The organism is Anaeromassilibacillus sp. D41t1_190614_C2 (assembly GCF_015558525.1).
Lineage (GTDB): Bacteria > Bacillota > Clostridia > Oscillospirales > Acutalibacteraceae > Anaeromassilibacillus > Anaeromassilibacillus stercoravium.
Window position 1 is genome coordinate 57,429 of record NZ_JADMOD010000010.1, and the last position, 57,472, is coordinate 114,900.

Genomic DNA, 57,472 nt, shown 5'->3' on the forward strand with positions numbered 1-57,472 from the left:
TTATGCTTCATCATGGCTGTTCACTCTTTCTCCATCAGCCGCTTGCTGATAATGGCGGCCTGGTTGAACACGCACACCTGCGTCTCCACATAGGAGAGCTGCAATTGGTCGAAATCCGGTGTGCGTGGGAAGTCCAAATAGGGCTGCTCCGGCAAATGGAACGTCCCCACAATCAAATCAAACCGGTATTGCTTATAAAGATAATCGCAAAACGAACAGCGCAGTTTTTTGAAGCTGCTCCGCTCCACATGCGTTTTCTCTATCAAATAGTCGATCACCTGCGCATATTCCTCCACGAACCACCGGTAGTCGTCCAGCTTGCGCAGGTCTAAAACTGGGCCAGTGGGTTCAAGGACGCACTCCAAAACAGCGCGGTTGTGTACATCCTCCCCGAATTTCCGGGTCGGCCTTGTCGTCCACCAGCGCGCCAAAGAGACATCCAGATAAAAGTATACCCCATTCCCCAGCCAATGCTCATCGTTTGCCTTAACCCGGAACGCGCCTGCCAAAATTTTCTCCGCCCGTTCCCGGTCGGTACCATGGTATGCTAAAAACCGCATATGTTTCACATCCCCACGTTTCTCCTTTTTTATTATACCATCTTTTTTCCACATTGCCAATGCTCCAATCCCGCCGGGTTCCCCCTCCGTTCCTCTCGCCGGGCAGCCGTTTTTATGGTTTTGTCGTCTTTGTTATAGTATATGGCGCTTTATGAAAAGAAGCGGCGGCACATTTGCGCTATAATACCAATAAAGGCGGGCGTTAGCCCATGCAGGAACCGCGCGGAGCCTCCTACGCCGCCGGGGATATGGAATCACGCGCCCTGCCTTCCACGCGCCTTTTTACCGTCCTGTAAATGCGTTTGGTTTTCAAAGCCGCCATACATTTCTGATGTGTACAAACAAGCCCCAGCCGCTTTGCTGGGCAACCATAGGCGCTACAATGGGCACTGTGTGTTTTTCGCGGGCACACAGTGCCCACATTCCGGCCTTAAATGCATAGGATGGGCAGCGGAGAAGGAAGGGACGTTCGGATTTTTATCCAAAAACTTGCTTGCAAGTTCGGCAAAACATCCCCTTGACTTCCATTATCCCCGTATATAAAATGAGCACGAATATTTTCTTACGAAACCATATTTGCTTTTTATGAAAGGAAATGAGGATTATGGAGAAATACAGGCATCAATTGGGACGGCGGGCGACGATGATGGTCGCTGGCATTTTATTGATCGGCATCAGCGTGGGATTGCTCCGCTTGGCTGCATTCGGGGTTGACCCGTTTTCCTGCATGAATATGGGCATCAGCGGTTTCCTGGGCATGAGCTTTGGAAACTGGCAGTTGATCGCCAATATCCTGTTGCTGATCGTGGTGTTTTTTACAGCCCGTTCATTTATTGGGTTGGGGACCGTCGTCAATATGGTATTTGTGGGGTATATTGCAGACTTTGTGTGTTGGCTGGCCCAAGACGCGGGGATGGAATCCCCCCTTGCCCTGCGCATTGCCCTATTGCTGGTTGGCATCGTCATGACCTGTGCGGGGGCGGGGATTTATATGGCTGCGGATTTGGGCATCGCCCCCTATGACGCAGCAGCCTATGTCCTTTTGAAGGCAATCAAAAACCGCATCGCCTTCCGTTGGGCGCGCATCATCACAGACTTTGTCTGCGTGGGCATCGGCACCCTCTTCTGCCTATTGGCAAACAACGAGCTCTCCGCTATTGTTGGCGTCGGCACCATCATCACCGCCTTTTTGACAGGCCCGCTGATCCAGTTCTTCCGCGTCCACGTTGCAGAGCCCTTACTTGGGCAAGAGCGGAAAGGCGTCGATTGCCCGGCTGCGATTGAAGAAAATGCATAATCATTCATTTTAAATACCAATTTTTATATATTTGCCTTCTAAATTATGGTATAATAACGGAAAAGAGCTTTGAGTCTGGAAAAGATACGGCCGCTTGAGGGCCATCCGCGCAATCCACTGCACCATTGGGGCACAGTGTATCCCGTTACATAGCCCCGTGTGCCATTTGAATCGGTCCACTTTGTGCCGCGCACTCTGGTTTTGTATGGGCGCCGTCCTGTACAGGGCTGTTTTCCGGCGTAAAACGCAGGCGGACGCCAGAATCTTTTCGCACTGGCAGAGCAACCGTCTGTGACCACCGAAAAAGGAGGCAGAATCGTGAAAAAGCAGAGCAAAGGCAAAAAGCGGATCGTCCTGTCCGGTGTTGCCGTGCTGACAACGCTGGCCCTGTTGGCGGGCGGCACCATGGCATGGTTTACGGACACAGAGCGCATCGGCGCGGACTTCCAAGCAGGCGTCCTGGACATCGAGGTGAGCACCTCCACCGACGGCCCTATTACCCAGGACATGACCTTCACCAACCTGCGCCCCATGGAGTTGGAATCCTTTGAAGCGGAACTCAATGGGACGGACTTTGAGGGTAAGGCGGCGGATGAGATTGTCAACCCCAATACGGATGGCTTTGATCCTCTCCCGGTGTATTTCCACCCGGTCACGGTGACAAACGTGGGGTCGCTGCCCGCACAGGTGCGCTTTACGATGGAGGACGCGGGCCCCTGCAACGGAACCATCGCCAATCTGGTGGACAACGGCTTTGGCGGCGTGAAACCGGGCGACCCGGCCCAGGTCGATTGCGAGGACAAGTACAACCTCAAGGACGTGCTGAAGGTCTATGTCTACGAAAATGTGGACGGCGCCTGGCAGCGCGTACCGGACGTAAACCTGAACGCCGAGAGCTGCGAAGGCTCTGAAAAATCGTATTACTTACCGTTTGATTCCACCGATCCTCTGGGCGCGGGCGCAGACACCGTGACCTATGTCATCGCGGGCTATCTGCCCGGGGCGACCACCGGAAACGCTTACCAGGCGGCGCATTACCACGGCGCATTGCAGGTAGAGGCACTCCAGGTAGATGCGCTCCAGGAGGACCAGCCGCCGGTAGATCTGCCGGAGGACGCCGTCCTGTGGGAAGGCAACGGCCACTATTACAAGGTCTTTTCCGGCCCAAATTCGGAATACCCGCAGTTGACATGGGAAGAAGCCAAGCTTGCCTGTGAGCAGCTCGGCGGACATCTGGTAACCATTACCTCCTCAGAGGAACAGGACTTTATCGAATCCCTGGACAGTACCACCTGCATCGGGGAATGGAGCGTCTGGATTGGGCTGAGCAGACCGGAAGGAACCGGCCCATGGACATGGATAACGGGCGAGCCATATGAATATACGCATTGGGCCAACACTGAACCGAGCGGTGATGGATCTTGCGTAGCTATGCGGACGAAAAACTATGGTTATGGTTGGAACGATGCCGACGCTAATACTCCATTTGCTTATGTTTGCGAGTGGGATGTTTAAGGATTTCCGTTTCGTATCTTTGTAAAAGGCAACAGAATCGAATCATTTCAACAAAGCGCCCCCGCAGGCTTTGGCCTGCGGGGGCGCTTTATTTTTACATAGAATTTCCCTGCTTCTTAGAATGGCCCCGGAAAGGATCGGGACATTCTCCCCATTTTCCAATCCATTCCCTCCCTGTTTGTTTCATGCGGCTTTCTTCCCCATCTGCGCTCTTTTTGCAAACATGTGAACTTTTCAGGAAGACCCTTTCATCCGCATAGGACACCCCTCCCCAAAAGCAAAGCGCCAGCTGGTTCCACACTCTGCATGGAACCAGCTGGCGCTTTCTTATATGGATACAAACAACGATCGTCCTATACAATAGCGGACAGCAGACCCACCCTCGCTTCAAGCCGCAAGCGCGGCGGAAACCGGGAGCCGGTCCTTTCTGTCCGGCCAACGCCCCGCCTGTTTTCCGCAGAAAACTTGGGGCCGGCCGCTATTATTAGTCGGCGTACTTGTTCTCGTTGTTCCAGGAGTACATCTTGCGGAGCTCCTTGCCGACCTCTTCGAGCTGATGGGAAGCCTCTATGCGGCGGCATGCATTGAAGTGCGCACGGCCGTTCTTGTTCTCGGCGATCCAACGGCTTGCGAAGGTGCCGTCCTGAATCTCGGAGAGGACCTTCTTCATCTCTTTCTTGGTGTCCTCGGTGATGATGCGCTTGCCAATCTCGTAGTCGCCATACTCAGCGGTGTCGGAGATGGAATAACGCATCATGGAGAAACCGCCGCTGTAGATCAGATCGACGATCAGCTTCATCTCATGGATGCACTCGAAGTATGCGTTCTCCGGCGCATAGCCCGCCTCGACCAGCGTCTCGAAGCCAGCCTTCATCAGGGCGGTCACGCCGCCGCAGAGCACGCACTGCTCGCCGAACAGGTCGGTCTCGGTCTCAATCTTGAAGGTGGTCTCCATGATGGCCGCACGCGCGCCGCCCAGGCCTGCGCCGTATGCCAGCGCGATGTCGAGGCAGTGGCCGGAAGCATCCTGATACACCGCCACGAGGCACGGCGTGCCCTTGCCCTCCTGGAACTCGCTGCGGACCGTGTGGCCCGGCGCCTTCGGAGCGATCATGAACACATCGACATCCTTCGGCGGCACGATCTGGCCGAAATGGATGTTGAAACCGTGTGCAAATGCAATGGCCTTGCCCTCGGTCAGGTACGGCTCGATGTCCTTTTTATACATATCCGCCTGGCGCTCATCCGGGATCAGGATCATGATGACGTCGGACGCCTTGGTCGCCTCCGGAACAGTCATAACGGTCAAGCCAGCCTTTTCCGCTCTCGCGCGGCTCTTGCTGCCCTCATACAGGCCAACGACGACGTCGACGCCGCTGTCCTTCAGGTTCAGCGCATGTGCATGGCCCTGGCTGCCATAACCGATAATCGCAACTTTTTTGCCCTTCAGAACGTTGATGTCGCAATCGGCTTCGTAATAGATCTTTGGCATAATACATTTCCTCCTTGCCGTTCGCCGGCAATAAATTTATTTGGCTGCCAGGGGATGGTTTCCCGGCAGAAGTTTGGAACAGGCCGGATTCGGCCTGGCAGACTATCAAACGATTAATTCCCTTTGCGGCGGGCCACGGCGGACCCCTTCTCGATTGCGAGCGCGCCCGCGCGCACAATCTCCTTGATGCCGTAGGGCTTGAGCAGGCTGATCAGCGTTTCCGTGCGCTCCACGCTGTCCGTGAATTGCAGGGTCAGGCAGTCCGTGGCAACGTCCACGATCTGCGCGTTCATGAGCTCCGCGATCTTCATAATGTCCGCGCGCTGCTGCGCGTTGCTGCTCACCTTGATGAGCGAGAGATAACAGCTATAGAACGAACCCGGCTGGAGCACGCGCACCTTGATGACCTGGATCACCTTGTTCAGCTGCTTTTCCACCTGCTCCACAATGTGCTCGTCGCCGTTGACGACGATGGTGATGCGGGAGATGGTATGGTCCTCCGTCTCGCCGACGGCGAGGCTGTCTATGTTGAATCCGCGGCGTGCAAACAGGCCGGAAACCTTATATAGCACGCCGGGCTGGTTCTCTACCAGAATCGAAATGGTATATTGCATGGCGCTCCCTCCCTATATGGACGGTATTTCCGGATCGACGCTGCACACCAGGATAAACGCCTTGTTGCTCTGCAACATATGCTGCGCCAACTCCTTGGCCTGTGCGTTGTTCTCCGCACGGGCCGCCTCGATGCCGTAGGACTCCGCAAGCTTGACGAAGTCCGGGTTGCCGTGTTCCAAGACGGTCCCAATATGGCGGCAGCCGTAGAGCCGGTCCTGGAACTCTCGCACCATGCCGAGGCGCTGGTTTTCCATAATAATAATCTTAATGTCCACGCCGTTTTGGATCAGGGTACCCAGCTCACACATGCACATCTGGAACGACCCGTCGCCGCAGACCGCCACAACCTGGCGGTGGGGCTTGGCAATCTTCGCGCCGATGGCCGCGGGCACTGAATAACCCATGGTGCCAAGGCCGCCGGAGGTCAGGAACCGCCCTTCCTTCACGTTGAAATTGCGCGCCGCCCAGATCTGGTTCTGGCCGACGTCCGCAGCTAGGATGGCGTCTTCCTTCATCATGGCGGACAGGTCGCGGATAAACACGCGCGGTTCCACGCAGTCCTCGCGCGCCTCGCCGCGCGGCGGGTACTTCGCCTTTAGGCCGAACACCCGGTCAATCCAGTCCTGCGACACGTTGTTTTCCACTTTGGCCGCCAATTCGGAGAGCACCAAACGGATATCGCCCACAATCGGGATATGGGCGGTCATATTTTTGCCGATCTCCGCCGGGTCGATGTCGATATGGATGATCTTTGCCTTCTCCGCCAGGCTCTCCGGCGCAGCGACCGCGCGGTCGCCCACCCGCGCGCCGCACAGGATGACGAGGTCCGCCTCGCTCATGGCCTTGTTGGCACTGGTGCGCCCATGGGACCCGATCATCCCCAGATAATAGGGGCTATCCATCGGCATAACGCCGATACCCATCATCGTGGCGGCCACAGGGATGCCGCTGTTGCGGGCAAACGCGATCATCTCTTCGCGCGCGCCGGCCAAGACCACGCCGCCGCCGCAGCAGATGATCGGGCGCTCCGCCTCTTTGATGGCCTGCAACGCCTTCTTGATCTGCATGGGATGCCCCTGCGTGCGGGGCTTATAGCCGATGATGTCCGCCTTGGCGGGATAGTGGAACGACTCCACCTCCTGCAATTGGATGTCCGTGGGGACGTCGATCAGCACCGGACCCGGGCGGCCCGTGGTTGCGATGTGGAACGCCTCCTTAAAGATGCGGGGCAGGTTCGCCGCATCCTTGACCAGATACGAATGCTTCGTAAAGGGCTGGCACGCGCCGGTGATGTCCGCCTCCTGGAACACATCGCGGCCCAGCAGCCAGGAGTTCACCTGGCCGGTGATCGCGATCAGGGGGATGGAATCCATATATGCCGTCGCAATGCCGGTGATCAGGTTGGTTGCGCCGGGGCCGGAGGTCGCGACGCAGACGCCGGGCTTGCCGCTCGCGCGGGCATAGCCGCTGGCCATATGCGCGGCATTCTGTTCCTGCCGCACCAAGATATGTTTGATGTCCGTTTTTGTAATATAATCATAAAATGGGCAGATCGCTGCGCCCGGATAACCGAACAAATGGGAAACGCCTTCGTTTTGCAGGCATTTCACCATGATTTCCGCTCCGCTAATCATAGGGCCACTCCTTCTCCATTAAACCGCATCCAACGCCGGTCGGTTTCCGGCGGCGGAGACCGCGTTTCTTGTCGCTTTTATTATTTAACTTATTATAGTATCGTTCCGTTTTTCCGTCAAGAGAAAGGGCGAAGGATTCTTGCTGGGAAATGCAGCGGAGAATGGAAGATGTTTCAAAAATGGAACGGTTGCAAAAGAAAAACGCAGGAGCCATCCGCGCAAAAATCCGGCCATAACAAGAAGAAGCGGCCCTCAAAGGAAGCCGCTTTGGCTTCGTTTGGGGCCGATTTTTATGCGTTATTGGAAGGAAGGCTCTTTTGCCACATCCCGTTACCCGTTCATATAGTTCTCCATCACGTCTTTGTAAAACTGCCGGTAGAGGGACGAATCCCCTGTATCGAGGTTCAGTCCTTCGTTGGTCATATTGTCCACGCCGGCCACCGACCGCGTTTTGGCGTTTATCACTGGATACCGCCCCCGATCCAGGCACAGCGGTGTGTACGTATCTTTCCACCGCTCGCTGTTTTCCGGAGGATTGTCAAAGAACATCAGGTATTCGCGCCCTACATCCGACGGCATATAGTTTCCATAATGGACCAACGTCTGTTGACCATCCTGCTCTTCCACATAATACTGCTCGGCAATCTTGATGACGTCGCCCACTTCGAAATCGCCCTTATACACTTTGGTAATTTCAAACGAGGAAACCGTTGCGCCGTAGAGAACAATCCCGGCTTCGCTTTGCAAATCTTCAGTTGCATCATCTTGAAATTTACCCTGCACGATGTACTTGGCATGGTCTTCCAGCTCTTCCAGGGAACCCGCATCGAAGAGTGTGTCTGCATAGATACTCCTCGTTTGCATTTTTTGGCTGCATGCGGAAAAAATGACCGCTGCCAAAACAAACATTGCCAAGGATGAAAGCCATGCGCGCCTGCTCACAGGAATTCCCCCTTTTCCCTTTTATCTATAATAACGATGGCTTTTTGTTTTAGGGACAATGTTAAGGAAACAAATTTAGATCGTGATGATTTTTCACGCACAATTGCAGAAGCGGCCAGAAAACATTTTACATAATCCCAAGGACGCTCCACATATAATCACGGGATTACGCAAACAAATTCATGCATACAAAACGAACCGCTGCGGAACCCTCTTCCGCAGCGGTTTGTTTTTCCTTCCGCAGGGCTTCCTGCGGAAAACATATACTCTTGTAAGTGATTGCTTCCTCTGGCGAACCCTAACCAGAGATTCACAAAAACACACGGCGTGCCTGCAAATTTTCCCACGCCTGCAAGGAAACCCCTTCCTTCGTGGTATTATAAGTGAGAGGGGTGAAGGACGTGCGCACAAACGCAGAAATTGAGCGCGTGGTGAACGAATACGCCACCATGCTGCTGCGCGTAGCATATTCCCAACTGAACAACCGGGCGGAAGCCGAGGACACCGTACAGGAGGTCCTCTTAAAATATATGGAAAAAGCACCGATCTTTCAAAGCGAGGAGCACGAAAAGGCCTGGCTGCTCCGCGTGACGGTCAACCACTGTAAAAACCACCTGGCTTCCGCATGGTTTCGAAAACGGGCGGATTTGGACGAGGGCATTCCAGCGCTGGACAACGCGGAACTTGAAGTGGTCTCCGCGGTTGCCGCCCTGCCTGCCAAATACCGCGCGGTGGTCCACTTATACTATTTCGAGGGTTATTCCACCAAAGAGATTGCAGAGATCCTGCACAGCCGGCCGAATACGGTTTCGTCCCGTCTCAGCCGTGCGCGTGCGCTGCTGGCAAAAGCCTTGAAGGAGGAAATCGTATGAAACAGGAATACCAATCCGCCTATCGTAAGTTAAACGCGGATCCAGCATTCCGCGACCGCCTGGTCCGCACCCTAGAAGAACAGCAGGAACCCCGGCGCACACGGCCGCGCTGGATGGTCCCCGTGGCATTGGCCGCCTGCCTGATTCTCCTCTTTGGCCTGGGCGTGCCCACCATAAAGCGCGTTTTACAGCCCATTGAGACGGTTTCCAGCGCGCCCACTGCCAACGAAGGGGTAATCTTAGGCAGTGACGGCCTCTACCGCGACAGTGAAATCACCAACATCCTATGCCTTTGTACGGACGACGGCGGAGATGGCAACGCCCTGATGCTCGTCTCCGTGGACCAGCGGGGCGGCGGCTTCAAGCTCAGCAGCTTCCTTCCCAGCTTGCGGGTCAAAACCTCGGATGACCGGGAACAAGCGCTTTCCGCCCTCTTCCAAACCGAAAAAAACGGGGACGAGGCGGTCTCGTTGATCCAGCAGAATTTCGGCCTAGCCGTGGATGGCTATCTCTGGATCGATGCCAGCGACATGGAAGCGGCCATCAACGCCATTGGCGGGCTGACCATGGAACTCTCCGAAGAGGAAGCCGCCTATTTTGCACTGAGCAGCTCGCAGGACAGCTTCCTAGAGGGCGGTTTTACCGCTGGGGAACACACACTGACCGGCTCGCAGGCGCTCTTTTTTACGCGGGTGCGCATGGGCACGGACTACGACCGCATGATCCGGCAGCAGAAACTGGCGGAATCCCTGCTCCGGCAGATTTGGAACGATCCCTCCAGCGCCTCTGAGTTCTTGGGGGCACTCCTGCCCAAAGTGCGGACCAACCTGAGCTTGCCGACCGCAATGGAATTTGCCTCCGAACTGGAATCTTTCCCGGGAAATTTCCTCTCCACCCACACGGTCCCCGCCGACGACCCAGACGCCGGTGGCGGCGCCACAGACGATCTCAGCGCAATGGCCCAGGAATTGATCGCCTTTGTCTATGGCAGCAATGTACAGCAGACAGGTGTGATCCGCGGTGAAGACGGCCTATACCGCGACGCCCAGATCGTCAACATCCTGCTTTGGGTCGGGGCGGAGGATTCCTCCGCGAGCAGCGTGATGCTCCTTTCATTTGATAATACCGGCCAGGCCCTCCGCCTGGTCGATTTTGCCCCGGGGCTGGCCATCCAGGTGCCGGTCTCCGGGGAACAGCCCATTGGGGAGGTCGGCGCGGAACCCGGGAGCGGCGCCCTGCTGTGTACCGCTGTGGAAGAGACGTTCGGCGTGGCAATCGACGGCTATGTGCGCGCCGGTTATCCCCAGGCGGTGGAGGCCATCGACCGGATCGGCGGGGTTCCGATGTCGGCCGCCGTGGAAATCAGCGCCGCTCTCTCCGAAACGTCCGGCGTCGATGGGGAAGTTGCCGCCGGCCCCACTGTTCTAAGCGGGGAAGAAATCTTCGCCGCCTTACAGCTTTGGGAGGGGTCCGATAGCAATATGGGCAATCACGAAGTCGTCCTGCTGACGCTGATGCAGCAAACACAGGAGTCCGAACCGGACGCACTCGCGGCGGATCTCGCGCCGCTGCTTGAGACCGACATCTCTGAAACCGACCTCTCCAGCATACTAAAGGACCTTCCGGACGCCCTTGCCACCGTGCCTGAAATCTGCCAAGTCCCCATGGATTTCACGGGACAGGCTGTGGACGGCGGCATCCTGTATGCCGACCTCCCCACATGCGCCCAGGGACTCGCCCAATTCCTCTATGACATCCAGCCGGAGGAAAAAAACAGCGCGGACGTCATTCCGGAGGAGGCCTCCTCTGTTGGGAATACCAATAGCAACCTTGCAAACGGCGGCATTGCGGTGGACGGCGGCGACGGGAGCGTCTACTACATCAACGCTGTGGACAACAACCGCATTTACCGTTGGGATTCGGTACACAATACGCAGACCGCGCTGACCGACGGCCCGTGCCTTTCCCTGAACATCCTGAACGGGGACCTGTATTTCATCAACCAGCTGGACGGCGGGATCTACTGCCTCCCGGCCAAATGGAACCTGACCATCCCCATCTCCGTTGAGAAGCAGCCCCACAGCGACTTAATCGTCACGGACGAATTCCTCTACTATATCCGCGGCGGGGAGATCTACCAGCGTGAAACGCGCCCCGTAACGGACGGTTCCAATGTTAGCGAGGAAACGTTGCTTCCACGTGTAGGCGGCAACCTGCTGGACATCCAGTGGGACGGCGGCAAGTTGTACTATTTTGTACAGGCGGACGAGAGTTCCCCGGATGGGAGCCCCAAAATCGCCATGTACCACGACGGCGGCGAGCCGGATTTCCTCTTTTCCAACGATTCGGACGCCAGCCAGCCCTATATATTGGACGGTTCCGCGCTCTACTACGCGGAAAACGGAAATATCCACCGTGCCACGCCGGACGGGGCCAACGCCGTCCTGTTCACCGTCTCCGACCTGGTGCTGTCCCAGTACCGTACACAGCCCGACGGCTCCATCATCAACGCCCCGGCCATTTTCCCCGATGTGGAATCGTTTGCTGTAGCGGACGGCACTATGTACCTCTCTACCAACCGCCGGCTCTACTGTGTAAACTTGCGGGCGCTGGAGGAAGACGCCGTTCAAGAATCGATCACCCAGGTCCTGCCCGCGACGGGCACCTTCGAGAACCTTTGCCTGACCGAAGAATCCCTTTATTTTATGAGCGATGGAGAAACCGGCGGCGTCTATTGGCAGACCTTCCGCATGCCGCTGAGCGGCGAATACGCAGAGGGGTTATAAACCCTCTGCCGCTTGGGACGCCATATAGAAACCCGCATCTTTTTTACGGCAATCGCCACATGCCGGAAGAGGTTCCCCACACCGGTGCGGCGCCACAATCGGATAGGGCCAGCATACACAAAGGCGGCATCCAAACGAGGCTCTTCCTTTGTATGCAACCGGAGCCTCTAAACCGCTGTGCAATAGGTGCCCATTCCCTTTAAAACACAGGCCACCTGGACAGCGTTGCTTTAAAAAGGGCCGCGTCCTATCAAAAAATGCTATAATGAAAGCCGCCGGGATAATCCCAGCGGCTTTTTCGATCAAAGGAGGTTTCCCATATGAAACGGACACACAAAGAAAAAATCACCAGCGTCCTCGCCCTCTGTGCCGGGGCAGGATTGTTCATATGGTTTTGCATCCCGCTTTTTTGGGGCGTATTCCATGTGGGGAACGGCGGGGGAATCCTGTTCAGCCTCTTCCTGATAGCCGGAGGCATTTGGTATGTCCCCTTGCGCAGCCGTATGGAGCAGGCAAAACATGCAAAACTCCTGCGCGTCCTGCGGCGGTCCTGCTGGGGCATCTTAGCGGTGTGCTTCGCTTGGGCAGCTTTTTTGACCGGCTGCATGCTGTGGCCCACGCCTTCGCCCTCCGGCAGCGGGACGGTTGTTATTTTAGGCTGCAAGGTGGGCAGCGCGGCGTTGCAGGCGCGCATTGACGCCGCAGCGGAATACCTGCATTCCCACCCGGATGCCGTGGCGATCGCCAGCGGGGGGCAGGGCGACGGGGAATGGATATCCGAAGCCGAGGCCATCCGCAGCGGCCTGGAACAGCATGGCATTTCTTCCGGCCGCATCTATTTGGAAGACCAGAGTACCAACACAAACGAAAACCTTGCCAATTCCCGCAGGGTCATCGAGGCGGAGGGCCTTGACCCAACCTGTATCCTGGTGACAGAACGGTACCACATGTTCCGTGCGCTGCAACTTGCACAGCAGCAGGGGATCACCGCATATGCCTTCCCTGCAAAAACGCCGTGGTATCTACTTTCCGCCAGCTATGGCAGGGAGCTTCTTGCCCTGACCAAATTCTTCCTATTCCCTTGGATGGAATAATGCGGCAGGGCCTCCCTGGCGCCTTTTCCTTGTATTTTTATGAACAATTTTATGTATAAGCGTGCGGAAATTAGGTGAAAATAATTCACCTATTGTTTCTTAAAAAAAGGACTACAATCCGCCGCATATCAATTATATATACAGTTTCTTCCCAATTTTCTGCCGCAAATTTTGCCGCATCTTGCGTCAAAACATCGACGGCGATAAACTAAATTGTGCTTTTATCCGTAGACGCTGAAAGCCTTGGAATGAACCCAGGGGATAAGCGCCCGCCCGAGGCCCTTCCGCGCGGGGCTTTCTCGCCGGTAAAAGCATAGGAATGAATCCGACTGGTGAGGAAAACATTTGGTGCCTACCTGTCTTACGGGATGTGCCTCCAAATGTTCCAGTCGGATTCTGTGTTTTATTCAATGGATCTGTGGTCCGCGTGGTTGCGATGGGCTCGTAGGGATATCGATCTACGTTTGTCTTTTAATCGATCGTTCCCGATTGGAGAGTTTGAATTCTGTGACAAGCGTATCCATCACTTCTTGTATCACAGCGCTTTGGCGCGGCGTAAGATCCTCTAAAACGATAGCCGTACGGTTGTCCAACCCAAGCAGGTAGTCGGTAGAGACCCGGTACAGCAAGGCCAGCTCTGCGAGCACATTGACAGAAGGGAGAGAAATGTTGTTTTCGTAACTGGAAATTGCAGCTCTGGTGATTCCCAGCCTTTTGGCCACCTGCGATTGCGACAAATTGTGCTTTTCCCGTAGCTGTTTCAGCCTTAGGCCAAAATCATACACTACACATCACACCCTCGATGTAATTGTAGTATATCTATGTCAATTATAATTTGCAAAATACGCAAAGAGCCGCTGCTATAAATTGACACTCATGCCAATTGATACCTTTTTAATGATGATAGAGGGAAATGGCGGTTCATGGCCGTCTGGACCGCGTCCAAGAGGCGCTGGCCCTGTCCCATGGGGGAAGCCCCCGCGCGCCTTCTGGATTTCTCCCTACCATTGCGCTCCACGGCGTTTCCTCCGCAGGTTATCCCCTCATGCGTCTGGCGCCATACGAAACACGATTTTTCCGATTACAAAAGCCGCCCCATGCGATGAACATGGGGCGGCTTCCTTCTTTATTCAATCCATCAATAGTTGACCGCGCGGCGCTCGAAATAGGCCTGCGGATGTTTACAAGCCGGGCATACCGCCGGGGCGGACTTGCCAATGTGGATATAGCCACAATTGCGGCAGACCCATATGGTCTCCTCGCCGGCCTTAAAGACAATATCCTCTTTGATGTTCTGTGCCAGCTTGCGGTAGCGCTCCTCGTGGGCCTTCTCGATGCCCGCAACCAAACGCATCTGTGCAGCCAGGGCGGTGAAGCCCTCTTCCTCCGCAATGTCCGCGAAATTCTTATACATCTCGGTCCATTCGTAGTTCTCGCCGGCCGCGGCGTCTTCCAGGTTCTCCAGGGTTGTGCCGATCCCGCCGTCGTGCAGGGCTTTGAACCACAATTCCGCGTGCTCCTTCTCGTTGCGCGCCGTCTCCTCAAAAATAGCTGCGATCTGCTCGTAGCCCTCTTTCCTGGCCTTGGACGCATAGAAGGTGTACTTATTGCGGGCCTGGGATTCCCCCGCAAATGCCGCCATCAAATTTGCTTCGGTTCTGCTTCCTTTTAATTCCATTGCTTTTTCCTCCTGTCTAAGTACCCAATATATTTCAGCCCCGTCTCGCGCGCGGGCCTGATTGCAACTGCCTTCGGGACATAGATAGTTTGCCATCTCTTACCAACTATTATACATGGATATTCCGATGGAATCAATGAAGAAATCAGTTATTTTCTGTAAAATTATCCAATTTTTTTAAGCAACGCCTGTCAATATGACAAAAATCGATTATAAAGGGAAAAACGAAGCACCTCTTTACCCCCGCTACAAATGCACGGCATCCTTCATCCCCAAAGCAATCCCCCTGCAATATACGGCCCTTGTTCCTCCGTTATTCCATAGGGAAAGCGCCCATTGAAGCTGGTAAATAGCTCCCATAGGAAGGGGTCTGCGGCCGCGCATTTCAAACGGACCATTGACCTTCTGTGCCCTTCCCTTAGAGCCTCCGCTTTAAATACTCCATATCCACACATTGCACGCCGTTCTCGAAGATCGGTTCCGGATAAAAATCCACGAAGAAGTTCTCCACCCGGTGCGAAGGGACAAACCCGAACCGCTCATAAAAGGGGAGCATTTGCACCGAAGTGCCGACATACATCGCTTCATAGCGGTCTGCGCAGACGGCAAACAGATACCGCAACATTTGCCCCGCATAGCCGCGGTTTTGCAGCGCTTCATCCGTCGCCAAATTTTTCAGCTCGCACGTGCCGGGGCCGTAGTCCGTCACTACGGCAACACAGGCAGGGGCGCCGTCCGCAAAGAGCACATACACGTCGCCGCGACCGAGATACTTGGCCACCATCTCCTCGCTGGGGTCGGCCAGCAGGAACAGCGCCATATAGTCCGCCTTATGGGACTCCTCCACTTTGACAATCTCAGTCATCCGCGCCGCCTCCGTCGTGCAAAATGGCGCGGTAAATGTCGCGCTTGGCCAGGCCGCTCTCCGCCGCGGCCTGCTTTGCCGCCTCGGACGGCGCCAGGCCCTGCTCCAGCTTTTCCTTTGCAAGGGCGACCGCCTCCTCCAAGGTATAGGCTTCGGCTGCCGGTGCGGTTGCCCCCTCGATCACCAGCACAATCTCCCCTTTAAACGGGTCGTCCTTGCTGCGCTGCACCGCCTCGGACAGGGTCGTTCGGATAACCTCCTCGTGAATCTTCGTCAACTCCCGCACGATTGCGATGCGGCGGTCTCCCCAGGCGTCCAACATGTCGCGCAGGGTGGCGTAGAGCTTGTGCGGCGCCTCGTAAAAGATCATGGTGCGGCGCTCGTCCTTGACTTCGTCCAGATGGTCCCGGCGGCTCTTTTTATTGACGCTCAAAAAGCCCTCAAAGGTAAAGCGCCCGGTCGGAAGGCCGGAGATTGCCAGCGCGGAAACCACCGCGCTGGGCCCGGGCACCACCAGCACCGGGATCCCGCGCTCCGCACACTGCGCCACCAGCAGTTCTCCGGGGTCGGAGATGGCGGGCATCCCTGCGTCCGACACCAGCGCGCAGTTTTCCCCCGCCTCCAGGCGCGCCAAAATCTTCTCTCCGTGGTCGCGCTTGTTGTGCTCAAAATAGCTGACCAACGGCTTTTTGACGCCAAAGTGGTTCAGCAGCTTCAAGGTGACGCGCGTGTCCTCTGCCGCAATGAAGTCTACGGCCTCCAGCGTCTCCACCGCGCGGGGGGAAAAATCCGAAAGGTTGCCGATCGGCGTGCCGACCACATAGAGTGTTCCCGTCATACATGCCCCTCCTTATACGAACCATAAATCTGCAACATCTCCTGGGAAAAGTGGCCTTTCCCATCCTCCACAAAGAGGACCGGCTCCACACGCAGCCCGGGGTTCCCCCCGCGCGCCGCCTGCAAAAGGAACAAAAAGGGGGCCTTGTCCGGCCGCTGCTGGACAAAGCGCAACCGTTTCGGCTCCAAACCGGCGCGCCGGAGCGCCTCCATTGCGCCGGCAAGCCGCTCCGGGCGCAGGCAGCAGCAGAACCGCCCGCCCCAGCGGAGCTGACGCGCCGCGGCCGCCGCGATCTCTGCAAAGGTGCAGGCCCCCTCATGCCGCGCAATGGAAAGGCCCTCCTGCGGATTTTTGATGCCCGTCCCCTCCGGCTTATAGGGAGGGTTGCAGGCCACCAGGTCGAGCCCGCGCGGGGGATGTAAATATTGCAAATTGTTTATATCGTTATTTATAATACAAATTGTATTTTCTAGTTGGTTTCTCTCCACAGAGCGCAGCGCCAAGGCACAGGCGTCGGCCTGTAGCTCCACCGCGTAGACCTTTCCCGGCATCGCGCCCTCGCCGGCCTGGGCTTTTGCGCACCAGAGCAGGGGGATCGTTCCACAGCCGGTGCCAAAGTCCGCACAGATCTCCCCTTTCCGCGGCGCGGAAAACCATGCGAGCAGGACCGTATCGGTGTTAAAGCGGTGCGTCGAGGAGACCAATACAGAGACCTGCGGGGAGAGGGGTTCCCAACGGGGATATGTGGTGGCCAAGGGAAGGCCCTCCTTTCCAAATACGGCGATTTCCGAGGATGTGTTCCCGCTGCGCGCCTCTTTACACAGCAGCAGGCCCCCCTTCTGGACAGACGCAAAAAAGGCGAAGCGCACAGACGCTTCGCCTTTCAGCTTTCCGACGAATGAATTATGCCTGAGCAGGAGCGCCAACCGGGCAAACTTCTGCACATGCGCCGCACTCGGTGCAGGTGTCGGGATCGATCACGAACTTGCCGTCTCCCTCGGAGATTGCGTTAACAGGGCAGCCTGCTGCACATGCGCCGCAGGAAATGCATTCATCACTAATTGCGTATGCCAAAGGTAACACCTCCATTAAGTTTTACAAGCTTATTTTATCACAGAATACCAAAAAAGCAACAGTTTCTTGGATGTCTGGGAAAATTTTCATTGGATCAGCAGAGGGGTGCTGCTATTTTCCGGCGAATCCCGTCCCGGAAGCACCGGGCCTTGGGAAAAACGGCGGATTGCGTTTCCGCCCCGTCCGGCGGGCACGTTTTGCGCCTGAAACGCCACAAAATAGACGTTCCCCATCCGCTCCAAACCTATAAAAATCAGGACGGCTTTGCAAATGCATACAGCAAAGCCGCCCATCGTTTTATTCGGATGTTTCCGCCGGTTGCACCGCACCGGCCTGCGCACTTGGAGCATGCTCCGCTGCTGGGGCCTTCGGGCTCTCGGCCGCCCGGTGTTCCCGCTGCTGGTTGTTGCGGGGGGCGCGTTCCGCCCGGCCTGCGCCTCTGGGCGCCCCGCCGGGCCGTTCATTCCCGCTGCGCTCCTGGCGCGGGGGCCGTCCCTCCCCGGCCTGCTTTGCGTGTTCGCCTTGGCCGCGCGGCGGGCGTCCTTCCCGCTTCGGGGGACGCTCCCGGCGTTCCGACCCCTTGCCGCCCTGCTGCGGCGGGCGCTTCTCGCGGTCCTTCGGCGGCTGTTCGCGGCGCTCGCCCGAATTTGCCTCCCGCTGGGGCCTCTTCTCCACCGGACGCTCCTTGCGCTCCGGCTTCTCCGGCTTTTCTTCCACCGGGTCGAGCACCGCTTCCAGCACAACGACCTCCTCGGTAACCTCCAGCTCCGCTTCCACTTCTTTCTTTTCCGCAGCGCCCTTCCCGCGCAGCAGCTTCACCTGCTTCACATGGAAAGTCTGCGGCGCGGCCTCCGGCGCAGAATCCAAGCGCACCTGCAAATTTCCGGTGATGATGTTCTGGTCCACCACCACGCCCTTGCCCGCCGGGGTCATCACAATGGAATTGACCGCCGGGGTGCGGCGCAGCAGGTCGGCATACGCCTCCTGCTCATACTTCAGGCAGCACATCAGCCGCCCGCAGGTGCCGGAGATCTTGACGGGGTTCAGGGATAGCCCCTGTTCCTTTGCCATCTTGATGGAGACCGGCTGGAACCCGCTCAGGAACGACGAGCAGCAGAACGGCCTGCCGCAGATGCCCAGGCCGCCCAGCATCTTTGCCTCGTCACGCACGCCGATCTGCCGCAGCTCAATGCGCGTGCGGAACACGGACGCCAGGTCCTTGACCAACTCGCGGAAGTCCACACGGCCGTCCGCTGTGAAGTAAAACAAGATCTTGCTGTTGTCAAACGTGTATTCCACGTTCACCAGCTTCATTTCCAATTTATGCGCCGCGATCTTTTTCACGCAGATATCGAACGCGGTCTTCTCTTTGATCGCATTTTCCGCGACCTTTTTCAAGTCGTCCGGGGTTGCGATACGGATGAGCTTTTTCAGCGGCTGGACGATGTCCTCCTCCGCGATTTCCTTGCGCTCCATGGCAACCTCGCCGCATTCCACGCCGCGCGCGGTTTCCACAATCACGTTGTCCCCGATTTTCAGCTCATATTCTTCCGGGTCAAAGTAATACACCTTGCCCATATTTTTAAATCGAACGCCAATTACCTCGGCCATAGATTACCTCCCAACCACCGCAAAACCGATGGCTTTCTTTTCCGAATTCGATCGTGCAACTTTTATGCATGCCGCCCGTGGGACGCGGCCCGCATCCGGGCGCAAAAGGTCGTTACCAACAACGCAGCGTTGGCATTTTGGTCCTGTGCTTTCTGCGCGCTTTGCGCGTATTCCAAAAGGCGCATCAATTGATCCCGCGTCAAGGTGTGCGCCAGTTCCCCGGCCGCCTCCGGCTGGTGCGACAGGCAGGACGCCCCGCCCGCCCGCAGGACGCATGCATCCCGGAACAGCAGGACCAGCTGCTTTAAGATCCGGCGGAACCGCTCCTTGTCCTTGATAAGTGGTGCGGTCAGCTCCAAAAGCTTGGCTTCCCCCGGGGCTGGAATTGCCTGGCAGATGGCCGCAGCAAGCTCCAGATCGGCGGGGTCCGCCTGCTCCTCCCCTTCCAGGGTGAAGAGCTGCGCCCGCGAGCGGACCGTCGGAAGCAGTTTCACCGCCGAAGTCACGGTCAGGAGAAACAGCACCCGGTCCGGCGGCTCTTCAAACACCTTCAAAAGCGCATTCTGCGCCTGTTCGGACATCGTCTCCGCGCCCTCCAATAAAAAGACGCGCAGCGGCGCTTCATTCGGCTTGATGTAGGCATCCGCCCGGATCTGCCGGATGGTATCCACATGGAAGGAGCGCGCCGCCGTGCCGCCGCCCACGATGGTGATGTCCGGGTGCGCGCCTGCCGCCGCCTTGATACAGCCCGGGCAACGGCCGCAGGGCCGCTCCCCCTCGCCCGTGCAGACCGCCGCCTTTGCAATCCACCGCGCCAGTTCGGATTTCCCTGAACCTGCCGGGCCTTCTAAGAGGATCGCATGCGGCAGGCGGGCTTCTTGAAACGCGAGGGAAAGGCTCTGCTTGACCGCCTCGCTACAGCGAATCCCTTCGAAATTCATACTTTTTCAAAACGGTCCACATCCAGCACAAAGATCGTCGCACCGCCCACGGTGACCTCGATCGGCACGGATGTATACATACCTCCGTCCATGGTGGATGCGCTGGGGACAATCTGGGTGCGGCGGCTGCTCTGTTTGCGGATGATGTCGATGACCTGATCGACCTGGCCGTCCTCCACGCCGGAGATAAACGTCGTATTGCCGGCCATCAGGAAACCGCCCGTGGTCGCCAATTTGGTGACGGGGAATCCCTCCTGCGTCAGCGCAGAAGAAACCATGCTGCTATCATCTTTGCTCACGATTGCAAGTACCAGCTTCATCGAAACTCCCTCCGTTCGGTCGGCCGCAAAAGGCGGCCATTTATGTATGACAATGTTTGCACCATATTCACTTGGTTCGATACACGGGCGCGCCAGCCGCATCCATTTGCCAAACAGCGCGGCATTCGCCCCTGCGGAACCCACAGGACCGTCTCTTCCCCGTCTCCGCGAAAGGCCCCTTCCCCCTGCGGGCATCTGCCCGGGAGCAGCGCCAGCAAAGCGGCTAGGAATGGATTCCCTTTCAGAACCTGTGGAAGAAACATTATTTGTATTTTAACACTTTTAGCGAGGAAAAGCCATAGGCGCGCAAAAAGTCCACGGCGTCTTTTGTAATTTCCTCCCCCGGCATCACAACCGGTACGCCGGGAGGACAGGGGCACGCGGGGTCCGCCGCGATCCGCCCAACGCATTTTTCCAACGGGACCGCCTCAGAGGGGGCGAGCACGGCGTCCCGCAGCGGGACCCGTGCGGGCGGCAAGGGGGGCATGCCATCCGTATGGGGCGTGTGGCGGTTTCCAAGGCTCCGGGGCAGCGGGACCGCCGCGCGCGCTTCGCGGTCCGCCAACAGGCGAATGCCCTTTTCCAAGCGCTCAAAGTCGCGCTCCGTGTTAAACGGCGTCGCAATCAGCACGACAAATTGGCTGTCCGCATATTCCGGTTCACACCCGGCGTACCGCAGCAGCTCCGCCGCCGCCTGCCCGGTCAGCTCCGCCGGGGTGACGTCCAAGGTGATGCGCGTCGGGTCCCACCGGCGCGGGTCCTCCCACCAGCCCATGCCGGGGACGTGCAGCCCCACGCGCTCCGCCAGTTTCTTCAGCTCGCGCACACGCGCCTGTAGGCGGGAAAATTCCAGCCGCCCGTTGTCCTCCAGCCAAGCCCGGCACCAATCTAGCGAGGCCATGACCGGGTAGGACGGGCTCGTGGAACCAAACAGCGCCATCGCGCCCTTGGCGTCCCGGACAAACCGCTCGTCCGCGATGTTCAACCATGCGCCGCCGGTCATGACATTGAGCGTCTTGTGCGCAGAACAGGCGGTCATGGAGGCCCCCAGCGCAATCGGATGCAGGATGGGCTCCGTGAAGAAGAGGTGCGCGCCGTGGGCATTGTCCACGAGCAAGGGGATTCCCTGCTCCCGGCACGCTGCGGCAAGCGCGGGGATGTCCGCCAACTCCCCGTAATAATTCGGGCTGGTCACATAGACCGCCCGCACATCGGGGTGCAGGGCCACCGCGTCCACGAGGTCCTCCGGAAGCGCCCAGACGGGTTCCAGGCCCAACAGCGCCATGGCATTCACCGCGGAGCGGTGCACCACGCGGCCGCACAGGATCTTTCCCCCGTTCGGCGCGGCCAGGCGCAGCATCGCCTGGATGCACAACGAGCACCCGCCCGCGGAGAACAACGTCCGCTTTGTGCCAAAAAGCCGCGCGGCGGCCTGCTCCGCGCGCAGGATGGGGCCTTCGGCTTCAAAGAGGCTGTCGGTGTCCGGCAGCTCGGTAAAATCGAGGGATAAGAGGTCGTCCGGAAGGGCTGCGGGGTTGTTTTTGTGGCCGGGCGTATGGAAGGCCGCGCGGTGCAGGGCGCAGTGTTCCATTAGGGCCGTGTAAAGAGGTGTTTCAGACATGGGATGGGTCCTTTCTCATAGATTGTAACATCTTATATTTGTTATAAATAATTACATTTTCGTAATATAAAAAATTTTTGTCCTCATTTTGTTTTCTTGATCGTTGTTAATATATAGAAAAAAATGAACCTGAAAGGAGGGTGGCCGCCTTGAAAAAGTTTTGTGTTTTCTTACTATCGCTATCCTTTTTCATCTTCTTAGCCTCCTGTAACTCCAATGGGCCAAGCAATGAAAGGACGTCAGACGTGGCAGAGTTTGACCCTCTCCTCTTCCTGAACCATTTAGAACAGGCTCCCGCCGCCAATGACAATGAAACAGCATCTGTAACGATCGATGGGATCACCTATCAAATGGTTGCCGAACTGCTCCCTATGAAGGGAACCCTCCATAAAGCTCCTGTGATGCAGGATGACGCTTATTATTTTATGTGGAACGGCCAAATTTTAGATGCAGACCAATACTACAGCTTAACGGCCACCATCACCATTCAAAATTCCACCGAGCAACCTTTTGGTTACAGCTTTGCTTTCTCAAACGCTCAACTGCAAACCGGAACCGGGCTAACGCAAAAAAGCAATCCTCCGGATCTATCCTTAAACGTGGTCCCGCCACATTACTGCGCAGACGTAATTCTGGAATATCCGGTTGCAAAAGGGCCGGGACTGGAAGAAATCACGATAACCTTCCCACATATGGATTATAACCAAATATTCTGGGAGGACTACCGAAATCTGGAGCAAGCGCAACTCTCGCCCGAAGAACTGGCGAACAAATACCAAGATCATATGACACCCATTGCCTTGACCGCAGCAATTGCTGGATAAACGCATCCCGCTTTCTACGCTTTTACGCTTTTGATCGAAAAGCTCGGCGATCTACACATAAAGGATTTGGACGGAAAAGCGCGGTCCCTTTGTGGGGTGCAAGTTTCGCCTCGTCAAAATTTTACTGGGATGGATTTGCCTATGAAGCTCAACAAAACCGGATACTTTTCGCATCCTAAAATTCTTTTGGGGTTTATTCTGTTGATCGTTGCGGCAACAGCCATCTTCCTAACAACCCGGCCGGAAGAGACCCCCTACTCCTTCTTCTCGGAAAGCAACGGCAGTGGACAAACCGACGGCTATATCGGGGACTGGGGCGACGAAATCGCCAGCGCAAAAGTCACCTTAAATTCTGTGGGCCTTTTGGACTTCAGCTCCGCCGTCCAAGCACAGACGGTCATCCACGAATTCGGCCATGCGTTGGGTTTAAAGCATCCGTCCTGTTCGGAGCCCGCTGTTATGCAGGATAACACAAATCTAGCCGCCTACGTTATCCTCGACCACGACGTCGAGTCTCTTCAGGCGATCTATGAATAGGAGGGGAATCAACATGATGAAAAAGTTCTTTACCACTTTGTGTATGGCCATCCTGTTAGCGGCAATGGTTGTAATTCCCAGCGTACATGCTGAAGAAAGGCCCCTCGAAGATTTGCCTATTTGTAAAATTGATGGGTTTATGGTCGCAATGCCAGAAACATTAGAGGGATTGGAAGACGGAAGTTCCTGTATTGTGAAGGCAATCCGCTCCGAGGATTCGGAAAACTTCCCGCCAAGTGATGAAGCCAATGGATTTACCCGTTCCACGCTCACGATTACCAAATCCTTTAAAGGCGACTTAAAAGAGGGAGACACGATCCCGTTTGCAGAATGCTATTGTATTCGGAAAAACAAAATGGGAGAGCCACAGCTGGTATGCTATTTTGGACACGCCCCTCTCCTTCCGGGACGGGAATACATTCTCTTCATTGGACTCCCAGAGGTTTCCTTAATGGAAAATAAGCCTTGGACTGGAACATATTGCACCGCATTCCCTGGCATTTCACATTATATAATCCCTTCAGACGATGAAATCGATGACCTCTTCATCCCTGATAATGAAATCTACAGAAAACTTTATCCGGCAGTGTTGAAGAAGTATAACACATAAGAAGCTTTCTTTTCAGGGAGGCCACGACGTCGAGTCTCTTCAGGCGATCTATGAATAGGAGGGGAATCAACATGATGAAAAAGCTCTTTATCTCCCTGTGTCTGGCCATCCTACTGACGGCAACGATTGTGCTTCCAAGCGTACATGCTGAGGAAAGGAATTTGGAGAATCTTCCTATTTGCACAATTGATGGGTTTATGACCCCAGGACCAGAGACCTTTAAAGAATTGGAAGACGGAAGCTCCTGTATTGTGAAGGCGGTCCGCTCCGAGGATTCGGAAAACTATCTTCCGACGGACGACACCACCGGCTTTACCTTATCCACCCTCACGATTACAGATTCCTTTAAAGGAGACTTAAAGGCCGGGGACACGGTACCATTTATAGAAACGTATTATATTGATACACCTTCTAGCGGAGAACGCCGGTTACACTGTTATTTTGGCCACCGGCCGATTCTGCCGGGGCACGAATATATTCTCTTCATCGGTCCGTCAAACGTCTTCTATGACGAAAACAAACCTTGGAGTGGGACATATTCCACCTCCTACTTCGGCCTTTCCCAATATGCCGTCCCTTCCGGAGAAGAGGGTTCCGCAGACGCGTCCATCCCCAGCCGCTTCGTCCCTAACAGCGAACTTTACAGGGAATTTTATCCAGCAGTGTTGAAGAAATATAACACATAAGAAGCTTTCTTTTCAGGGAGGCCAAAGCGGGCCGTCATGCAGCTAACTACAGCTACGGCCCGCTTACGTCATTCTGGACCACGATGTTGAGTCGTTGCAGGCGATCTATGAATAGGAGGGGTATCAACATGATGAAAAAGCTTTTTATCTCCCTGTGTATGGCCGTCCTGTTGACGGCAATGGTCATGATTCCCAGCGTACATGCTGAGGAAATGGATATCCAAAGCTTGCCGTTTCATTCGATCGAAGGTTTTATCGTAAACGAACCAGAAACCTTTGCGAGCCTTGTAGAGCGGTCTCCCTATATTGTAAAAGGCGTTCTATCGGATGCGAAAAATTACCTGCCCATTGAGGATGATCCGGAGTACATATCGACAACGGGATTTACGCACTCCACCCTCACCATCACGGAGTCCTTCAAAGGGGACTTAAAAGCTGGGGACACCATCCCCTTTATAGAAGGCTACTTTATCCAAGAGGATCTTCATGGAAACCCGTCCGTTGTCTCCTATTTTGGACACCAGCCCATTATACAAGGGCGGGAATACATTCTTTTCATTTGTCCAGGAAATCACGCAGCGGACGTTGGCCGGCCATGGAGCGGGGCATTTTCTGAAACGCATCCCTGGTGCGCCAGCTTTGCTGTCCCTGAAGACGGCGAACTCGTCCTCCCTGAACATCTGAGTGCCCAGGGTGAAGAGCAGTATGCCGCATGGTATCAGTCCGCACTGGAGCGTTATGATGCTTAAAGGAAAAGTCATTCTTTCGAATAACTGGGAAAGGAACTCATAAGAAGCTTTCTTTTTTTAGGGGCGCTATGATTCGATCTGCAAAGGCAAAAATCATGATGGAGTTACACCTATGGAGCCCAACAAAACCGGATGCTTTTCGCATCCTAAAATTCTTTTGGGGTTCGTTCTGTTGATCGTTGCAGCAACAGCCATCTTCCTAACAACCCGGCCGGAAGAGAACCCCTACTCCTTCTTCTCGGACAGCTTTGGCCTGGCCTTGCCGGAGCACACGGAGGTCCTGTTCGAAGAAGATACCTATGGCGCTATGGGCGACGGATACCGGCTTTATGCTTTTTCGCTCCCGCCCAGCGAACGGGACGCATTCCTCTCCCAGGGCGCTATGGCGCGCTGGTCGCCCCTCCCGCTGCCAGAGGACGTTGCGCACTCCTTGCGGCAACGAGTGCAGGCCATTGGTTCGCTCCCCGGCAAAGAACTGGCGAGGGACCTCTTCCGTGAGAGTGGGAACCGGCAGGGATTCTACTGCATTCTTTCCTCGTGGCATAAACAGCCTGGAGCCGGCTGAACCATGCGCATTTTGACCAAGATATCCCCTTGTTTCAAAACATCGTCGTGGGCATGGTCGATTTGCAGGACAATGCCATCTATTATTATTCCTGGAATCAGTAAAAATAGGCCATCCCCATTTTAAATGATTCATGAGGAAAAGCTGCGGCTTTCTCGCAAAGGCCGTCCGCCTTTCCGACGGCCCTTTGAAACTCCCGCCCCGCAATCCAAACGCAGGCTACAAGAATTGTAGCACACATAAGCACATCTGGACAGCGCTCCCGGGCGGAAAGACCGTCCGGGAGCGCTGTTCCTTTCGAACCATTGCCCGGCCTAACAGAGAAAGGCTACTAGCATTTCTATGCAATCGCATTCCTGCCAACTGAAAAGCGGCCTATCCGCCCATATGACGGACAGCTCCTTCCTTTCAAAATTGCCCGCTTGCCCATGTAGTCCCCGCCGTAGGCGCGAAAGACACTGCGTGTCCGGGCAAGAAAGCAAAATTCCCAGCCGCCTGCCCGCGTAGTCCTCGCCGTAGGCGCGAAAGACACTGCGTGTCCGGGCAAGAAAGCAAAATTTCCAGCCGCCTGCCCGCGTAGCCCTCGCCGTAGGCGCGAAAGACACTGTGTGTCTGCGAAAGGCACTGTGTGCCTAGACATGGAGCGGCCCTTTTTTCAATATAAATGGAAATAGGAGGCGATGGACATTTCGGCGTGAGAATTTATCACATGTGTCCCTTTTTGTCAAAATTCTTCGTTGTTAATGAGCAAAAGAAAATTTTGGGCAAAAAACAGCGATGCCTATTTTCGTTTCGTACAACCGTCGGCCGGCAGGGATTGTCCCTCTGCCGTTCCGCTGCGGAATCTGTCCCGCCTTTTCCTACAAACTCCATCGCTATCAGACGGCCGCCACGTGCGGCAAAAACGCCAGACGTCCTCGGGAGGGGGAGCCATGAATCCATTCGGAATCTTTGTTTGCATTTTATGGGGAACCGTCGCCCTTTTCAGCGTCCTCTCGTTTGTGACGGTTGTACATAACAACCGCCGGAACCTCAAACGCGCACAGGCCGTGGTGATCGGAAAGAACGTTTCCCCCTCCGGCCGCACCAGCACAGCGCGCGCCTCGGATGCGAAAACGGACTATATCATCCTGTTTTCCATCGGCGGGGTGACCCGTTCCCTGTTTGCCGGGCAGGCGCTCTATACGGATTTACAGGTGGGCGACCACGGCACCCTCTCCTACCGGGACGGCCGGGTGGTCGGATTCACGCGCGCGGCATAGCGGCGGCCCTCTTGACCCGCCGTGGGATACCTCCCGGGATTCCATCTGCCGGAGCGGGCCCTGCGGGAAACGGTTTTCTTCTTTTTTGCTCTAAAACACTCTTCCGGCTCCGCCGCCGGGGATAGGCGTTACCGGTTGATGGAGCGCGCCATGCGGCGGTAGGTGTGGCGGATGCCCTTGATCGCGGCCGAATAAGCCATAATGTTCTCCGGCAGCGCCATGCCGATATAGCCCGCGTCGCCCAGATGGTGCATATCGGTGCCGGTCATCTTACACATGAGGGCGATCTGCCGGATGGTCTGCTGGTCCGCGCCCTCCTGGGACGTCCCCACCGCGGTGAGGGTCAACAGGCCCAGGGAATGCGCATAGCTGACCAGCTCGCGGATATACTCCATCGTCACGCCCGGCACCGTCCCCGGCGCGGGCAGGAGGATCACATCTGCGCCCGCATCGGCAAATTCGGAAATGTCCTCGCGGGTAATGATTCCGCGCCCCGCCTCGGAGAGGATGCCTGATGCGTGCATCTTGCCAGCCACCAGGATCACCTTGTCGCCCAGCTCCGGCGCAATCGCCTTGAGCGAAGCCGTGATCGCTTTGTTCTGGACGCCGATGCCCGGGTTGCCCGTCAAGACAATCATGTCCGCGCCCATGGAGACGGCGGTCTTGGCGTTTTGCAGGCTCGCCCTGCGGCCGTTCGTCAGGCTCCAGATGTCCTCATCCGAACCCGCGGAGAAGGATTGCTCGGCGGGCTCGAGGTTCACCGCAATCAGGCGCCCGGTCAGGCGCTTGATCTCCCGGATGGTGTCCTTCGGCTCCACCTTCGGCAGGCCCCAAATTTGGGGCTCGATCACATCGAACATGTTCAGGATGACCACGTCCGCGCCCATGGCGCAGACGAACTCCGCGTTTGTGATGTTGCCCAGCATGGGCTGCACCGCGCCGATCGTCTCACATGCCAATATGCGTCCCTCGCTCATGGCGATGGATTTCAGGATTTGGTCTTTGTTCATGGATTCCAGATCCGTGGTATTGCAGTCCAACAGTCGTTTTAACATGGCATATTCCTCCTTGAAAACAGGAAGGGCGGATGGTTCCCATCCGCCCCCATTTTTGTCTATCGCTCTTTTCAGCATTCCCCAAAGGGGCCGCTGTTAACCGGCTATTTGCATCAGATGCCGAGCAACGGCTTGATCGCCGCTTCCAGCTTCCCAACGATCTCCTCCGAGGCCGCCTGGCCGTCACCCTTGGCGGAGAGGTAAATCTTGATCTTCGGCTCCGTGCCGGACGGACGGACAATCACCTTGCTGCCGTTCTCCAGCCGGTATTCCAGCACATTGGACTTCGGCAGGGAGATTTCGCTTTCCGCGCCGCCGTCATAGCGCTTGCTCGCCTCGTAATCGGACCAGCCGGAGACCTGATAGCCCGCGATTTCCGCCGGCGCATTGGCGCGCAGGGTGTCCATGATGCGGTTCATGGTCTTCATGCCGTCCTCGCCCTCAAAGGCAAAGTTCAACAGGCCGTTCTTGTAATAGCCATGCTTTGCATAGAGTTCGTTCATCGCGTCGACCAGGGTCTTGCCCTGCTGCTTGTAGTAGTACGCCATCTGGCAAATCAGCATGCTCGCGTCCACCGCGTCCTTGTCGCGCACATAGCCGCCGGAGAGGTAGCCATAGCTCTCCTCAAAGCCAAAGATGTAGCGCTCCGGGTGGCCGGCCGCTTCCAGGGAAGCGATCTGGTCGCCGATGTATTTAAAGCCCGTCAGCACGCGGCGCATCTCGATGCCGTATTCCTTGGCCACGGCGTCCGCCATGTCGGTGCTGACGATGGTGGTGACCGCCACCGGGTCCTTGGGCATCTTGCCGTTTTTGATGCGCGCCTGTGCGATGAAGTCGAGCAGCAGAACGCCGACTTCATTGCCGCTCATCAATACATATTCGCCGTTCTGGTTGACGGCGATGCCGCAGCGGTCGCAGTCCGGGTCGGTCGCGACCAGCAGGTCGGCCTGCACCTTCTGGGAGAGCTCCAAGCCCTTCTGCAACGCCTCTTTGACCTCCGGGTTCGGGAACGGGCAGGTTGTGAAGTGGCCGTCCGGCATCTCCTGCTCCGGGACGACGGTCACATCGTCCACGCCGATCATGTCGAGGATGCGCGTCACACAGACGCGGCCGGAACCGTTCAGCGGCGTATAGACCACCTTCAGGCCCTTGCAGGGCTCCGGGATCACGCTCTGGTTCAGCACCTCCTGCAAGAAGGCGTTGATCACTTCATCCTTAATATAGCTGATGCGGCCTTCCTTTACGCCGTCTTCAAAGCTCATGCGCTTCACGCCTTCGAAGACGTCCGTCCTGGCGATTGCGTCGGAGACCTCCTTCGCCATCTCGCTGGTGATCTGGCAGCCGTCGCTGCCGTAGACCTTATAGCCGTTGTATTTCGCGGGGTTGTGGCTCGCCGTCACGCAGACGCCCGCATCGCACTTCAGATAGCGCGTTGCAAAGGAGAGGGTCGGCACCGGGGAAAGCCACGGATAGATGTGCGCGTGGATGCCGTTTGCCGCCAAAACTGCCGCAGTCTCTTTCGCAAATACATCGGACTTGATGCGGCTGTCGTAGGCAATCGCCACATTCGCGTTGCGCACATGGGCGTTCAAATAATCCGCAAGGCCCTGGGTGGCCTTGCGCACAATATAGACGTTCATGCGGTTGGTGCCCGCGCCGATCACACCGCGCAGGCCCGCTGTACCGAAATCCAGGTTGCAATAGAACCGGTCGTTGATCTCTTCCGGCTGGTCGCGGATTGCCTCAAGCTCCGCCGTCAAATCGGGGTCATCCAACTTCTGGGCCAGCCATCTCTCGTATTCACTCATCATTTAATCCCCTTTCAATTTGTAAAGCTCTATCTAGGATTCCCGCTCCAGCGGGAATTTATTGGTATCCATGTATAGAGTACCATGTGTTTTTCCCGCTGTCAACCGGCTTGCACCGCGGAACCCTCTCTGCGCGGGCGGCCTCCAAAACCGCGCCCCGCCCGTGCCTGCAAGCATGGGGAAGCATCTTCCGGCGGCCTCTTTTTTCAAGCATCGCGCCGCTCAAAGGCGGACGATATTCGTCACAATCCCCGCCTTGGTGATGTCGATGATCCCATACGTCCCCATGCTGCCGTGTAAGCTCCCCGGATTCAGGATGTACAATCCATCGTCGTATTCCGCCAGCGCCTGGTGCGTATGGCCAAACAGCACAATGTCGGCCTTTTTCTCCCTGGCCGCACAGCACACATTATACAATCCGTATTTTACATTATGTGTATATCCGTGTGTATAAAAAATTTTCTTCCCTTCCAGGGTGATCTCCGCATCGACCGGCAGGTCGCACCCCCAATCGCAGTTGCCCCGCACCTGCAAAAAGGTTTTCTCGGGAAATTTTGCTTTGACCATTTCTGCTTCATCCGCGCCGTCGCCCAGATGAATGACCACCTCGGCCTTCGGCTGGCGGAGCACCGCTTGTTCCAGTGCATACTGGTCCCTGTGGGTGTCCGATACTACTAAAATTCGCATGTAAATTCTTTCCCTTCCCTTATGGCGGGCCCGGACAGGCCGAACCGCATTCCGATTTGTATCATATACTATCTTATACCGACATATATTATTGATGACCCATCAAGCAATATCCGCTTGTCATCAAAAAAGGAGTGGTCGAACGATGGCAGTCAATCCGCCGAATGCAGAGCAGGCAAAGATGCTCAACAACCTATTGAAAAGCCTCAGCCCTGCTGACACAGCAAAGCTGAACCAGATCCTAAACGATCAGGAAGCCACCAGCCGCGTGCTGAGCACGCCGCAGGCACAGGAGCTTTTGAAAAAACTGACCGGCAAGGGTTGAACCCCCGGTCCCCGCGCAAGCCGCACGGCACACCCAGAAAGGAGGGAACGCGATGGACGACTTAACCGGAAAAATCAGCGAACTGCTGCAAAATCCAGCCATAGCGAGCCTTCTCAGCCAGTTCGGTGCGCCGCAGGGAGAGACGCCGGAAGCGCAGCCAGAAAGCGCTCCGCCTGCCCCGCCGCCCAGCGTCCCACAGGCATCCGCACAGGGGATCCCCCTCTCCGGCCTGGGGCTGGACGGCGATATGCTCCAAACCGTCATGAAACTCGCCCCGCTGCTCTCCAGCCTAAACCAGGAGGACGACAGCACCCGCTTCCTGCATGCGCTGCGGCCCATGCTCAGCAACGAGCGCCAGACCAAGCTGGACCAGGCGTCAAAAATCTTGCAGCTCATGCGGATGCTCCCTCTCCTGCGCAGCCAAGGCATCCTTTAGCCCCGGCGGGCCCCCGCCTTCCCCGGCCGCTTAGCCGCCGGACGGAAATGGGACGCCCCACGCGGCGCCCGTTTCCCGTCGGTCTGTCCAGCGTTTGCCAAGCGTGCATCCCGAAGGGGCAACCGGTGAGGGAGCCATCGGGCGGCCAATCCCCTTTTTATGCGCTCGATTCTTGCGGGCCGTCCCCACAGGGCGCTTCTTGCGCTGCCTGTGAAACGGCGCCGCGTCCATTGGAGGTGGTGAGATGGCGGTCAGCGACAGCGAAATGAACCGGATGCAGCAGGATGCCATCCGCCGCGTTCGCGAGATGCAGGCGCGCGCCATGCAATACCAGTCCGGCGGGCAGCCGGAATCCCGCCGCAGCGATACACACGCGCAGCAGCGGCAAACTGCCCCATCCGCGCGCAATGCCCCCGCCGAACGGCGGGAAACGCCCGGCGCACAAGGACAGCATGCGCCGCAAAACACAGCCGCGCACGCGGACCGTTCCCAGCACCCGCAGCAGTCCGCACATGCTTCCCCGGGGGCATCGTCCTCCGGCCGGGAAGCCGCGGCCTCCAACCAGCGGCAGGCGCAGCCGCCCAAGGCACAGCCGGCGGTTTCCGCCCCGCCAGCAGCCGTGCGGCCCGCCAATCCCGTGACGGACATCTTCCAGATGCTCTTCCGGGACAGCGACCGGACATTGCTCCTCGCGCTGATCCTGATCCTCAGCGAGGAAAAGTCCGATCCCGGCCTGCTGTTCGCCCTGCTGTATATCGCGCTGTAACATGTATCGCGAAAACCATCAAGAACCACGGGTAATGGTTGCCCGTGGTTCTTTTCTTATTGCTCTTCCTCCAAAGACCGGATGGCAGAAATATAGTACTCCTGGGTGGATGGGTCCTGCGTCAGCTCATACTCCATGTATTTGGTCGGCGTGGGCCCTTCCAGCGTGCTGCTGGTCTGGTTGCGCCATTCGTCGCTCGGGGACACGTACCCCACGCGCAGGTACACCTTGCCGCCGCTCCTCCGCTCGCTCTCCGTATAGGGGGTATAGCTGCTGTCCGAGCTGTACAGCGCCACATGGAATTCATTCTGCACGGAGTCGTATTCAAAGAACGTCTCCTCCGCCGGGGTCTTGGGCTGCAATTGGCAGTCCGGCCCAAAGAGCGCGCGGCAGGCGTCCACCACGTCTCCCAGGGGCACCAATGCACGCCCGGCCTCGTCGTATTCCGTGTAGTTTGTCCCGTTGTTGGCCGTGATCGTCTTCCAAAGGGAAGCGTTCAGGATAAAGTCCTCGTTTGCCTCTTCGATGGATTCAAATGGGGCCGGGTCCTGCATGACCACCGGCGTGAGGAAGGTATCGTACGCGCGCAGCTGGGAATCGTCCGTCACCGTGGTGTAGATCCGGTTGCCGATGGTGCCGGCGATAAACACGACGCCCACCAGCGCCAGCAGGAGCACCAGGGAGCCCACCACCACGCCATAGCGCCTGCGTCCCTTTTTGCGGGCAGGGCGCTCCGGCAGGGAGGGGATCTCCGCCTCTTCTTCCTCCAGCGCCCACTTGGTCAACAGCGCGTCGTCCTCGTCTGCATCCGGATAAAAATCGTCGATCTCCGTCGCATCGTCCTCGGTCGAGGAAACGGTCGGCCGCTCGGCAAACGCATCGCGGTAGTCCGCGGTAAAGTCCGCGATCTTCTCCTTGCGCCGCTTTCCCGCGGCGGGCGCTTTTTCCTGCTCCGTGTTCTTCTCCTGGGCAGTTTCCGCCTTTGGGTGCTTGCGCGCCCGGTTCTTTCGATTTTCGAGTTGGTTATTCATGTATCCTCTCCGTATGATTATCTATATTATATACTTATCGGATTTGCCCGTCCCCCATGATGATGAACTTCGTGGAGGTCAGCTCGCGCACGCCCATGGGCCCGCGGGCGTGCAGCTTCTGGGTGGAGATGCCGATCTCCGCGCCGCAGCCGAATTCGCCGCCGTCGGTAAAGCGCGTGGAGGCGTTGACATAGACCGCCGCTGCATCCACCCGCTCCGTAAACGCGCGCGCATTCGCATAGTCGTTCGTGATGATGGCCTCGCTGTGCCCGGACGAATACGCCGCAATGTGCGCGAGGGCGTCCTCAAAGGAATCCACCACTTTGACCGCCAGGATGTAGTCGAGGTATTCGCGGCCCCAGTCCTCTTCTTCGGCTGGCACCACGCAGTCCCCCAGGATCGCGCGCGTCCGTTCACAGCCGCGCAGCTCCACCTGCTTCTCGTCCAGGCGCGCTTTGATCGCCGGCAGCGCCTGCTCCGCAATGTCCTGATGGACCAGAAGCGTCTCCATCGCATTGCAGACCGACGGGCGGGAGGTCTTGGCGTTAAAGACGATGTTGGCCGCCATATCGATGTCCGCGGAGGCGTCCACATAGACGTGGCAATTCCCCACGCCGGTCTGGATCACGGGGACATGGGAATTCTCCACCACGGAGCGGATCAGCCCTGCGCCGCCGCGCGGGATGAGCACGTCCAGGTAATCGGTCAGGCCCATCATCTCGATGGAGGATGCGCGCGTGGTGTCCTGCACCAGCTGGATGCAGTCCGCGGGCAGCCCGGCTTCTTCCACCGCCTGGCGCATCGCCTCAGCCACTGCCGTGTTCGAATGGATGGCCTCCTTCCCGCCGCGCAAAATGACGGCGTTGCCCGCCTTCAAGCAGAGCGCTGCCGCGTCCGCCGTCACGTTGGGGCGCGCCTCGTAGATGATGCCGATCACGCCGAGCGGCACGCGCACGCGCTGGATCTGCAGGCCGTTGGGACGGACAAACCCGCTCACCACCTGCCCGATCGGGTCCTCCTGCGCCGCCACCTCGCGCACTCCCTGCGCCATCCCGGCAATGCGGGCAGAGGTCAGCGCCAACCGGTCCAACATGCTTTTGCGCATCCCGCTCTCCCGCGCCGCTTGCAGGTCCTTTTCGTTTGCGGCCAAAATCTCCGCCTCGTGCGCTTCAATGGCGTCCGCCATCTTCAGAAGGGCCGCGTCCTTTTTGGCCCCGGCCACCGCCAGCGCACGCGCCGCCTCCTTTGCCTTCTGTCCCATTTGCTCTAAAATCGTCATGAAATCCACCTCTTTATTCCCGGGACGGTGCCCGATTTTATTTTACTGCTTTCCAGTGCCGAAAACTGTCCCAATCTGCTCGCCATCGAAAAGATGGTACAGGTTTTTGGGATTCGCACCGCTCATCACGCAGCAGCAGATGCCCGCTTCGTTGGCAATCGCCGCCGCGCTGACCTTGGTCCGCATGCCGCCCGTGCCGCGGTTGGAGCCGGTGCCGCCCGCCAGCGCGATGACCTCCGGCGTGACCTCGCGCACAAACGGGATGCGCTTTGCATTGGAATCCGCGCGGGGGTTGGCATCGTACAGGCCGTCGATGTCGGTCAGGATGACCAGCAGGTCCGCGTCGGTCAATTTGGCCACAATCGCGGAGAGCGTATCGTTGTCGCCGATCTGCATCCCGACCAGCTCGTCCACGGCGACGGTATCGTTCTCATTGACCACCGGGATGATGTTCATCGCGATCAGCTCCTGGAACGTGTTGATGACGTTCTGTTTACTGTGCGGGCTGGACACAACATCCCCGGTCAACAACACCTGCGCCACCGTGCAATTGTACTCGCCAAAGAATTTGTCGTACATGAACATCAGCTCACACTGCCCAACGGCTGCAAGCGCCTGCTTTTTCTCCGTCTCCTGCGGCCGTTCTGTCAGCCCTAATTTGCCCACGCCCACGCCGATCGCGCCGGAGGTCACCAGAATGATCTCCCGGCCGGAATTTTGCAGATCGCTGAGCACCTTGCACAGGGACTCCATCCGCCGCAAATTGATCTTGCCGTTTTCATAGGTCAGGGTGGAGGTACCCACCTTGACCACAACCCGCTTTGCCTGTGTGATTGCCGACATATTGTATATCCTCTTTTCCCTCAAGTTTTCCATGTTCTTGGATGGCATACGCCCGCCGCGCATAGCTCCAGCTGCCAGGGGGATGGCTCCGCCCTTTGTAGGGAACCTGCGCTGCCAGCGAAAGCCATTTACATCTATTATAGCATGTCTGGCGCACAGAATAAAGCCGGATTTCGACACGGAATGCATTCGCGATGGATTCCTTTTGCAGGGCAGCCCTATCTTATGGCCATACCGCCCACCGGTGCAGATTTTTATAAAACGGGCCGGCTGCGACAACAACAGCCGGCCCGCTTCCCATGCGGTTTCTTCTTTTGCGCGTGCGAAACCCCAAAAGGCAATCCCCTGTTTTGCCGCGCCCTGCCAAACGCCTTACGGCTTTTCCACATCCAGCAACTGCGACGTGCAATGCGGGCAGCGGGTCGCGTCGATTGCAATTTCCGTCCTGCAATACGGGCACTTCTTCGTCGTTGCCGCGGCGGGCGCCTCCTCTTTTTTATGGGCCAAGGAGGCCAACTTGTTCATCCCCTTGAGCAGGCAGAACAGCACGAACGCCATAACCAGGAAATTCACCACAGCGGTGAGGAAGCTGGACGCGAAGCTTGCAACGTCCTGCAAGGTGTATGTCGCGCCGCCCGTGACCAGGTTCAAAATCGGGTTGATAAAATTATCCGTCAGGGAGGTGACGATCCCGGAAAACGCACTGCCGATGATTACGCCGACCGCCATGTCCATCACGTTTCCGCGAAGCGCAAAGGTCTTAAACTCCTGCATAAATTTTTTCATAGCTCCTGATTCCCTTCTTTTGGATTTCCTCCACTATAACACAGGAAGGCTGTCTGGGAAAGGGGATCGCGCGGATTTTGTCGAAAGGTAGCAAGATTGTAACCGGTTGCAGGCCGCCCGGCGAAAAAAAGAAGGGCCTTCCCACGCCGTGTGGCCTGCTCGTGGCAGCCAAGGGCCTTCCTTTAAAATACCTTTAAGAAACATAAAAAATCAGGGGCAGACTGTAAATCTGCCCCTGATTTTGCTTGCTTCATGGACTCACGGGAACAACGCCCGGAAAAGTCATTCAAACGAAATGGAAGATTCTGTTCCATTCACACGGCCGGAACCGGTGGAATGAACCGGCCAGCCTACAGAGCCAACTTTCCCACCAACAAGCAGACGCTTTGCATATGCATCCGGATCATCCTCAATTTCTGCTTCTGTGACAAATACGGTTACATCAAGATCGGTAACAGTGCAATTCGTGATGGGTTCGCTTCCTGAACCTTCATAGCCAACAATGCCGCCCACTTGCTGTGAAGGAATCCCTTCTTTACCACCTTTGACAGAACCGCCTATAACATGACAATTATCAATCGTCGCACTTCCAGTGGTAATATAGCCAGCAATCACTCACACTCTTGCAAGCGTAGAGTTTGTTGATCCATTCATACGGCCCCACACGTCGGGTTCCTCAACCTTCAGATTGCGAATGACACCGGCATCCTCATGACCGGTCTGCCCCTTGACCCAGCCGAACAATCCGGTCTGCACATTCGTGGGATTATGAATCGTCAATCCGGTAATGGTATAGCCCTGTCCGTCCAGGTTACCCCAGAATTCGTCGCAATTTGTGTTGCTATCCGGCGTCCAACCGATCGGCATCCAGCCCCGGTCTTCGGTCCAACCCTGTTCTGCCCAAGTTTCGCCGTAGTAGCCCGTCAGGTCGATATTGCGGCCGATCTCAAAGTAATAGAAATCGCCCCTTGTCGACGAGCCCATATACTTGCGCACATTGTCCAGCTGGCGGGCGTTCATAATCAAAAACGGATTTTCTTTCGTGCCGTCGCCGCTGTCAAAGTCCTTGCTGGTATCGTCCACATATGCGTCCTCCTCCACTGTGAAGGCCGCCGCCGTGTCCTCGCCCTGATACGTGACGGTCCCGTCCTCTGCCAGGGTGATGGTATATGTCTCGTCCATATTTGCCGGGCGGTATCCGGTGCCTTCCAGCTCGCTGGCGGCCGGCTTCAGGTCAACTGAACCCGGCGCGGCTTCGATCGCGCGGTCGACTTCTTTTACCAAGGTGCGCGTACCGTCCACCGTTTCATAATAGACCTTAACGGTAGCCTGGACCTGCGTTTCGCCGCCCTCTTCTCCGCCTTCTCCTTCAGAGGGAGAATCGCTCCAGCCGGGCAGCGGTGCCTGGCTTGCACCCTCGTCCACCTGGCCGGCATTGACATACAGGGCTGCATGGAAATGCTGCCCCTGGCTCTCGTTGCCAACCGTTTCCGGCAACCATGCCGCCACAATGTAAGAATCCTTTTCCCCTGCTTTGAGGATTTCCGGCACGGCATAGTCCGAAGGCTTGCCGTCCTTCCACAGGGTCACGGTACCGTCGATGTCCCCGTCCCCTGCGCCGTTGTCAATCGGCTGAAGCGCGTAGCCGTCCGCCGTCTCTGCCACCCGGTACAGCTGGATATGCAGCACCCCGCGCAGATCGTTTTGGCAGGCAATCTCCGGCTCGTCCTCATCCACCTGGACGCCGCCCGTGCCGTTTTCCACAATATTGGGGATCGTATGTCCATATGGGAGGTCCGGATCGCTGCCCTTTGCCTGCTCCCGGATCGCCAAATTGACGCGTGCAGGAAGCGTCCCCTTGTTTTCCACATTCACCTGATAGAAATACAGCGGGACACCTTCAAAGCCTTCCTGGTTTTTATTGGTGATGACCCCGTCTTCATCCATTTGGAACGCATCGCGCAGCTGATCAATGGTCAGCGGGCGAAGGTTGGTGAAATTCAAGGGCACAACCTCTTCAGTGTTGCCCTCTGTCAAATCGACATCCAACACGCCGGCTTGAAAATTCGAACCGACCCGTTCGGCATCCATATACCAAGCAAAGGTGGTCCCTCCCAACAGCGTCAACACAAGCAAAAACGAGACAATCGATAAAACGAGATGCCTTTTTGTCTTGTCCATCCTCTCACGCTCCTTCTGCAACTGCCGCCCTCAACCTAAACGGAGGACGGTATAACTCATGTTTATTATACGCCATTTCCCCCATCTGTTACAAGTATTTATCCGAAGAAAAAGCAAAGGATTTCCAAAAATTTTGTACGGCTTGGCTATCTTTTGGTAAAACATCGATATCCAGGGCCATCAACCGCCGTCCCGATTGGGGAACGGGCCTTGCATACAACCGCCCTTTGCCCGGGAAAGAATCCCCAAAGGGTGCAAAAAGGCCGCCCCGGGAAGCTCCCAGGGCAGCCAGTTCCTGCCTTCTTATTTATTGGGCTTCTTATTGGTATTGGCGATAAACCCGTTGCTGGCGCGCGGGCGGTCGTCTCTGCGGCGGAAATGCCCTCCGTCGCGGCGCTCCGGGCGGCGCGGGGAATCCGAGATCGTGTTCTCCGGCACCAGGCCCTCCACCTCGATCAGCGCATCGCGTCGGGAGAGGTTCAAACGGCCCTTGTCGTCGATCTCCAGCACCTTGACCATGACCTCGTCGCCCACGTTGACGACGTCCGTCACCTTCTCGGTGCGCTTCACATCCAGGCGGGAGATATGCACCAGGCCCTCCTTGCCGGGGGCGATCTCTACAAATGCGCCGAAGTCCATAATGCGCGTGACCTTGCCATTGTAGATGGCGCCCGGCTCCGGATCGTTGACAATGGTGTCCACAATCGTCAGTGCGCGCTGGCAATTGTCCTTATCGAGGCCGGAAATAAACACATGGCCGTCCTCTTCCACATCCATCTTGACGTCGCACTCGGCGCAGATCTTCTGGATGACCTTGCCGCCGGAACCGATGACCTCGCGGATCTTGTCCACCGGGATCACAGTGCTCATCATCTTCGGCGCATACTTGGAGAGCTCCTTGCGCGGCTCCGGAATGCACTTGAGGATGATCTCGTCGATGATATAGTTGCGGGCCTTGTGGGTCTTTTCCAGCGCTTCCTTGACCATCTCCGGGGTCAGGCCGCTGATCTTGAGGTCCATCTGGATGGCGGTGATGCCCTCCTTGGTGCCCGCGACCTTGAAGTCCATGTCGCCGAAGAAGTCCTCCACGCCCTGGATGTCCACCATGGTCATCCAGCGCTCGCCCTCTGTGATGAGGCCGCAGGAGATGCCGGCCACCGGCGCCTTGATCGGCACGCCGGCCGCCATCAGCGCCAGGGTGGAACCGCAGATGGACGCCTGGGAGGTGGAACCGTTCGAAGAAAGCACCTCGGAGACCAGGCGGTATGCATACGGGAATTCCTCCACCGACGGGATCACCGGCACCAGCGCGCGCTCTGCCAATGCGCCGTGACCGATTTCACGGCGGCCCGGGCCGCGGCTGGGCTTCGTCTCACCGACGGAGTAGGACGGGAAATTGTACTGGTGGATATAGCGCTTGAACTCCTCCTCGTCGATGCCGTCCAGCATCTGCTGGTCGCTGACCGGCCCGAGGGTCGCTACAGTGAGCACCTGCGTCTGGCCGCGGGTGAACATGCCGGAACCGTGCACGCGCGGGAGCAGGTCGATCTCTGCCGCAAGCGGACGCATCTGGTCCATCTGACGGCCGTCCACGCGCTTCTGCTCGTCCAGCAGCCAGCGGCGGACAATGTATTTCTGGGTGCGGTACATGCATTCCTCGATCTTGGCCTCCTGCTCGGGGTAGATCGGGTCGAACTTCTCATGCACCTTCTCATAGATCGGCTTGAGGCGTTCGTCGCGGACGTTCTTGTCGTCCGTATCGAGGGCGTACTTCACGTCCTCCATAGCAAACTCTTTGATGGCATTGAGCATCTCTTCGTCCGGCTCGTTGCTCGGATAGCTGAACTTCTCCTTGCCGATCTCCTTCTGGATGCCCTTGATGAACTCGATGATCTTCTGGTTGGCCTCGTGGCCCGCCATGATGCCGTTGTACATCTCCTCGTCGGTGACGATCTTTGCGCCCGCCTCGATCATGGCGATGCGCTCGTCCGTGGACGCGACGGTGACGGCCATACGGCTCTTTTCACGCTGCTCCGAGGTCGGGTTGATGATATATTCGCCGTCGATCAGGCCGACGGATACGCCGGAGATCGGGCCGTTCCACGGGATGTCGGAGATGGTCAGCGCGATGGAGGTGCCGACCATGGCGGCGATCTCGGGCAGGCAATCGTGGTCCACGCTCATCACGGTGCAGACGACGGAGACGTCGTTGCGCATGTCCTTCGGGAACAGCGGGCGGATCGGGCGGTCGATCACGCGGGACGTCAAAATCGCCTTATCGCTCGGGCGTCCCTCCCTCTTGAGGAAGGAACCGGGGATCTTGCCCACCGCATAGAGCTTCTCTTCAAAGTCCACGGAAAGCGGGAAGAAATCCACGCCCTCGCGCGGCTTCGCGGAAGCGGTCACCGCGACATGCACCACGGTGTCGCCGTAGCGGACCAGGCATTCGCCGTTTGCGAGCTGCGCCATCTTGCCGGTTTCAATCACCAGCGGACGTCCGGCAAAATCCGTTTCAAACGTTCTGAAATTTTCAAACATCTTGTCTCCTCCTAGAATCAGAAATGCATGGTTCTCTCATCTTGCCCCGGAAAGCCCACCGGCAACCGGCAAAAATGGCCGTCCGGCCCTTTCCAAGGGCGTCTGTCAATCTGTCCATTGGGTTGCAACCCCTTCGGGAGGAAACAGGTTTAGCAATGAAACCAGCCCCGCGCCGGGCGCGGCGTTCGTTTCACGGCTAAGGCCTGCACTTCCCATCGGGATCGGGCAAACAGGCGGCAACCGGCGCTTGACGCGGCGGCGCCTCCCTCTGCCTGAACGCGCAGAAGGGCAGACGGCAAAATGCCGCCTGCCCCAGCCAATGTTTTCTTATTTACGGATGCCGAGCTTGGCAATGATCGTACGATAGCGCTCGATGTCCACACGCATGAGGTAGTTGAGCAGGTTTCTTCTCTGGCCAACCATCTTCAGCAGGCCGCGGCGGGAGTGATGGTCCTTCTGATGGATCTTCAAATGCGCCGTCAGATCGTTGATTCTCTTGGTGAGGACTGCGATCTGGACTTCCGGGGAACCGGTGTCGCCCTCGTGCATCGCATATTCCTGGATAATGGCTGTCTTTTCTTCTTTCAGCATGTGCTTTTCCACCTTTTCTAAAATTTGGGGGCAAACCCCTTTTCTATGCGCCCATATTCACAGTAGCAGGCCGGTGTCTGCCCGACCGGGCTTACCCCTGCAACCGGGAATAGGGTAGCCTCGCACGCCCCATATTTCCGGGGCAAAACTACAGGTATTATACCACGGGCATTTCCTTTTGTAAATATGCGGAAATGATCTTTTTTGCCGTCTCCGCGTTTTGCAGGATGTTGTTCTGAAGCTCTTCGATCCCGCTGAATTTCTTCTCCGGGCGAATGAAATCGATCAGGTCCACGCGGATATTTTCCCCGTACAGCTCCTCGCCGTGGTATTCGGGGATCCATGTCTCGCTCAGCGGCGCGTCCGCGCCGACGGTCGGCTTCACGCCGACGTTTGTGACGCCGTAATAATCGCCGTCATTCAGGCTGACCAGGGAGGCGTATACGCCGAAGCGCGGCAGCACAAAGCCCTCGGTGAAGACCTGGTTGATGGTCGGGGTGCCCATGGTGCGGCCCAGCTGCCGGCCGCGCACAATCTCGAAATCGTAGCCGAACGGCCGCCCCAGCAGACGCTCCGCAGCCGCCACATCCCCCTGCTGCACCAGCGCGCGGATGCGGGTCGAGCTCACAGTCTCGCCGTCCACCTCCACCGCGGGCACGATTTCACAGCCGATGCCGCGCTCCTCGCAGAGCGCCTGGAGCATCTCCGGCGTGCCCGCGCCCTTGTAGCCAAAAGTGAAGTTAAACCCGCAGCAGACCTTCCAGGCGTGGCAGACCCGCACCAGGACTTCGTCCACAAACTGCTCCGGGCTCATGGTCCGGATCGCCGCGAAGCGCAGGGAATACACCTGCTGCACGCCCATCCGCTCCAACAGGTGGAGCTTTTGGCGTTTGGTGACCAGCTGCCCGCCGGATTTCCCGCCCAGCTCCTCGAGCGGGTCCGCAAAGGTCAGCACGGACGGCGTCAGGCCCGGCGCACACGCCGCGCGGATCACACGCCGGTGCCCCAGATGCAGGCCGTCAAAGCAGCCGAGAGCGACCGCGGCCCGCGGCGCGCCCGGAGTCAAATCATGGTATACGTTCATAGATGGTTCCTTTATCTCCCTGCCCGTCCGCCGGCAGCCTGAAAGGGCTCCCAGCCCGCCCCTGCGGGGGCCGGCCTCCCTTGCGCCGCCGTCAGACGAATAGCTTCAAAATTTTTAATTCGTTTGCACCGCGGTCCACGGTCCCCAGCCCCAGGAAGGTTCCCTCGGGGCCGTACACCCGCAGCCGCAGCCCGTCCGCCGCATTCTGTTTAGCGAGCGCCGTACGCCCCAGGTCGAGGCTTCCGCCGTTGCGGAACCGGACCGCCTGTGCCGCCGACACGCGCAGCGCGGGCCGCTCGGAAAACAGCCGGTCCACCGGGAGCACGCGCGATTCCAGCTTCCCCTCTTCCGCCAAAGCGCGCGCACCGTCGAGGGGGACGGCGTCCTCCAATGAGAATCCGCACGCCGACGTCCGCCGCAGCGCGGTCATCACGCCGTATGTGCCGAGCGCAGCGGCAATGTCCGCGCACAGGGTGCGGATATAGGTCCCTTTGGAACAGCGCACCTCCAGCGCGCCGGTCTGGGAGGCTTCGTCAAAGCGGATGCATTCCAGCGTTTCAATCGTGACCGGGCGTTTTTCCCGCTCCACCGTGATCCCCTGGCGCGCGAGTTCATACAACCGCTTGCCATCCTTGCGCACAGCGGAGTACATCGGCGGCTCCTGGAGGATATTTCCACGGAAATGCGGGAGCGCCGCCAGCAGCGCGTCCTTTGTCACGCGCACATCGCTGCGCGCAAGCACCTCCCCGGTGGAGTCCTGGGTATCCGTGGCGTAGCCGAAGGCGAATTCCGCGCGGTATTCCTTGCTGGTGTCCTCCAACAGGGACGCCGCCCGGGTCGCCTTTCCCAGCAGGATGGGCAAGACGCCCGTGGCCATGGGGTCCAGCGTCCCCGTGTGCCCGGTCTTTTCGCGCCCGGCGAGGCGCCGCACCACGGCGACCACATCGAAGGAGGTGTAATCCGCCGGTTTGTCCACCACCAGGACGCCGTTCACCGGCCGTCCTCCTTCTGCTGTTCCAGATACGCGCCGATTGCGGCGACGATGCGCTCGGTCGCCGCTTCCTTTGGCCCCGGAAGCGTACAGCCCGCCGCGCACGCATGGCCGCCGCCGTCGAACAGCGCGCAGATCTGCGCCGCGTTCACCGGCTCCTGTGTGCGCAGGGAGACCTTGTATTCCCCGCTTTTCTTTTCGCGCAGGGTGACGCCGACCAGCACCCCTTCGATCTGGCGCGGGATGGCCGCCAGCCCCTCCAAATCGTCCTCGCAGGCGCCCGATTCCGCAATCATATCGCGCAGGATGTACACGACGGCGCACCGGTCGTCCAGGTAGAAGTTCATGGAGTCCAAAACCCGGCGCTCCATCTCCAGCCGGGCGCGGGTCTTGGTATCGAACATCTCGCGGTTGATGGCGGCCGCGTCGATGCCGGTCTCCATCATGCACGCGGCGATGCGGTACGTGCGCGGCGTCGCGTTCGTATATTTAAAGCATCCGGTATCCGTGGTGATGCCGGTATAGATGGCCTCGGCGATCTCCGGCGTGATCTTCGCACCCAATTTGGTGATGAGCGCATAGATGATCTCCGTGGTCGCGGCGGCTGTGCTGTCCACATACGTGTATTTTGCAAAGGTGCGGTTGCCCGCGTGGTGGTCGATGCAGAGGTCCACGCGGCCCTCGTATTCCTCGCGGATGGGTTCGCCCAGCAGGTCGATGTCCGCGACGTCCACCGCCACAACCGTCTTTGGCTCAAATTCCTGTTTTTTCACGCCGCGGAACATAAAGGCGTACTTTGCGCTGACCGCATGGCGGCAGCGCGTTTTGGCGCGTTTGCCCATGCTTTGCAGCGCCATACAAAGCGCGGCGGCCGAACCAAACGTATCCCCATCCGGGAATTGATGGCTCAAAATGACGATGTCGTCCGCACGGCGCAGATACTCCGCCGCGTCATCCAGGCTGATCATCGTTTGCTACACTCCCCTTTCGGTCTCCGGAATGTCTTCTCCGTCTGTTTTCAAAATTCTTCCCGTTCTTGCCCGCAGGCAGCCGCCGGGGATCCCTTCCGGCCTGGGGTTGTCCGCCCGGCTTGTTTGGCCCCGGTCCCCCAAAGCAAAAAGCGTGTGGAACGCCTGAAGCGGGGACGTGCCGGGGATTCCTGCGAATCCCCGCCGGGAAATCCCAAAGGGATTCCCAGGCGCGGTCCCTTCGGACCGCGCGCACGTCCCCGCCGCCCCGCGTTCCCCCGGGGCTCCCCCGGCGGTTGGTTAGGGTTCTTCCTCCTGTCCGTCCTCCTTGGGAAGCGGCAGGTCGTTTAAAATTTTCGAAATGTTTGCGCTGTATTCGATGGAGTCCGTCGCCTTAAAGTGCATCTCCGGCACATGGCGCAGGCGCAGCCGCTGGCCCAGCTCCCGGCGGATATAGCCGGAGGCGGACTTCAAGCCCTGTGTCGCCTGCTTTGCGTGCTCCATGCCTTCCATCGCGCTGATATAGACGGTGCAGTACGAGAGGTCGCTCGACACATCCACGCGCACAATACTGATTAATCCCTGCACGCGCGGGTCCTTGAGCTCCCGGAAAATCGCGGTGAGCTCCCGGCGGATGTCCTCCGTCGTCCGTCCCATTCTATGGCTTGGCATCTTGTTTCACCTCCGCGGCCGCAGCGCGCCAGCGCGCCCCGGGCCGTCCCGGACAACCGGCAAAACCGGTCAGTCCTCTTTGTATTCTTCCATCGTGAAGGCTTCCAATACGTCGCCCTCTTTGACGTCGTTGAATTTTTCCAGCGTCATGCCGAAATCGTAGCCGTCGGCGACTTCCTTCACGTCGTCCTTGAAGCGCTTCAGGGACGAAACTTTGTCCTCCGCGATCACGATACCGTCGCGCACCACGCGGATGTCCGCCGTGCGGGTGATCTTGCCGCTGGTGACATGGCCGCCGATGACCGTGCCGACATTCGAGATCTTATAGACCTGGCGGCACTCGCCGCGGCCCAGCTGGACCTCGCGGAACTTCGGCGCCAGCATGCCCTTCATCGCGGATTCCATTTCCTCGATGCAATCGTAAATGATGCGGTACAGGCGCATATCCACGCCGCTGCGCTTTGCATTGTCCTCCGCCACCGGGTCGGGACGCACATTGAAGCCGACAATGATGGCGTTCGATGCATTCGCGAGCATGACGTCGGACTCGTTGATCGCGCCCACGCCGCCGTGGATGACCTTGACGCGCACCTCGTCGTTGGAGAGCTTCTCCAGGGACTGGCGCACCGCTTCCACAGAGCCCTGCACATCGGCCTTGACAATGATCTGCAGTTCCTTCATCTCGCCCTGCTGCATCTGGTCGAAGAGGTTATCCAGCGTGACCTTGGTCTGTGAGTTGAACATGGCTTCCTTCTGCTCGTTGCGGCGCTGTTCAACCAGCTCGCGTGCCAGGCGCTCGTCGGAGACGGCGTTCATGATGTCGCCGCCCGCGGGCACGTCGTCCAGGCCGGTGATCTCCACCGGGACGGACGGGCCGGCCGACTGGATGCGCTTGCCGTTTTCATCCGTCATCGCGCGCACACGGCCGACCGCCGTGCCTGCGACGATGATGTCGCCCGTATGCAGGGTGCCGTTCTGCACCAAAACGGTGGCGATCGGGCCGCGGCCCTTGTCCAGGCGCGCTTCCACCACCGTGCCCTTGGCGGCGCGGTCCGGGTTGGCCTTGAGTTCCTTCAAATCGGCCACCAATGTAATCATCTCCAGAAGGTCGTCGATGCCTTCCTTCTTCTTCGCGGAGACGCGGATGCAGGGCGTATCGCCGCCCCACTCCTCTGGCACCAGCTCATATTCCGTGAGCTGCTGGAGCACATGATCCGGGTTTGCGCCCGGCTTATCCATTTTATTGATCGCCACAATGATCGAGACGTTCGCTGCCTTTGCATGGTGGATCGCTTCGACCGTCTGCGGCATGATGCCGTCGTCCGCAGCCACCACCAGCACGGCGATATCCGTCACCTGTGCGCCGCGGGCACGCATGGTCGTAAACGCCTCATGGCCCGGGGTGTCGAGGAAGGTGATGTCGCGGTCGCCGATCTTGACGCGGTAGGCGCCGATGTGCTGCGTGATGCCGCCCGCCTCGGTGTCCGTCACATGCGCGTGGCGGATCGCATCCAGCAGGGAGGTCTTGCCGTGGTCGACGTGGCCCATGACCACCACGACCGGTGCGCGCGGCACCAGGTTCGCCTCGTCGTCCTCGCTGTCGTCGATGATGCGCTCTTCGATCGTGACGACGACCTCCTTCTCCACCTTCGCATGGAATTCCATGGCGATCAGGGAGGCGGTGTCGAAATCGATGGTATCGTTCACGGTTGCGAACACGCCGTTGGCCATCAGCTTCTTGATAACTTCGGCGGCCGTCGCCTTCAGGCGGAGCGCCAGCTCGTTGACCGTGATCTCCTCCGGGATTGTGACAGTGATCGGCTTCGCCTTGCGCTCCATCGCGATGCGGCGCAGGCGCTCCGCCTCGGTCTCCCGGCGGGCGTTGCGCGGCTTGCCGCGGTACTGGCTGCTGCGCTGCGTGATCTTCTGCTTCTGCACGATGTTCTCCGTCCGGACCTTCTCGGAGGCCAGGCGGTCGTACTTCTCGTTGTATTTATCCAGCTCCACATGGGAGGCGCGGGTATCGACCAGGCGGCCCTCTCCGCGCTTGACGTTGGTGGTGTTCGGCGCGCCGGTCTGCATCGGGCGGGGCGGCGGGATGGGCGCGCCCGGCTTCTTATGCGGCTGCTGGCCGCCATTCTGCTGCGGCGCGGGACGGACCGGCGTGATCTTGCCCGGCTTCACCGCCGGACGGCGCGGCGCATTCCCCTGCTGGCCCTGTGCACCGCCCTGCTGCGGCGCCCTCGTCTGGGCCGGCTGGTTGCCGTTCTGCTGCGGCGCAGGGCGCACCGGCGTAATCTTGCCCGGCTTTACCGCCGGACGGCGCGGCGCATTCCCCTGCTGCCCCTGCGCACCGTTCTGCTGCGGCGCCTTCGCCTGGGCCGGCTGGTTTCCGCCCTGCTGCGGCTGTGCCGGGCGCGCGGGCGCGGCGGGCTTCTGCGGGGCGGCGGGTTCCTGCTCCACTGTGACCGTCACCGCCGGTTCCTTCTGGTCTGCAAAATATTCGTCGAAGCTCTCCACGCGGTTCTTCTGCGTGAATTCCTCAAACACGACATCCAGCTCGTTCTCCGTCAGAGCGGTCATATGTTTTTTGGTCTCGCCCGTGTATTTCTGTAAGGTGTCGATGACCTCCTTGTTCGGGAGTCCCAGGTCCTTTGCCACCTCGTGAACGCGATATTTAATCATCATATACGAAATTCCTCCTCATTTCACCACTTGCTCGCCGGTTCCGGCTTCGCACAGCTCATGCAGTTTTTTTGCGAACCCTGCGTCATTCACTGCAACAACTCCGGTTCGCTTTCCAAGAGCCATGCTGATTTCGTCCATGGTGCACGCCGCTGTCAGGACGTCCACCCCGGCTTCCTCCGCCGCAAACCGGACGCCGCCCGCGGTGTGCTGAGAGAGGTCCTCTGCCAGCAGCACCAGGCGCGCCTGGCCCTTCCGCAGCGCTTCCTCGGCGGGATCGCTGCCCAGTGAGAGCCGGTTTGCCCGCCGCGCCAGTCCCAACAGGGACAGAAGCCGCTTGTTGTTTTCATTCATTTTCCGATCTCCTCCTCCATACGGTCATAGACCTCTGCGGGAATCTGGCAGGAGAAGGCTCGTTCCAATCGCCTCGCTTTTCGCGCCGCCCGGAGGCAGTCCGCACTCTTGCAAACATAAGCGCCGCGCCCGGGCTTTTTGCCCGTCAGGTCCAGGGAGATCTCCCCTTCCGGTGAACGGACCACCCGGACCAATTCCTTTTTCGGCTTGCTCTCCCCACATCCGGCGCACATGCGCAGGGGGACCCGCTTTTGATGCATTTGCACACACCGCCCTTCCCGACTGTGATTTCTTAAACGTACGCTGATGAATCTATATGAAAACAACCGCGGCTTGGGGAATCCTTCCCCAGCGCTTTTGCACCCGTTGGGTGCAACCGTCCGTTGGACGCGCGGCGCCGTTTCCCTGTTTTCCGCGGGTGCGGCAACCGCACCCTATTCCTATGATACGAACCGGGTGAACCCCCGTCCGGAATTTCCTCCCGTTTGGCCGCTTATTCCTCCGCGGCCTCCGCCGGTTCCTGCTCGGCGGCAGGCTCCTCCCCGGCCTTGGTCTCTGCAGGCTCTTCTTCCCCGTAGAAGCCGCTCTCCGGCTTGATGTCGATCTTCCAGCCGGTCAGCTTTGCCGCCAAGCGCGCGTTCTGGCCCTTGTTGCCGATCGCCAAGGAAAGCTGGCTGTCCGGCACGGTGACGCGGCAGGCATGCGACCCGTCCTCCGCGGTCACGACGGAGAGGACCGTCGCCGGGGAGAGCGCGGAAGCAATAAATTTCGCCGGGTCGTCGCTGTATTCCACAATGTCGATCTTCTCGCCGCCCAGCTCGTTGACGATGCTGGACACGCGGGCGCCACGCGCGCCGATGCACGCGCCGACCGCGTCCACGTCCGCGTTGTGGCTGACGACGGCCAGCTTGGTGCGGGACCCCGCCTCGCGGGATACCGCCTTGATCTCGACGGTGCCGTCGTAGATCTCCGGCACTTCCGTCTCAAACAGGCGCTTGACCAAATCGGGGTGGGTGCGGGAGATCATGGCGCGGGGGCCCTTTTCCGTCTCGCGGACGTCCACCACATACACCTTGACATGGTCGCCCTCCTTGAGCTCCTCGCCGCCGACCTGCTCGCTCTTGGGCAGCACCGCCTCGGCCTTGCCGATCCGCAGGGTTGCCGCGCCCGTGCGGGGGTCGATGCGCTCCACCAGGGCGGTCACCAATTCCTGGTGCTTGCTCTGGAACTCCTGCATCATCTGGCCGCGCTCGCCGTCGCGGATGCCCTGGCGGATGATGTTGCGCGCGGTCTGCGCGGCAATGCGTCCAAACTCCTTTGTATTGAGGTGCACGCTGACCGTATCCCCGGCCGTTGCCGTCGGGTCGATCTCACGCGCCTTTTCCAGCAAAATCTCCTTGCCCGGCTCTTCCACATCCTCGACCACCGTCTTGCGCAGATACACCTCGAACACGCCTGTCTCGGGGTCCATGTTGATGACGGTGTCCTCGTTGCCGTAGCTGTTTTTGCACGCGGTCACAATGGCCTTTTTGATGCGGTCCACCATAAAGTCCACCGGGATGCCGCGCTCCTTTTCGAGCAGGCTCAACGCCTCAAACACTTCGCTCATTCCTCAATCCCTCCAAAGTCGTCGTCCATCAGCCGCACGCTGGAAGCGTCCTTTCTGGCCACGGAGCGTTCGTCTCCTTCCTCCATCCGCAAAATCATCGTGCTGTCGCGGTAATCCTCCAAGATCCCGGCAATCACGCGCTGCCCGTCCTCGTCCGGGCGGATCAGCTTGACCTGTACCGGTGCGCCCAAGTACGCGGCGAAATGCTCGTCGCGCGTGAGCTCGCGGTTCATTCCCGGAGAGCAGACTTCCAGGCAATAGGACTGTTCCACCGGGTCCAGCTCGTCGAGCGGGCCGTTGATCGCGCGGCTCATCGCCTCGCAGTCCTCGATGCCGATCCCCTCCGGCTTGTCGATAAAAATGCGCAGGAACCAATCCGCGCCCTCTTTGACAAAGCGCACGTCCCAGAGCATCAGGCCCAGGTCCCGCGCAATCGGCTCTGCCAGCCGCCGCACCAGGGCGACCGTATTGCCGCCTTTCTTTTTCGCTGCCAATCGTTTCACCTCATAATGCAAACAAAAGAGTGGGTTGCCCCACTCTTTCATCCTCACATAATATTACCTTGTATAGTGTAGCACAACTGCTGGAAAAATGCAAGGGTACGCGGCGGAGAACTGCGGTTTTTCTGCGGTTCTGCGCTTGTTTTCCACGCATTTTCTGCAAAGCGGCCATCTTGCCGGCCAGCTTTGGCCGGTCAAGCGGCAAATCCGCCTTCAAAAAGAAGGGTTGCTTCACCGTCTCCCCTTCGAAATTTCCTTCCGCCGCGGGCGTTTTATTCCTCCATCTGCTTTGCGAGGAAGAACGCCGCTGCCTGCACCAATTTTTCATCCGTCTCGCCCGCGGGCTCCTGCGTCTCGCTGGAGAGCAGCACCACGGCGCCGTTGACGTCGCTGGACGCGATGATCGGGTAGAGGATGCAGGCGGTGCGGTCAATCCCCTCCACAGGGCGGATCCCGCTGGCGTCGCCGTTCGGATAGGACATCCGGTTCTGCATATACTCCTCCAATTCCGGCGAGACGCGGCGCTCCAGGTATTCCTTCTTGGAGACGCCTGCCACGGCGATCACGTGGTCGCGGTCGCACATGACCACCGGCCGGTTGGTCACCTTGTTCAGGACCTCTGCATACTGCCCGGCAAACGTGGACATCTCCCCGACCGGGGAATATTTTTTAAAGATAACGCCGCCCTGCGCGTCGGTAAAGATTTCAAGCGCATCGCCTTCGCGGATGCGCAGCGTGCGGCGGATTTCTTTCGGGATGACGACGCGTCCAAGGTCGTCAATTCTTCTTACGATTCCTGTTGCCTTCAAAATTGATTCCCTCCTGATGATCTATATTTGACCTTTCTGTTGAATCTTCGAAAACGGTGTCATGTCCATATTATCCGCAGGAAAGTCCTGACTATGCAGGCTTTGCCTGGGCAAATTTTCGGGCACGGGAATCCATTTGGGAATCCATCCGGGCATAGTGCTTGCTGCCGCATTTTGATTGGCCGCCCATCTTGCTCAGTTCTATGGGGATTCAACGCCCGGTTCGGGCGCCGGTTGATACATATGCCGATAATCCCCCTTATAAATGCATAGGATTTTATATATTTTAGGCATTTGCCTCTATACAAATCCGAAAAAAGTCGTATAATAAAGGGAAGACTTTTCTTTTTCCCGTGGCTTGCCGCATATGGCCCACTGGAATCTCTGTACAAAAGAAAATTTCATTGATAGGAGGTATACCATTGAAACGAACGATATATGCACGCCTGCTTGCATTGGTGGTCCTGATCTCCCTGTTCTGCACTGGATGTTCCGCGCGCACGCCCGTCACGGCGGAAGAATTTGAAACGCAGGCTTCTGCGGTCGGCTTTACGGTCGAAACGCCCAGCGTCGATCCGGAAACCTATGTCTCCGCCCGCACCGCGTACGACCAGACCATCGATATGCAGATCGACTTCGCCGTCTGTAAAGACCAGGAGACGGCGACAACCACGTATAACGGCCTCAAAGAGTACATCGGGGAGCCGAAAACCGCAGAAAGAACTACCAATGTCGATTCTGCCGCCTACAGCAAATATACGGTGGAAAACGGCGAACTGTATTTTGTGATCGCCCGCATCGAGGATACCGTGCTCTATGGGACTGGCAAGCTGGCCCAGCGGAACAAGATGGACGAGCTGCTCAGCGCGATCCAATATTGATGTACGCCGGTTCGCCTTCCTGCAAAGCAGGATGCAACTTCCTGTAAGAACATAAAGACAAAAAGGAACGGATATGCGCTTCACTTCCGCGCATATCCGTTTTTTTCTGCCTGTCAAACAGCCTTCACGATTCGCTCTTTCCGTTCGCAAAGCCCTCTTTATCCCTTCCGCTGCCGGTGGTTGCGGAGCATCAGGAATATAACTGCGCCCACAACCGCAAGGACCAGGACGCTGCCGGACACAGCCGGCAAAACCCACGGAACGCCGCCATCCGCCATGTCCTGCGGCGGCGCAATGACCGCGGTCATCAGGTCGCTGGACGCATAGGAGCGCCGCTGCGTGCCGCTCCAATCGGACGACTGGTAGGCCATGAGCACATTCCCGCCGCCGTCCATCGAGGCATCTATTCCATGCAGCGCATTCCCATGGCCGAGGTACGTCTGGGCGGCGCTGCATTTTCCCGTTCCAGGGTGATAAAACGCGCCGTCCAGTCGGAATGCGCCCTCTTCCCCGGCATGCAGCCAATACAGGAATACCAGTTCCCCATTGGTCACGGTTTCAAACGAAGACGTCTGTGCGTCCGGCGCCAGGATCAGCTCCTCCCCCTGCCGTTCGCAGGCGATGGAGCCGTCCTCCCGGCAATAGAACTTCGTTCCCGCCGCTTCAACGCTTTCCGCTGCGTCCGCCTGCCCCAGCGGGACCATCAGCTCCAGCGCCTGCATCCCGGGAGCGCTCGCTTCCGCGACCGCGTCCTCCCTCTGTACCTTCCAGGCCCCCTGCTCATAAACCGCTTCGTAGCGATGGTTTTGCCCTTCGGCAAACAGGAGGTCGCCGGAGTCGTTTGCCAACCAGCCCGCAGTAACGTTCCCGTCCACCACTTCCAGATTGTGCATCCCGCAGTACCCGCCGGTTTCCTCGGTGAGGTTCGTCACATCCTGCATTTGGCCGTCCCGCAGCACCGCCGCATAAAGATCCATGGAACGCGCATATTCGGAAGAGTTGACCATCCCGGGAAATTCCTGGTTGGCGCTCTGCCAAAGCAGGTACACTTCCCCGTTGACCGTTACGGCGCGCGGGGCAAAATCCGCCGTCCCGTCGTCGTAAACCGGCGTGGGATCGCCCCAGTGGAGGCCGTCGTACAGGGAGTAGACCAACCGGTACCGGTTGATCTCCGTGCGCTCCGTTGCATCCTCCACCCAAAACAACGCAGCCGCCCCATTGTACTTGCCAGAAGTCCCGGAAGAAACCGAGCCGTTGCCCAACGGCACAAGCACCGGGTCCGCATGATCCCCAGCGTTTTCCACCACCGGGTCGCCTTCTTCCGTTGGGAAGGCGGGTGCTGCGTCCGGCCGGAACTGCTGGCTGTCCTCACCGGCGGTGCCGGTCTCGCTCCGGCCGGGGAAACGGTCTACCGGCTGCGGCGGTTCATACGCCGGGCCATCCTCTTCGGAGACCACGGGGTAATACTGCCAATAATATCCCTCCCAGGTGCGTTCAAACCCCAACAGCTTGGCCACCGCGCGCAGATTCCCGCCCAACTGCACAAAGTCCTGTAGGACGTTTTCGCCGTTGGCCAGGTCCGCCTGCATGGTGAAATTTACGCCGCCGGTCAATTCCGCGCCGAGCTTCAATTTGACTTTTCCCGCGAGGACTTCCTGCTCCAATTTTTTCCCCAGGTAGGCGTACGCCGAGCCGGAGCAGGAGACCGCCGGCACCAAATGCAGGGAACCGTCCTCCTGATACGCCCCGGTCAGGCGAATTTGCGGCGTCAGCTCCCCGTCAACCCCCAGGAATAGATAGCTCAGATCCTGCGAGAGCGTGACCGAAGCCGTTACATCCGAGTTGACCAGCTCTAACCGGGCCTGTTCCTCGTCCCACCGGGCGGTTACTTCGCCTGCAACGGCAGCCTTCCCCTGGAACAGCAGCTCTGCCAAGCCGTTGAGCTGGAACGACCCTTTGTACTCGCCGGTCTCCGGATCCCGCGTGAGCGTCACCTCATTGGACAGCAGGTGATCCACTTTGATCGGGAAGGGGAGCGGCTCCAGCTGCCATTCCGCATTCAACAGGACCGGCCCGTAGGCCTCCCCCACAAACGAGGAAAGATCCAGCGGAATGGTAAACGTCTCCGGCAGGGGTTCCAATTCCACGGTCAATGTCTCGGCCAGCTCCCGGACGGCCACGGAAAGCTTTTGACTCTGATAGCCGTCGCAGGAAACCAACACATCCGCGGTCCCGTCCAGGTGCATGTGCGGTTCGCTCTTCGAGGCCTTCCCGGAGGCGTCCGTCTGCGCAGGGCCCAAGGCCCCGCCTGTCACCATCGCGCCCTCCACCGGCTTTCCCGTCGCTTTATCCACAACCGCAACGGTCTGGGTGTGTTCCCCACAGCCCGCCATGACGCATCCGTCGCACAAGCCGGAGGTGTTCCCCAGGGTGGAATTTCCACAGTGCGCACAATGCGGGCGGGGCGGCGTCCAAAGGACGATACTCCATTTGTTCCGGTCATTCGCCCAGCAGTCGTAACACCGCTGGTCTTCCGCCCAATTGCCCTCCCGCGCAAACAGGGGCGCACCGCAAGATGCACACGTCCCCACGGGGGGCTGTACATAATAAGATTCGGGCAAATCGCCCTCCGCGGCCTTGGCAACCGCCGCCCCCGCCCCGATCGGGCCCAAAGCCGCCAAAAGCATCGCCAGGCTCAATAAAAATCCGATCCCTCGTTTCATGAGTTTCCCATTCCTCCTCCATCCTTTTGGGTCCATCCGTGGTTTCAGCATCATTATACCGGCCGTTGGCATGCATAACAAGGAAATCCCTTCGTTTCCCATAAAGTTTGGGAACTCCCTGGTTCTGCGGACTGCATGAAAAAATGTATGAAAAAACGAATCGCGCTTGTTTAAAGGACGCAAAGCTGCATGCAGCAAAAGGCGGAAAAGCAGCAGAGGCCCCGGCAAAACGAGCGGAGCAGGCGCCGCCCGATCTGCCAGGAGAGCCCCTGCCGCTAAAAGAGGAGAACCCGTCCTTGGGGCAGATGAAGGCTAAAAAGCCCTTTTTATTCGGGGCCCAAGCAGAAAAATATGGATGAAGCTGGACCGCTTTGATAGAGGGATCTGCCCGGCCTGTATTGAAGCGGGCAAAACCGCAAAATATACGGGCGGAAAGGGGGACAGCCAAAGAAGCAGCAAAGCCATACTTTCAAAAAAGAAGGACGTACGGTTTGCAGCCGTACGTCCTTGGGGATTATTCAGGATAAGGAACGTCTCTTAGAAATCAACTTCCGTTCCATAATAGATGCAGGTGAAGAGCTTCGCCATGGTAGCGGGGTCGATCGGGCGCGGGTTGGAGCCGGTGCAGGCGTCGCCCACAGCGTTCTCCGCGATGGTGTTCAGCTTCTCCTGGAACTCGGACTCGATGATGCCGAAGTCCTTCAGCGTGTTGGGGATGCCCATGGTGTCGTTCATGGAGCGGATCTTGGCGCGGAGGCCTTCGACCAGCTCAGCCGTGGTATCGCCGGTCACGCCCATGGTGCGGGCGATGTCGGCATAGCGCTCCGCAACGCCGTCTGCCTTGGCGTTGTAGGCGATGACATAGGGCAGATACATCGCATTCGCCAGGCCGTGGATGATGTGGCCGGTGGAGAACGCAGCGCCGGTCTTGTGCGCCATGGAGTGGACAATTCCCAGCAGGGCGTTCGAGAACGCCATACCCGCCAAGCACTGGCCATAGTGCATCTCTTCACGGCAAGCCATGTCGCCGTTGAAGGACTTAATGAGATCGCTGTTCACAATATCGATCGCCTTCAGAGCCAGCGGATCGGTGAACACGGTGTGCAAGGTGGACACATAGGCCTCAATCGCGTGGGTCAGTGCGTCCATACCGGTGTGAGCCACCAGCTTGGGAGGCATGGTCTCGGCCAGGGCCGGATCGATGATGGCCACGTCCGGGGTGATGTTGAAGTCCGCCAACGGGTACTTGATGCCCTTTTTATAATCGGTGATGACAGAGAAGGCGGTCACTTCCGTAGCGGTGCCGGAGGTAGAGGGGATGGCGCAGAACTTGGCCTTCTGGCGCAGCTCCGGGAAATTGAAGGGGGTAATGAGATCCTCGAACGTGGTCTCGGGATACTCATAGAACGCCCACATCGCCTTGGCTGCGTCGATGGGGGAACCGCCGCCCATGGAGATGATCCAATCGGGCTCGAACTCGCGCATTACGGCGGCGCCGTTCATGACGGTCTCCACGGAGGGATCGGGCTCCACGTTCTCGATGAGCTTGGTCTCAATGCCGGCTTCCTTCAGATAAGCCAGGGCCTTGTCCACAAAGCCAAAGCGCTTCATGGAGCCGCCGCCCAAAACGAGGACAGCCTTCTTTCCTTTCAGGTTCTTGAGGTTTTCCAGCGCATTGGCGCCGTAATAAATATCGCGGGGAAGGGTAAATCTGGACATGACAAATACCTCCAAATATGTAGAATCAAATCGATATTGATAAATCTTTAACAATTTATCAATATATTATTATACACTTTGACGATGAAATGTCAATATATTTTCAGGAATTTTGATAAAATAAACCTGATTTACAGGTCGTTTATACGTGCGGGAACACCGTTGGGAAGTAACGTTGCAAAGGGAAGTGCCGAATTCCGTCAACACAACCCCAACACCGCCCCATCTGTTCAATTTCCAACGCGGGTTTCCGCTTTGGAAACACGTTTTCTCAAAAATTCTAGAAACGCAGGACGCCCTGCGCTGCTTTACGATGCAAACCCACAGCAAGGATACACACGCGAATGGTGACGCAGGGCTTCCAATCCATGAACGTATGGCCCGTTTCATCTGCAAATGGCGCAGCACCACACAAAAGCCCCGGCGGGAATTCCCGCCGGGGCTTTCTGTTTTACAAAATGGTATGAATTTTAACTGTTATCTGGCGTTGTTAATCAAGTCCGGATACTCCCCTGCGGCAAAGGACCAAATCGAGGTATCAAAGCCACTGACTCCGGTGCCATTCTGCAGATCAGCACTGGAGATTCGGTTAAATCCATTGACCGTCCCCGGAGTAGTAGAAACCGCATAGCAGTTCGTGGTAGAGCCATCGTTTTTACCAATACTAATGGACGTATATGTTTGCCCCCCATATACCCAATTATTCGGTACTACATAGGAGGAGATAATCTGTCCGTTGCTTCCGTTGAAAGCAACAAAGCCGCCTACCCGCTGAACGCCGACAATATAATCCGTGGCAATTACATAACAATTGCGGATCGTTCCAACGTTTCCGCCCGCAAAACCACCTGCATAATAAGCGGAAGTACGGCCTTGGTCAATATAGCTCTTATATCCTGCGTTGATTCCTGCCATTGCATAGGATTCTTCGATCGTGCCCCAGTTTCCGCCAACGAGTCCACCCGCATAATTGTAGGCAACTACGCCTCGAGTCAACCCAGAACCCGTAATGGTTGCACTGCAGCCAGTAATTGTACCATTATTTCTACCTACTAAGCCACCTGCATATCCGCCAGCCGAACCCGTGGATAATGCACCAACATAATTCGCCTGCACATGGACATTCGAAAGCACGCCGCCAGCCTGGTTGATACCAGCGACCG

54 protein-coding genes and 2 pseudogenes (2 of these 56 only partly in view) are annotated in these 57,472 nt (G+C 57.9%); 16 read left to right on the plus strand and 40 right to left on the minus strand.

What is annotated here, in order from left to right:
• Both I2G69_RS09030 and I2G69_RS09035 read right to left on the minus strand, forming a co-directional pair.
• Positions 1–14 carry the 5' portion of a hypothetical protein gene (locus I2G69_RS09030; RefSeq protein ID WP_191405628.1) on the minus strand. It extends 457 nt beyond the left edge of the window, so the window shows 14 of its 471 coding nt (coding positions 1–14); the start codon lies at positions 12–14; its stop codon lies off the left edge, out of view.
• A 6-nt stretch (positions 15–20) separates the two neighbouring features.
• Positions 21–560, minus strand: a complete 540-nt coding sequence (locus tag I2G69_RS09035) for a hypothetical protein (RefSeq protein ID WP_191405629.1) — start codon at positions 558–560, stop codon at positions 21–23.
• 604 nt (positions 561–1,164) lie between these two features.
• Between I2G69_RS09035 and I2G69_RS09040 the strand changes: the two genes are divergently transcribed.
• Together I2G69_RS09040 and I2G69_RS09045 are read left to right on the plus strand one after the other, a co-directional pair.
• Positions 1,165–1,857 carry a YczE/YyaS/YitT family protein gene (locus I2G69_RS09040; RefSeq protein WP_191405630.1) on the plus strand — a complete coding sequence of 231 codons (693 nt, stop codon included), beginning with the start codon at positions 1,165–1,167 and terminating at the stop codon, positions 1,855–1,857.
• Positions 1,858–2,175: 318 nt separating this feature from the next.
• On the plus strand, positions 2,176–3,372 hold the full coding sequence (locus I2G69_RS09045; RefSeq protein ID WP_195560669.1) for a TasA family protein: 1,197 nt from the start codon (positions 2,176–2,178) through the stop codon (positions 3,370–3,372).
• Positions 3,373–3,856: 484 nt separating this feature from the next.
• Here the strand turns inward: I2G69_RS09045 and ilvC are convergent, their stop codons facing one another.
• The 4 genes from ilvC to I2G69_RS09065 form a co-directional block, all read right to left on the minus strand.
• A complete protein-coding gene (gene ilvC / locus I2G69_RS09050) occupies positions 3,857–4,864 on the minus strand; it encodes a ketol-acid reductoisomerase (RefSeq protein WP_195560670.1) in 1,008 nt (335 codons plus the stop codon).
• Between the two features lie 113 nt (positions 4,865–4,977).
• Positions 4,978–5,478: an acetolactate synthase small subunit gene (ilvN, locus tag I2G69_RS09055; RefSeq protein ID WP_087234416.1), complete on the minus strand. Its 501-nt coding sequence runs from the start codon at positions 5,476–5,478 to the stop codon at positions 4,978–4,980.
• A 12-nt stretch (positions 5,479–5,490) separates the two neighbouring features.
• Positions 5,491–7,113 (minus strand): biosynthetic-type acetolactate synthase large subunit, encoded by a 1,623-nt coding sequence (ilvB, locus tag I2G69_RS09060; protein ID WP_191405632.1) that lies wholly within the window; start codon positions 7,111–7,113, stop codon positions 5,491–5,493.
• A gap of 330 nt (positions 7,114–7,443) precedes the next feature.
• Complete coding sequence (locus I2G69_RS09065) at positions 7,444–8,055, minus strand: hypothetical protein (RefSeq protein WP_195560671.1); 612 nt, start codon at positions 8,053–8,055, stop codon at positions 7,444–7,446.
• A 401-nt stretch (positions 8,056–8,456) separates the two neighbouring features.
• On the opposite strand from I2G69_RS09065, the gene I2G69_RS09070 reads away from it, so the two are divergent.
• From I2G69_RS09070 to I2G69_RS09080, 3 genes are all read left to right on the plus strand, one after another.
• Entirely contained in the window at positions 8,457–8,927 is a 471-nt protein-coding gene (locus tag I2G69_RS09070) for a sigma-70 family RNA polymerase sigma factor (RefSeq protein WP_237967039.1), read from the plus strand.
• Positions 8,924–11,713 carry an LCP family glycopolymer transferase gene (locus I2G69_RS09075; protein ID WP_195451017.1) on the plus strand — a complete coding sequence of 930 codons (2,790 nt, stop codon included), beginning with the start codon at positions 8,924–8,926 and terminating at the stop codon, positions 11,711–11,713. The genes I2G69_RS09070 and I2G69_RS09075 overlap by 4 nt, the downstream gene beginning before the upstream one ends.
• A 320-nt stretch (positions 11,714–12,033) precedes the next feature.
• A complete protein-coding gene (locus I2G69_RS09080; protein WP_195560672.1) occupies positions 12,034–12,807 on the plus strand; it encodes a YdcF family protein in 774 nt (257 codons plus the stop codon).
• Positions 12,808–13,265: 458 nt separating this feature from the next.
• On the opposite strand, the gene I2G69_RS09085 is transcribed toward I2G69_RS09080, so the two are convergent.
• The 10 genes and pseudogenes from I2G69_RS09085 to I2G69_RS09130 form a co-directional block, all read right to left on the minus strand.
• Positions 13,266–13,592: a helix-turn-helix domain-containing protein gene (locus I2G69_RS09085; RefSeq protein WP_087234403.1), complete on the minus strand. Its 327-nt coding sequence runs from the start codon at positions 13,590–13,592 to the stop codon at positions 13,266–13,268.
• A 353-nt stretch (positions 13,593–13,945) separates the two neighbouring features.
• On the minus strand, positions 13,946–14,485 hold the full coding sequence (gene rbr, locus I2G69_RS09090; RefSeq protein WP_087234401.1) for a rubrerythrin: 540 nt from the start codon (positions 14,483–14,485) through the stop codon (positions 13,946–13,948).
• A gap of 418 nt (positions 14,486–14,903) precedes the next feature.
• A complete protein-coding gene (locus tag I2G69_RS09095) occupies positions 14,904–15,350 on the minus strand; it encodes a GNAT family N-acetyltransferase (protein WP_191448704.1) in 447 nt (148 codons plus the stop codon).
• Positions 15,343–16,188 carry a 16S rRNA (cytidine(1402)-2'-O)-methyltransferase gene (gene rsmI, locus I2G69_RS09100; RefSeq protein WP_191448705.1) on the minus strand — a complete coding sequence of 282 codons (846 nt, stop codon included), beginning with the start codon at positions 16,186–16,188 and terminating at the stop codon, positions 15,343–15,345. The genes I2G69_RS09095 and rsmI overlap by 8 nt, the downstream gene beginning before the upstream one ends.
• Positions 16,185–16,943: a tRNA1(Val) (adenine(37)-N6)-methyltransferase gene (locus I2G69_RS09105; protein ID WP_087234518.1), complete on the minus strand. Its 759-nt coding sequence runs from the start codon at positions 16,941–16,943 to the stop codon at positions 16,185–16,187. Before I2G69_RS09105 ends, rsmI begins: the two co-directional genes overlap by 4 nt.
• A gap of 148 nt (positions 16,944–17,091) precedes the next feature.
• Complete coding sequence (locus I2G69_RS09110) at positions 17,092–17,262, minus strand: DUF362 domain-containing protein (RefSeq protein ID WP_054324474.1); 171 nt, start codon at positions 17,260–17,262, stop codon at positions 17,092–17,094.
• Between the two features lie 750 nt (positions 17,263–18,012).
• Positions 18,013–18,873 (minus strand): annotated as a pseudogene (locus I2G69_RS14270) (PSP1 domain-containing protein); the annotation flags it as partial.
• A 62-nt stretch (positions 18,874–18,935) separates the two neighbouring features.
• Positions 18,936–19,814 (minus strand): DNA polymerase III subunit, encoded by an 879-nt coding sequence (locus I2G69_RS09120; RefSeq protein ID WP_195560674.1) that lies wholly within the window; start codon positions 19,812–19,814, stop codon positions 18,936–18,938.
• Complete coding sequence (locus I2G69_RS09125) at positions 19,811–20,134, minus strand: cyclic-di-AMP receptor (RefSeq protein ID WP_087234392.1); 324 nt, start codon at positions 20,132–20,134, stop codon at positions 19,811–19,813. Before I2G69_RS09125 ends, I2G69_RS09120 begins: the two co-directional genes overlap by 4 nt.
• A 262-nt stretch (positions 20,135–20,396) precedes the next feature.
• Complete coding sequence (locus I2G69_RS09130; protein WP_195560675.1) at positions 20,397–21,755, minus strand: aminotransferase class I/II-fold pyridoxal phosphate-dependent enzyme; 1,359 nt, start codon at positions 21,753–21,755, stop codon at positions 20,397–20,399.
• Between the two features lie 245 nt (positions 21,756–22,000).
• Here I2G69_RS09130 and I2G69_RS09135 point away from each other — a divergent pair, with 245 nt between their 5' ends.
• The 7 genes from I2G69_RS09135 (at position 22,001) to I2G69_RS09165 (ending at position 26,988) form a co-directional block, all read left to right on the plus strand.
• Positions 22,001–22,579 carry a hypothetical protein gene (locus I2G69_RS09135; RefSeq protein ID WP_195560676.1) on the plus strand — a complete coding sequence of 193 codons (579 nt, stop codon included), beginning with the start codon at positions 22,001–22,003 and terminating at the stop codon, positions 22,577–22,579.
• Between the two features lie 141 nt (positions 22,580–22,720).
• Entirely contained in the window at positions 22,721–23,116 is a 396-nt protein-coding gene (locus tag I2G69_RS09140) for a matrixin family metalloprotease (RefSeq protein WP_195560677.1), read from the plus strand.
• Positions 23,117–23,129: 13 nt separating this feature from the next.
• Positions 23,130–23,726: a hypothetical protein gene (locus I2G69_RS09145; RefSeq protein WP_087234385.1), complete on the plus strand. Its 597-nt coding sequence runs from the start codon at positions 23,130–23,132 to the stop codon at positions 23,724–23,726.
• Between the two features lie 71 nt (positions 23,727–23,797).
• Positions 23,798–24,412 (plus strand): hypothetical protein, encoded by a 615-nt coding sequence (locus I2G69_RS09150; RefSeq protein ID WP_195560678.1) that lies wholly within the window; start codon positions 23,798–23,800, stop codon positions 24,410–24,412.
• A 128-nt stretch (positions 24,413–24,540) separates the two neighbouring features.
• Complete coding sequence (locus tag I2G69_RS09155; RefSeq protein WP_195560679.1) at positions 24,541–25,161, plus strand: hypothetical protein; 621 nt, start codon at positions 24,541–24,543, stop codon at positions 25,159–25,161.
• A gap of 112 nt (positions 25,162–25,273) precedes the next feature.
• Complete coding sequence (locus I2G69_RS09160; RefSeq protein WP_087234378.1) at positions 25,274–25,726, plus strand: hypothetical protein; 453 nt, start codon at positions 25,274–25,276, stop codon at positions 25,724–25,726.
• Positions 25,727–26,658: 932 nt separating this feature from the next.
• Positions 26,659–26,988 carry a DUF2500 family protein gene (locus tag I2G69_RS09165; RefSeq protein WP_195560680.1) on the plus strand — a complete coding sequence of 110 codons (330 nt, stop codon included), beginning with the start codon at positions 26,659–26,661 and terminating at the stop codon, positions 26,986–26,988.
• Positions 26,989–27,116: 128 nt separating this feature from the next.
• Here the strand turns inward: I2G69_RS09165 and I2G69_RS09170 are convergent, their stop codons facing one another.
• From I2G69_RS09170 to I2G69_RS09180, 3 genes are all read right to left on the minus strand, one after another.
• The gene (locus tag I2G69_RS09170) at positions 27,117–28,043 is read right to left on the minus strand and encodes a DUF7916 family protein (RefSeq protein ID WP_191441489.1); all 927 of its coding nucleotides are present in this window, start codon (positions 28,041–28,043) and stop codon (positions 27,117–27,119) included.
• 113 nt (positions 28,044–28,156) lie between these two features.
• Positions 28,157–29,851: a phospho-sugar mutase gene (locus I2G69_RS09175; RefSeq protein ID WP_191441490.1), complete on the minus strand. Its 1,695-nt coding sequence runs from the start codon at positions 29,849–29,851 to the stop codon at positions 28,157–28,159.
• 222 nt (positions 29,852–30,073) lie between these two features.
• Entirely contained in the window at positions 30,074–30,538 is a 465-nt protein-coding gene (locus I2G69_RS09180; protein WP_191448907.1) for a metallophosphoesterase family protein, read from the minus strand.
• Between the two features lie 145 nt (positions 30,539–30,683).
• Here I2G69_RS09180 and I2G69_RS09185 point away from each other — a divergent pair, with 145 nt between their 5' ends.
• From I2G69_RS09185 to I2G69_RS09195, 3 genes are all read left to right on the plus strand, one after another.
• A complete protein-coding gene (locus I2G69_RS09185; protein ID WP_087234366.1) occupies positions 30,684–30,863 on the plus strand; it encodes a hypothetical protein in 180 nt (59 codons plus the stop codon).
• Between the two features lie 52 nt (positions 30,864–30,915).
• Positions 30,916–31,299 (plus strand): hypothetical protein, encoded by a 384-nt coding sequence (locus I2G69_RS09190; protein WP_195560681.1) that lies wholly within the window; start codon positions 30,916–30,918, stop codon positions 31,297–31,299.
• 244 nt (positions 31,300–31,543) lie between these two features.
• On the plus strand, positions 31,544–32,065 hold the full coding sequence (locus tag I2G69_RS09195; RefSeq protein ID WP_195560687.1) for a hypothetical protein: 522 nt from the start codon (positions 31,544–31,546) through the stop codon (positions 32,063–32,065).
• A 56-nt stretch (positions 32,066–32,121) separates the two neighbouring features.
• Here I2G69_RS09195 and I2G69_RS09200 read toward each other — a convergent pair whose 3' ends face one another.
• From I2G69_RS09200 to I2G69_RS09285, 18 genes are all read right to left on the minus strand, one after another.
• The gene (locus I2G69_RS09200) at positions 32,122–33,096 is read right to left on the minus strand and encodes a hypothetical protein (RefSeq protein ID WP_087234361.1); all 975 of its coding nucleotides are present in this window, start codon (positions 33,094–33,096) and stop codon (positions 32,122–32,124) included.
• A gap of 34 nt (positions 33,097–33,130) precedes the next feature.
• Positions 33,131–34,375 carry a glutamate-5-semialdehyde dehydrogenase gene (locus I2G69_RS09205; RefSeq protein ID WP_195560682.1) on the minus strand — a complete coding sequence of 415 codons (1,245 nt, stop codon included), beginning with the start codon at positions 34,373–34,375 and terminating at the stop codon, positions 33,131–33,133.
• Between the two features lie 42 nt (positions 34,376–34,417).
• Entirely contained in the window at positions 34,418–35,218 is an 801-nt protein-coding gene (gene proB / locus I2G69_RS09210; protein ID WP_087234357.1) for a glutamate 5-kinase, read from the minus strand.
• 372 nt (positions 35,219–35,590) lie between these two features.
• The gene (gene mscL, locus I2G69_RS09215) at positions 35,591–36,004 is read right to left on the minus strand and encodes a large conductance mechanosensitive channel protein MscL (protein ID WP_191406030.1); all 414 of its coding nucleotides are present in this window, start codon (positions 36,002–36,004) and stop codon (positions 35,591–35,593) included.
• Positions 36,005–36,286: 282 nt separating this feature from the next.
• Positions 36,287–36,619, minus strand: a complete 333-nt coding sequence (locus I2G69_RS09220; protein WP_191448905.1) for a hypothetical protein — start codon at positions 36,617–36,619, stop codon at positions 36,287–36,289.
• Entirely contained in the window at positions 36,620–38,185 is a 1,566-nt protein-coding gene (locus tag I2G69_RS09225) for a TasA family protein (protein ID WP_195560683.1), read from the minus strand. It lies immediately after the preceding gene.
• A gap of 303 nt (positions 38,186–38,488) precedes the next feature.
• Entirely contained in the window at positions 38,489–40,723 is a 2,235-nt protein-coding gene (locus I2G69_RS09230) for a polyribonucleotide nucleotidyltransferase (protein WP_191405462.1), read from the minus strand.
• A gap of 327 nt (positions 40,724–41,050) precedes the next feature.
• The gene (rpsO, locus tag I2G69_RS09235; protein WP_087235083.1) at positions 41,051–41,314 is read right to left on the minus strand and encodes a 30S ribosomal protein S15; all 264 of its coding nucleotides are present in this window, start codon (positions 41,312–41,314) and stop codon (positions 41,051–41,053) included.
• Positions 41,315–41,471: 157 nt separating this feature from the next.
• Positions 41,472–42,398: a riboflavin biosynthesis protein RibF gene (ribF, locus tag I2G69_RS09240; RefSeq protein WP_191441496.1), complete on the minus strand. Its 927-nt coding sequence runs from the start codon at positions 42,396–42,398 to the stop codon at positions 41,472–41,474.
• A gap of 91 nt (positions 42,399–42,489) precedes the next feature.
• Positions 42,490–43,392: a tRNA pseudouridine(55) synthase TruB gene (gene truB, locus I2G69_RS09245; RefSeq protein ID WP_087235081.1), complete on the minus strand. Its 903-nt coding sequence runs from the start codon at positions 43,390–43,392 to the stop codon at positions 42,490–42,492.
• A complete protein-coding gene (locus I2G69_RS09250) occupies positions 43,389–44,357 on the minus strand; it encodes a DHH family phosphoesterase (protein ID WP_087235080.1) in 969 nt (322 codons plus the stop codon). The genes truB and I2G69_RS09250 overlap by 4 nt, the downstream gene beginning before the upstream one ends.
• Before the next feature lie 300 nt (positions 44,358–44,657).
• Positions 44,658–45,029, minus strand: a complete 372-nt coding sequence (rbfA, locus tag I2G69_RS09255; protein WP_087235079.1) for a 30S ribosome-binding factor RbfA — start codon at positions 45,027–45,029, stop codon at positions 44,658–44,660.
• A 69-nt stretch (positions 45,030–45,098) separates the two neighbouring features.
• Positions 45,099–47,717, minus strand: a complete 2,619-nt coding sequence (infB, locus tag I2G69_RS09260) for a translation initiation factor IF-2 (protein ID WP_087235078.1) — start codon at positions 47,715–47,717, stop codon at positions 45,099–45,101.
• Positions 47,718–47,732: 15 nt separating this feature from the next.
• A complete protein-coding gene (locus tag I2G69_RS09265; protein WP_087235077.1) occupies positions 47,733–48,068 on the minus strand; it encodes a L7Ae/L30e/S12e/Gadd45 family ribosomal protein in 336 nt (111 codons plus the stop codon).
• Positions 48,065–48,328, minus strand: coding sequence for an RNase P modulator RnpM (rnpM, locus tag I2G69_RS09270; protein ID WP_087235076.1), 264 nt, complete (start codon positions 48,326–48,328; stop codon positions 48,065–48,067). The genes I2G69_RS09265 and rnpM overlap by 4 nt, the downstream gene beginning before the upstream one ends.
• A gap of 233 nt (positions 48,329–48,561) precedes the next feature.
• Positions 48,562–49,677 carry a transcription termination factor NusA gene (gene nusA / locus I2G69_RS09275; protein WP_195560684.1) on the minus strand — a complete coding sequence of 372 codons (1,116 nt, stop codon included), beginning with the start codon at positions 49,675–49,677 and terminating at the stop codon, positions 48,562–48,564.
• Positions 49,674–50,180 carry a ribosome maturation factor RimP gene (gene rimP, locus I2G69_RS09280; protein WP_237967088.1) on the minus strand — a complete coding sequence of 169 codons (507 nt, stop codon included), beginning with the start codon at positions 50,178–50,180 and terminating at the stop codon, positions 49,674–49,676. Before rimP ends, nusA begins: the two co-directional genes overlap by 4 nt.
• Before the next feature lie 269 nt (positions 50,181–50,449).
• Positions 50,450–50,986, minus strand: coding sequence for a stage V sporulation T C-terminal domain-containing protein (locus tag I2G69_RS09285; protein ID WP_191405459.1), 537 nt, complete (start codon positions 50,984–50,986; stop codon positions 50,450–50,452).
• A gap of 422 nt (positions 50,987–51,408) precedes the next feature.
• Here I2G69_RS09285 and I2G69_RS09290 point away from each other — a divergent pair, with 422 nt between their 5' ends.
• Positions 51,409–51,867 carry a hypothetical protein gene (locus I2G69_RS09290; RefSeq protein ID WP_087235072.1) on the plus strand — a complete coding sequence of 153 codons (459 nt, stop codon included), beginning with the start codon at positions 51,409–51,411 and terminating at the stop codon, positions 51,865–51,867.
• A gap of 158 nt (positions 51,868–52,025) precedes the next feature.
• Here the strand turns inward: I2G69_RS09290 and I2G69_RS09295 are convergent, their stop codons facing one another.
• From I2G69_RS09295 to I2G69_RS09305, 3 genes and pseudogenes are all read right to left on the minus strand, one after another.
• On the minus strand, positions 52,026–54,590 hold the full coding sequence (locus tag I2G69_RS09295; RefSeq protein WP_195560685.1) for a hypothetical protein: 2,565 nt from the start codon (positions 54,588–54,590) through the stop codon (positions 52,026–52,028).
• Between the two features lie 537 nt (positions 54,591–55,127).
• Entirely contained in the window at positions 55,128–56,309 is a 1,182-nt protein-coding gene (locus tag I2G69_RS09300; RefSeq protein ID WP_087235068.1) for an iron-containing alcohol dehydrogenase, read from the minus strand.
• 477 nt (positions 56,310–56,786) lie between these two features.
• A pseudogene (locus I2G69_RS09305) lies at positions 56,787–57,472 on the minus strand (hypothetical protein); its annotated part runs 1,233 nt beyond the window's last position; the annotation flags it as partial.

Excerpts from the sequence above, each read along its gene's own strand:
- I2G69_RS09035 (WP_191405629.1), bottom strand. The coding sequence starts at position 560 with ATGCGGTTTTTAGCATACCATGGTACCGACCGGGAACGGGCGGAGAAA.
- I2G69_RS09040 (WP_191405630.1), top strand. The coding sequence starts at position 1,165 with ATGGAGAAATACAGGCATCAATTGGGACGGCGGGCGACGATGATGGTC.
- ilvC (WP_195560670.1), bottom strand. The coding sequence starts at position 4,864 with ATGCCAAAGATCTATTACGAAGCCGATTGCGACATCAACGTTCTGAAG.
- ilvN (WP_087234416.1), bottom strand. The coding sequence starts at position 5,478 with ATGCAATATACCATTTCGATTCTGGTAGAGAACCAGCCCGGCGTGCTA.
- ilvB (WP_191405632.1), bottom strand. The coding sequence starts at position 7,113 with ATGATTAGCGGAGCGGAAATCATGGTGAAATGCCTGCAAAACGAAGGC.
- I2G69_RS09075 (WP_195451017.1), top strand. The coding sequence starts at position 8,924 with ATGAAACAGGAATACCAATCCGCCTATCGTAAGTTAAACGCGGATCCA.
- I2G69_RS09080 (WP_195560672.1), top strand. The coding sequence starts at position 12,034 with ATGAAACGGACACACAAAGAAAAAATCACCAGCGTCCTCGCCCTCTGT.
- rbr (WP_087234401.1), bottom strand. The coding sequence starts at position 14,485 with ATGGAATTAAAAGGAAGCAGAACCGAAGCAAATTTGATGGCGGCATTT.
- I2G69_RS09095 (WP_191448704.1), bottom strand. The coding sequence starts at position 15,350 with ATGACTGAGATTGTCAAAGTGGAGGAGTCCCATAAGGCGGACTATATG.
- rsmI (WP_191448705.1), bottom strand. The coding sequence starts at position 16,188 with ATGACGGGAACACTCTATGTGGTCGGCACGCCGATCGGCAACCTTTCG.
- I2G69_RS09120 (WP_195560674.1), bottom strand. The coding sequence starts at position 19,814 with ATGAATTTCGAAGGGATTCGCTGTAGCGAGGCGGTCAAGCAGAGCCTT.
- I2G69_RS09125 (WP_087234392.1), bottom strand. The coding sequence starts at position 20,134 with ATGAAGCTGGTACTTGCAATCGTGAGCAAAGATGATAGCAGCATGGTT.
- I2G69_RS09130 (WP_195560675.1), bottom strand. The coding sequence starts at position 21,755 with ATGTCTGAAACACCTCTTTACACGGCCCTAATGGAACACTGCGCCCTG.
- I2G69_RS09140 (WP_195560677.1), top strand. The coding sequence starts at position 22,721 with ATGAAGCTCAACAAAACCGGATACTTTTCGCATCCTAAAATTCTTTTG.
- I2G69_RS09145 (WP_087234385.1), top strand. The coding sequence starts at position 23,130 with ATGATGAAAAAGTTCTTTACCACTTTGTGTATGGCCATCCTGTTAGCG.
- I2G69_RS09150 (WP_195560678.1), top strand. The coding sequence starts at position 23,798 with ATGATGAAAAAGCTCTTTATCTCCCTGTGTCTGGCCATCCTACTGACG.
- I2G69_RS09155 (WP_195560679.1), top strand. The coding sequence starts at position 24,541 with ATGATGAAAAAGCTTTTTATCTCCCTGTGTATGGCCGTCCTGTTGACG.
- I2G69_RS09160 (WP_087234378.1), top strand. The coding sequence starts at position 25,274 with ATGGAGCCCAACAAAACCGGATGCTTTTCGCATCCTAAAATTCTTTTG.
- I2G69_RS09165 (WP_195560680.1), top strand. The coding sequence starts at position 26,659 with ATGAATCCATTCGGAATCTTTGTTTGCATTTTATGGGGAACCGTCGCC.
- I2G69_RS09170 (WP_191441489.1), bottom strand. The coding sequence starts at position 28,043 with ATGTTAAAACGACTGTTGGACTGCAATACCACGGATCTGGAATCCATG.
- I2G69_RS09175 (WP_191441490.1), bottom strand. The coding sequence starts at position 29,851 with ATGAGTGAATACGAGAGATGGCTGGCCCAGAAGTTGGATGACCCCGAT.
- I2G69_RS09180 (WP_191448907.1), bottom strand. The coding sequence starts at position 30,538 with ATGCGAATTTTAGTAGTATCGGACACCCACAGGGACCAGTATGCACTG.
- I2G69_RS09185 (WP_087234366.1), top strand. The coding sequence starts at position 30,684 with ATGGCAGTCAATCCGCCGAATGCAGAGCAGGCAAAGATGCTCAACAAC.
- I2G69_RS09190 (WP_195560681.1), top strand. The coding sequence starts at position 30,916 with ATGGACGACTTAACCGGAAAAATCAGCGAACTGCTGCAAAATCCAGCC.
- I2G69_RS09195 (WP_195560687.1), top strand. The coding sequence starts at position 31,544 with ATGGCGGTCAGCGACAGCGAAATGAACCGGATGCAGCAGGATGCCATC.
- I2G69_RS09200 (WP_087234361.1), bottom strand. The coding sequence starts at position 33,096 with ATGAATAACCAACTCGAAAATCGAAAGAACCGGGCGCGCAAGCACCCA.
- I2G69_RS09205 (WP_195560682.1), bottom strand. The coding sequence starts at position 34,375 with ATGACGATTTTAGAGCAAATGGGACAGAAGGCAAAGGAGGCGGCGCGT.
- proB (WP_087234357.1), bottom strand. The coding sequence starts at position 35,218 with ATGTCGGCAATCACACAGGCAAAGCGGGTTGTGGTCAAGGTGGGTACC.
- mscL (WP_191406030.1), bottom strand. The coding sequence starts at position 36,004 with ATGAAAAAATTTATGCAGGAGTTTAAGACCTTTGCGCTTCGCGGAAAC.
- I2G69_RS09225 (WP_195560683.1), bottom strand. The coding sequence starts at position 38,185 with ATGGACAAGACAAAAAGGCATCTCGTTTTATCGATTGTCTCGTTTTTG.
- I2G69_RS09230 (WP_191405462.1), bottom strand. The coding sequence starts at position 40,723 with ATGTTTGAAAATTTCAGAACGTTTGAAACGGATTTTGCCGGACGTCCG.
- rpsO (WP_087235083.1), bottom strand. The coding sequence starts at position 41,314 with ATGCTGAAAGAAGAAAAGACAGCCATTATCCAGGAATATGCGATGCAC.
- ribF (WP_191441496.1), bottom strand. The coding sequence starts at position 42,398 with ATGAACGTATACCATGATTTGACTCCGGGCGCGCCGCGGGCCGCGGTC.
- I2G69_RS09250 (WP_087235080.1), bottom strand. The coding sequence starts at position 44,357 with ATGATCAGCCTGGATGACGCGGCGGAGTATCTGCGCCGTGCGGACGAC.
- rbfA (WP_087235079.1), bottom strand. The coding sequence starts at position 45,029 with ATGCCAAGCCATAGAATGGGACGGACGACGGAGGACATCCGCCGGGAG.
- infB (WP_087235078.1), bottom strand. The coding sequence starts at position 47,717 with ATGATGATTAAATATCGCGTTCACGAGGTGGCAAAGGACCTGGGACTC.
- I2G69_RS09265 (WP_087235077.1), bottom strand. The coding sequence starts at position 48,068 with ATGAATGAAAACAACAAGCGGCTTCTGTCCCTGTTGGGACTGGCGCGG.
- rnpM (WP_087235076.1), bottom strand. The coding sequence starts at position 48,328 with ATGCATCAAAAGCGGGTCCCCCTGCGCATGTGCGCCGGATGTGGGGAG.
- nusA (WP_195560684.1), bottom strand. The coding sequence starts at position 49,677 with ATGAGCGAAGTGTTTGAGGCGTTGAGCCTGCTCGAAAAGGAGCGCGGC.
- I2G69_RS09295 (WP_195560685.1), bottom strand. The coding sequence starts at position 54,590 with ATGAAACGAGGGATCGGATTTTTATTGAGCCTGGCGATGCTTTTGGCG.
- I2G69_RS09300 (WP_087235068.1), bottom strand. The coding sequence starts at position 56,309 with ATGTCCAGATTTACCCTTCCCCGCGATATTTATTACGGCGCCAATGCG.